At 59.3% G+C, this 56,920-nt stretch carries 55 protein-coding genes and 2 pseudogenes (2 of these 57 cut by a window edge); 21 read left to right on the top strand and 36 right to left on the bottom strand.

Annotated features, from left to right (window positions below):
• Positions 1-1,393, bottom strand: a pseudogene (locus tag QE432_RS17930) (lytic transglycosylase domain-containing protein) (it extends 681 nt beyond the left edge of the window).
• A 387-nt stretch (positions 1,394-1,780) separates the two neighbouring features.
• Here QE432_RS17930 and dapA point away from each other — a divergent pair.
• Together dapA and smpB are read left to right on the top strand one after the other, a co-directional pair.
• Positions 1,781-2,665, top strand: coding sequence for a 4-hydroxy-tetrahydrodipicolinate synthase (gene dapA, locus QE432_RS17935; protein ID WP_003512226.1), 885 nt, complete (start codon positions 1,781-1,783; stop codon positions 2,663-2,665).
• A gap of 163 nt (positions 2,666-2,828) precedes the next feature.
• Positions 2,829-3,311 (top strand): SsrA-binding protein SmpB, encoded by a 483-nt coding sequence (gene smpB, locus QE432_RS17940; RefSeq protein ID WP_003512228.1) that lies wholly within the window; start codon positions 2,829-2,831, stop codon positions 3,309-3,311.
• A 158-nt stretch (positions 3,312-3,469) separates the two neighbouring features.
• Here smpB and QE432_RS17945 read toward each other — a convergent pair whose 3' ends face one another.
• On the bottom strand, positions 3,470-4,969 hold the full coding sequence (locus tag QE432_RS17945; RefSeq protein WP_113473812.1) for a globin-coupled sensor protein: 1,500 nt from the start codon (positions 4,967-4,969) through the stop codon (positions 3,470-3,472).
• A 224-nt stretch (positions 4,970-5,193) separates the two neighbouring features.
• The gene (locus QE432_RS17950) at positions 5,194-5,763 is read right to left on the bottom strand and encodes a LabA-like NYN domain-containing protein (RefSeq protein ID WP_013635795.1); all 570 of its coding nucleotides are present in this window, start codon (positions 5,761-5,763) and stop codon (positions 5,194-5,196) included.
• Between the two features lie 392 nt (positions 5,764-6,155).
• Here QE432_RS17950 and rpoZ point away from each other — a divergent pair, with 392 nt between their 5' ends.
• The 11 genes from rpoZ to recO all read left to right on the top strand — a co-directional run bounded on the left by rpoZ (position 6,156) and on the right by recO (position 15,656).
• Positions 6,156-6,548 carry a DNA-directed RNA polymerase subunit omega gene (rpoZ, locus tag QE432_RS17955; protein WP_003512234.1) on the top strand — a complete coding sequence of 131 codons (393 nt, stop codon included), beginning with the start codon at positions 6,156-6,158 and terminating at the stop codon, positions 6,546-6,548.
• A 132-nt stretch (positions 6,549-6,680) separates the two neighbouring features.
• Entirely contained in the window at positions 6,681-8,915 is a 2,235-nt protein-coding gene (locus tag QE432_RS17960) for a RelA/SpoT family protein (RefSeq protein WP_003512236.1), read from the top strand.
• Between the two features lie 196 nt (positions 8,916-9,111).
• Positions 9,112-9,258 carry a hypothetical protein gene (locus QE432_RS17965; RefSeq protein WP_003496944.1) on the top strand — a complete coding sequence of 49 codons (147 nt, stop codon included), beginning with the start codon at positions 9,112-9,114 and terminating at the stop codon, positions 9,256-9,258.
• A gap of 446 nt (positions 9,259-9,704) precedes the next feature.
• Positions 9,705-10,283: a DUF2062 domain-containing protein gene (locus QE432_RS17970; RefSeq protein WP_065661184.1), complete on the top strand. Its 579-nt coding sequence runs from the start codon at positions 9,705-9,707 to the stop codon at positions 10,281-10,283.
• On the top strand, positions 10,280-10,684 hold the full coding sequence (gene acpS, locus QE432_RS17975) for a holo-ACP synthase (protein ID WP_003512241.1): 405 nt from the start codon (positions 10,280-10,282) through the stop codon (positions 10,682-10,684). Before QE432_RS17970 ends, acpS begins: the two co-directional genes overlap by 4 nt.
• A 211-nt stretch (positions 10,685-10,895) precedes the next feature.
• Positions 10,896-11,642 carry a signal peptidase I gene (gene lepB, locus QE432_RS17980; protein ID WP_003512243.1) on the top strand — a complete coding sequence of 249 codons (747 nt, stop codon included), beginning with the start codon at positions 10,896-10,898 and terminating at the stop codon, positions 11,640-11,642.
• Complete coding sequence (rnc, locus tag QE432_RS17985; RefSeq protein ID WP_003512245.1) at positions 11,639-12,352, top strand: ribonuclease III; 714 nt, start codon at positions 11,639-11,641, stop codon at positions 12,350-12,352. Before lepB ends, rnc begins: the two co-directional genes overlap by 4 nt.
• A gap of 83 nt (positions 12,353-12,435) precedes the next feature.
• On the top strand, positions 12,436-13,386 hold the full coding sequence (era, locus tag QE432_RS17990) for a GTPase Era (RefSeq protein ID WP_013635798.1): 951 nt from the start codon (positions 12,436-12,438) through the stop codon (positions 13,384-13,386).
• Between the two features lie 182 nt (positions 13,387-13,568).
• On the top strand, positions 13,569-14,321 hold the full coding sequence (locus QE432_RS17995) for a Crp/Fnr family transcriptional regulator (protein ID WP_003512249.1): 753 nt from the start codon (positions 13,569-13,571) through the stop codon (positions 14,319-14,321).
• 136 nt (positions 14,322-14,457) lie between these two features.
• On the top strand, positions 14,458-14,835 hold the full coding sequence (locus tag QE432_RS18000) for a response regulator (protein ID WP_306625166.1): 378 nt from the start codon (positions 14,458-14,460) through the stop codon (positions 14,833-14,835).
• A gap of 56 nt (positions 14,836-14,891) precedes the next feature.
• Positions 14,892-15,656, top strand: a complete 765-nt coding sequence (gene recO, locus QE432_RS18005) for a DNA repair protein RecO (RefSeq protein WP_025592903.1) — start codon at positions 14,892-14,894, stop codon at positions 15,654-15,656.
• A gap of 2 nt (positions 15,657-15,658) precedes the next feature.
• On the opposite strand, the gene QE432_RS18010 is transcribed toward recO, so the two are convergent.
• Positions 15,659-16,873, bottom strand: coding sequence for an MFS transporter (locus tag QE432_RS18010; RefSeq protein WP_112155699.1), 1,215 nt, complete (start codon positions 16,871-16,873; stop codon positions 15,659-15,661).
• Between the two features lie 176 nt (positions 16,874-17,049).
• On the opposite strand from QE432_RS18010, the gene QE432_RS18015 reads away from it, so the two are divergent.
• On the top strand, positions 17,050-17,784 hold the full coding sequence (locus QE432_RS18015) for a class I SAM-dependent methyltransferase (RefSeq protein WP_111803596.1): 735 nt from the start codon (positions 17,050-17,052) through the stop codon (positions 17,782-17,784).
• Between the two features lie 31 nt (positions 17,785-17,815).
• On the opposite strand, the gene QE432_RS18020 is transcribed toward QE432_RS18015, so the two are convergent.
• The 4 genes and pseudogenes from QE432_RS18020 to QE432_RS18035 form a co-directional block, all read right to left on the bottom strand.
• Positions 17,816-18,658 carry an MOSC domain-containing protein gene (locus QE432_RS18020; RefSeq protein ID WP_306625170.1) on the bottom strand — a complete coding sequence of 281 codons (843 nt, stop codon included), beginning with the start codon at positions 18,656-18,658 and terminating at the stop codon, positions 17,816-17,818.
• 10 nt (positions 18,659-18,668) lie between these two features.
• A complete protein-coding gene (locus QE432_RS18025; RefSeq protein WP_097102068.1) occupies positions 18,669-19,313 on the bottom strand; it encodes an HD domain-containing protein in 645 nt (214 codons plus the stop codon).
• Complete coding sequence (locus tag QE432_RS18030) at positions 19,310-22,081, bottom strand: DUF2339 domain-containing protein (RefSeq protein ID WP_306625173.1); 2,772 nt, start codon at positions 22,079-22,081, stop codon at positions 19,310-19,312. Before QE432_RS18030 ends, QE432_RS18025 begins: the two co-directional genes overlap by 4 nt.
• A 241-nt stretch (positions 22,082-22,322) precedes the next feature.
• Positions 22,323-23,877, bottom strand: a pseudogene (locus QE432_RS18035) (VOC family protein).
• A 292-nt stretch (positions 23,878-24,169) separates the two neighbouring features.
• Here QE432_RS18035 and QE432_RS18040 point away from each other — a divergent pair.
• From QE432_RS18040 to QE432_RS18050, 3 genes are all read left to right on the top strand, one after another.
• Positions 24,170-25,213: an ABC transporter substrate-binding protein gene (locus tag QE432_RS18040; protein ID WP_306625176.1), complete on the top strand. Its 1,044-nt coding sequence runs from the start codon at positions 24,170-24,172 to the stop codon at positions 25,211-25,213.
• Positions 25,214-25,301: 88 nt separating this feature from the next.
• Positions 25,302-26,090 (top strand): ABC transporter ATP-binding protein, encoded by a 789-nt coding sequence (locus tag QE432_RS18045; protein ID WP_003512279.1) that lies wholly within the window; start codon positions 25,302-25,304, stop codon positions 26,088-26,090.
• Positions 26,087-26,905: an ABC transporter permease gene (locus QE432_RS18050; RefSeq protein WP_003512280.1), complete on the top strand. Its 819-nt coding sequence runs from the start codon at positions 26,087-26,089 to the stop codon at positions 26,903-26,905. Before QE432_RS18045 ends, QE432_RS18050 begins: the two co-directional genes overlap by 4 nt.
• A 117-nt stretch (positions 26,906-27,022) precedes the next feature.
• Here the strand turns inward: QE432_RS18050 and QE432_RS18055 are convergent, their stop codons facing one another.
• From QE432_RS18055 to QE432_RS18095, 9 genes are all read right to left on the bottom strand, one after another.
• Complete coding sequence (locus QE432_RS18055) at positions 27,023-27,706, bottom strand: metal-binding protein ZinT (protein ID WP_112154976.1); 684 nt, start codon at positions 27,704-27,706, stop codon at positions 27,023-27,025.
• Between the two features lie 200 nt (positions 27,707-27,906).
• Entirely contained in the window at positions 27,907-28,728 is an 822-nt protein-coding gene (locus QE432_RS18060) for a mechanosensitive ion channel family protein (RefSeq protein WP_019565366.1), read from the bottom strand.
• 79 nt (positions 28,729-28,807) lie between these two features.
• On the bottom strand, positions 28,808-29,326 hold the full coding sequence (locus QE432_RS18065) for a tyrosine phosphatase family protein (protein ID WP_019565367.1): 519 nt from the start codon (positions 29,324-29,326) through the stop codon (positions 28,808-28,810).
• Positions 29,323-29,958, bottom strand: coding sequence for a YfbR-like 5'-deoxynucleotidase (locus QE432_RS18070; protein ID WP_003512289.1), 636 nt, complete (start codon positions 29,956-29,958; stop codon positions 29,323-29,325). The genes QE432_RS18065 and QE432_RS18070 overlap by 4 nt, the downstream gene beginning before the upstream one ends.
• A 2-nt stretch (positions 29,959-29,960) precedes the next feature.
• Positions 29,961-30,809, bottom strand: a complete 849-nt coding sequence (gene ygfZ, locus QE432_RS18075; protein ID WP_013635811.1) for a CAF17-like 4Fe-4S cluster assembly/insertion protein YgfZ — start codon at positions 30,807-30,809, stop codon at positions 29,961-29,963.
• A gap of 190 nt (positions 30,810-30,999) precedes the next feature.
• On the bottom strand, positions 31,000-31,767 hold the full coding sequence (locus QE432_RS18080; RefSeq protein WP_026330794.1) for a hypothetical protein: 768 nt from the start codon (positions 31,765-31,767) through the stop codon (positions 31,000-31,002).
• A 14-nt stretch (positions 31,768-31,781) separates the two neighbouring features.
• Positions 31,782-32,039, bottom strand: a complete 258-nt coding sequence (locus QE432_RS18085; RefSeq protein WP_003496894.1) for a hypothetical protein — start codon at positions 32,037-32,039, stop codon at positions 31,782-31,784.
• Between the two features lie 105 nt (positions 32,040-32,144).
• Entirely contained in the window at positions 32,145-32,585 is a 441-nt protein-coding gene (locus QE432_RS18090; protein WP_111789338.1) for a TIGR02301 family protein, read from the bottom strand.
• Between the two features lie 178 nt (positions 32,586-32,763).
• Positions 32,764-33,180, bottom strand: a complete 417-nt coding sequence (locus tag QE432_RS18095; protein ID WP_013635814.1) for an NUDIX hydrolase — start codon at positions 33,178-33,180, stop codon at positions 32,764-32,766.
• 106 nt (positions 33,181-33,286) lie between these two features.
• On the opposite strand from QE432_RS18095, the gene QE432_RS18100 reads away from it, so the two are divergent.
• Positions 33,287-33,610, top strand: a complete 324-nt coding sequence (locus tag QE432_RS18100) for a YnfA family protein (protein ID WP_306625183.1) — start codon at positions 33,287-33,289, stop codon at positions 33,608-33,610.
• 10 nt (positions 33,611-33,620) lie between these two features.
• The gene (locus QE432_RS18105) at positions 33,621-34,382 is read left to right on the top strand and encodes an SOS response-associated peptidase (RefSeq protein WP_306625185.1); all 762 of its coding nucleotides are present in this window, start codon (positions 33,621-33,623) and stop codon (positions 34,380-34,382) included.
• Between the two features lie 75 nt (positions 34,383-34,457).
• Here QE432_RS18105 and QE432_RS18110 read toward each other — a convergent pair whose 3' ends face one another.
• From QE432_RS18110 to QE432_RS18135, 6 genes are all read right to left on the bottom strand, one after another.
• On the bottom strand, positions 34,458-35,750 hold the full coding sequence (locus QE432_RS18110; protein WP_306625187.1) for a GGDEF domain-containing response regulator: 1,293 nt from the start codon (positions 35,748-35,750) through the stop codon (positions 34,458-34,460).
• A gap of 402 nt (positions 35,751-36,152) precedes the next feature.
• On the bottom strand, positions 36,153-36,284 hold the full coding sequence (locus tag QE432_RS18115) for a hypothetical protein (RefSeq protein ID WP_003496883.1): 132 nt from the start codon (positions 36,282-36,284) through the stop codon (positions 36,153-36,155).
• A gap of 172 nt (positions 36,285-36,456) precedes the next feature.
• On the bottom strand, positions 36,457-37,326 hold the full coding sequence (gene pssA, locus QE432_RS18120; protein WP_003512304.1) for a CDP-diacylglycerol--serine O-phosphatidyltransferase: 870 nt from the start codon (positions 37,324-37,326) through the stop codon (positions 36,457-36,459).
• 23 nt (positions 37,327-37,349) lie between these two features.
• Entirely contained in the window at positions 37,350-38,048 is a 699-nt protein-coding gene (locus QE432_RS18125; RefSeq protein ID WP_003512305.1) for a phosphatidylserine decarboxylase, read from the bottom strand.
• Between the two features lie 164 nt (positions 38,049-38,212).
• A complete protein-coding gene (locus QE432_RS18130) occupies positions 38,213-40,099 on the bottom strand; it encodes an ABCB family ABC transporter ATP-binding protein/permease (RefSeq protein ID WP_111783189.1) in 1,887 nt (628 codons plus the stop codon).
• A 109-nt stretch (positions 40,100-40,208) separates the two neighbouring features.
• Positions 40,209-42,212 (bottom strand): LysM peptidoglycan-binding domain-containing protein, encoded by a 2,004-nt coding sequence (locus tag QE432_RS18135; RefSeq protein WP_111789335.1) that lies wholly within the window; start codon positions 42,210-42,212, stop codon positions 40,209-40,211.
• A gap of 156 nt (positions 42,213-42,368) precedes the next feature.
• Here QE432_RS18135 and QE432_RS18140 point away from each other — a divergent pair, with 156 nt between their 5' ends.
• Together QE432_RS18140 and QE432_RS18145 are read left to right on the top strand one after the other, a co-directional pair.
• Positions 42,369-42,989: a TIGR00730 family Rossman fold protein gene (locus QE432_RS18140; protein ID WP_003512311.1), complete on the top strand. Its 621-nt coding sequence runs from the start codon at positions 42,369-42,371 to the stop codon at positions 42,987-42,989.
• A gap of 194 nt (positions 42,990-43,183) precedes the next feature.
• Positions 43,184-44,944, top strand: a complete 1,761-nt coding sequence (locus tag QE432_RS18145) for a peptidoglycan D,D-transpeptidase FtsI family protein (protein WP_306625190.1) — start codon at positions 43,184-43,186, stop codon at positions 44,942-44,944.
• 57 nt (positions 44,945-45,001) lie between these two features.
• On the opposite strand, the gene rarD is transcribed toward QE432_RS18145, so the two are convergent.
• The 13 genes from rarD to alr form a co-directional block, all read right to left on the bottom strand.
• Positions 45,002-45,910 carry an EamA family transporter RarD gene (rarD, locus tag QE432_RS18150; RefSeq protein WP_003512314.1) on the bottom strand — a complete coding sequence of 303 codons (909 nt, stop codon included), beginning with the start codon at positions 45,908-45,910 and terminating at the stop codon, positions 45,002-45,004.
• Between the two features lie 215 nt (positions 45,911-46,125).
• Entirely contained in the window at positions 46,126-47,082 is a 957-nt protein-coding gene (pip, locus tag QE432_RS18155; RefSeq protein WP_306625192.1) for a prolyl aminopeptidase, read from the bottom strand.
• 3 nt (positions 47,083-47,085) lie between these two features.
• Entirely contained in the window at positions 47,086-47,565 is a 480-nt protein-coding gene (locus QE432_RS18160) for a GFA family protein (protein ID WP_111795924.1), read from the bottom strand.
• Positions 47,562-48,026 carry a GFA family protein gene (locus QE432_RS18165; RefSeq protein WP_003512324.1) on the bottom strand — a complete coding sequence of 155 codons (465 nt, stop codon included), beginning with the start codon at positions 48,024-48,026 and terminating at the stop codon, positions 47,562-47,564. Before QE432_RS18165 ends, QE432_RS18160 begins: the two co-directional genes overlap by 4 nt.
• Complete coding sequence (locus tag QE432_RS18170; protein WP_306625195.1) at positions 48,023-48,499, bottom strand: GFA family protein; 477 nt, start codon at positions 48,497-48,499, stop codon at positions 48,023-48,025. Before QE432_RS18170 ends, QE432_RS18165 begins: the two co-directional genes overlap by 4 nt.
• Positions 48,496-48,864 (bottom strand): endonuclease domain-containing protein, encoded by a 369-nt coding sequence (locus tag QE432_RS18175; RefSeq protein WP_306625197.1) that lies wholly within the window; start codon positions 48,862-48,864, stop codon positions 48,496-48,498. Before QE432_RS18175 ends, QE432_RS18170 begins: the two co-directional genes overlap by 4 nt.
• A gap of 256 nt (positions 48,865-49,120) precedes the next feature.
• On the bottom strand, positions 49,121-50,506 hold the full coding sequence (gene cysS, locus QE432_RS18180) for a cysteine--tRNA ligase (protein ID WP_306625199.1): 1,386 nt from the start codon (positions 50,504-50,506) through the stop codon (positions 49,121-49,123).
• A gap of 225 nt (positions 50,507-50,731) precedes the next feature.
• A complete protein-coding gene (locus QE432_RS18185; protein WP_003512341.1) occupies positions 50,732-51,472 on the bottom strand; it encodes an SDR family NAD(P)-dependent oxidoreductase in 741 nt (246 codons plus the stop codon).
• 150 nt (positions 51,473-51,622) lie between these two features.
• Positions 51,623-53,116, bottom strand: coding sequence for an amidophosphoribosyltransferase (gene purF, locus QE432_RS18190; protein WP_003512343.1), 1,494 nt, complete (start codon positions 53,114-53,116; stop codon positions 51,623-51,625).
• A gap of 138 nt (positions 53,117-53,254) precedes the next feature.
• The gene (locus QE432_RS18195; protein WP_003512345.1) at positions 53,255-53,842 is read right to left on the bottom strand and encodes a CvpA family protein; all 588 of its coding nucleotides are present in this window, start codon (positions 53,840-53,842) and stop codon (positions 53,255-53,257) included.
• A 95-nt stretch (positions 53,843-53,937) separates the two neighbouring features.
• Positions 53,938-55,338, bottom strand: a complete 1,401-nt coding sequence (radA, locus tag QE432_RS18200; protein ID WP_003512347.1) for a DNA repair protein RadA — start codon at positions 55,336-55,338, stop codon at positions 53,938-53,940.
• 197 nt (positions 55,339-55,535) lie between these two features.
• Positions 55,536-55,802 (bottom strand): type II toxin-antitoxin system ParD family antitoxin, encoded by a 267-nt coding sequence (locus tag QE432_RS18205; RefSeq protein ID WP_065704800.1) that lies wholly within the window; start codon positions 55,800-55,802, stop codon positions 55,536-55,538.
• Between the two features lie 65 nt (positions 55,803-55,867).
• Positions 55,868-56,920, bottom strand: partial view of an alanine racemase gene (alr, locus tag QE432_RS18210; RefSeq protein ID WP_112154967.1) — the 3' portion only. 123 nt of this gene lie beyond the right edge of the window; only the last 1,053 of its 1,176 coding nucleotides appear in the window; the start codon falls outside the window, past its right edge — the gene reads right to left on this strand; the stop codon is at positions 55,868-55,870.

A 56,920-nucleotide genomic window follows, 5' to 3' on the forward strand; every position in this document is an offset into this window, starting at 1 on the left:
CGTAGCCTGCGGCTTCCAGCCTGTCGATGGCCCGCACGGCTTCGCGGCCGGCAAATCGTTCACGGTCGGCAGCGCTCGGAGCAGGGTATGTGACGTTCAGCGTCTTTGCATCGATTCGTGCGGCGGCAAGCTGGCCGTAAAAGGTGCCGGAATGGGCAGCCGCCTTGGTGAAGAAATCGCGGGCATTGCCCGGCCCGCCTACTTCCGCCGCCCGCCCCAGCCAATAATAGGCCCGCGAGGCGGAAAGTGGCCGGTTCGAGGTCTGCAAAAGGGTGTTGAAGTGGCGTGAGGCCGTGGCGGGATCGCGCAGCGCCCGCAACGCATACCAGCCAGCATGGAATTCCGCATCGGCAACATCGACGGCTGATGTGGCCGAATGATTGGCAACGATGCGATAGGCTTCGGCAAAATCGCCGAGATCGGCGACGCCGCGCGCGATGATTCGCCGCTCGTTCCACCATTCGCCGGGATTGACGAGTTTTGCCGTGTCCTTCGGCGCCTGCTTCAAAAGTGCTGCGGCTTCCGGATATTTCTGCTGGTTGCGGAGATTTTCGATGCGCGCGAAGAGAAAAGCAGGGTCGCTGCGCAAGTTGGCGTCGACCTTGCCCAGCAGCGCCACGGCATTGCCAGAGCGCTGCAGCACGGCGGCCCAGGCATTGTAGAGCGATTGCGCCTTGCCGAGATCACCGAAACGTTTCGCCTGGCCGATTCGGCTGCGATACATCAGATAATCCATCCGCGCCTTGTGGTCGGCGGGCGTCAGATAAGTGGGGAACTCGGCAAGAACACGGTCTTCCATGTCCTTGTCCATGCCTTCGCTCACCCAGAGCTGGCGAATGAGGCGTTGTGCTTCCAAAGTCTTGCCGAAAGAGGTGAGGGCCTTGGCGAGCACAACGGTGCCCTCGGCTGTTTGCGGCCGGCCGCTGCCAAAAGCGGCGAGCACCTGGGGTGCCGGTGGATTTTCGCGGTAAAGCGCCTTTTCGGAATTGGCGCGCAGCGTCGCCGCACCCGGCCACCCCGCCAGTTCGCTCTGGGCTGAAGTGATTTCGGCGGAAGGCACGTCCTTCTGCCCGGAAATGGCAATCGCCCAGGTAAGAATATGCCGGTCGAGACTGCCTGTCTGCATGGCGTTGCGAAGGGCGATGGCGCGTGTCGTGTCGCGGCTGGAAAGCGCATCCAGTCCGGCTTTAAGCTGGCTCGCATCGTCAGGCCGGTTAAGGCGTGGTATGGCGCCGGTAATTTCGGGTGAGGCCGGCATGAAGGCGGGAACAGCAGGCGCATTCGGCTTCACATAGGGAAGCGGCACGGCAGCTTCCGGCACGGGGCCGGCCAGCGCGTTCCAAACGGTCGCGGCAAGACCTGCCGCCATCAATCCCCAAACTGTCTTTTTCATACCGCTCTTCATCACTGGACGGAAACAATCGACCTTCTTGTATTGTCGTTTCATTGCAGCGGGATTGCGAAATGCGCCAGTGCGTTGCACCTATGAGTTTCGCCTCAGATCCCCCTCTGGAATCTACGGAGACTGTGCTTAACGAAACCTTACTTTCCGCTCGGCACTCCAATCAACTTTTATTCACCGGTCTGCGAGCGGCGCAAAATTCCACCGCCTCGTTTTTTGCCTGCCGCGTGAGCTTCCGCGACTGTCACACTTCCGACAATTTCGGACAAAATAGGCTGCCTTTGCGCTTGTCGGCGCCAAGGGCTGGCACTAATGTGTGCCGGTTTTAACCATCGAATGCGGCCGAAGCATGAACCGGCTCGGCGCCAGGAGCTTTGTATGTTCAAGGGATCAATTCCCGCCCTCATTACCCCGTTTACGGACAATGGTGCCGTGGACGAACAGGCATTTGCCGCCCATGTGGAATGGCAGATTGCTGAAGGCAGCAACGGACTTGTGCCTGTGGGCACGACGGGGGAATCTCCAACCCTGTCCCATGACGAGCACAAACGTGTGGTCGAGCTGTGCATCGAGGTAGCGGCGAAACGGGTTCCGGTCATCGCGGGCGCTGGCTCCAACAATACCGATGAAGCGATCGAACTTGCCCTGCACGCGCAGGATGCCGGCGCGGATGCGCTGCTGGTGGTCACCCCCTATTACAACAAGCCGACGCAGAAGGGGCTTTTCGCCCATTTTTCCGCAGTTGCGGAAGCGGTGAAACTGCCGATCGTGATCTATAACATCCCGCCGCGCTCGGTGGTGGATATGTCGCCGGAAACCATGGGTGCGCTTGTGAAGGCGCACAAGAACATCGTCGGCGTCAAGGATGCGACGGGCAAGCTCGACCGCGTCTCCGAACAGCGGATTTCCTGCGGCAAAGATTTCATCCAGCTGTCCGGCGAAGATGGCACGGCACTCGGCTTCAACGCCCATGGCGGCGTCGGCTGCATTTCGGTCAGCGCCAATGTTGCGCCACGCCTCTGTTCCGAATTCCAGGCGGCCATGCTTGCAGGCGACTACGCCAAGGCGCTGGAGTATCAGGACCGCCTGATGCCGCTGCACCGGGCCATCTTCATGGAACCTGGTGTCTGCGGCACAAAATATGCGCTTTCGAAGACCCGTGGCGGTAACCGCAAGGTCCGTTCGCCCTTGATGAGCACGCTGGAACCGGCAACGGAAGCGGCAATCGACGCGGCACTGAAGCATGCCGGCCTGATGAACTGAGGGGGCACCTGAAACCCGAAAGGCGCGCAAGGGGACTGCTTCGCGACAGAAGCCGTTCCGCGCGCCTTTTCTTTTCGTAACGACGATACTAAATAGAAACTTGAAAACCGCTCGTGGTGGACAAGCCGCAGGCGCAATAAGAAAAACAAGGGATTGAAATATCATGGCCCCCAAAGGCAGCCAGCGCGTGGTGAACAAGATCGTTGCGGAAAACCGCAAGGCTCGTTTCAACTACGAAATCATCGACACCTATGAGGCGGGTTTGGTGCTGACCGGCACCGAGGTCAAGGCGCTGCGCGAAGGCAAGGCTAATATCGCCGAATCCTACGCATCGGACGAGGGCGATGAAATCTGGCTCATCAATTCCCACCTGCCGGAATATCTGCAGGCCAACCGCTTCAACCACGAGCCGCGCCGCCGTCGCAAGTTGCTGCTGAACAAGCGCGAGATCAACCGTCTGCGCGCCGGCATCAACCGTGAAGGCATGACGCTGGTGCCGCTGAAGGTCTATTTCAACGAAAAGGGCCGTGCGAAGCTGGAACTGGCACTGGCCAAGGGCAAGAAGCTGCACGACAAGCGCGAGACGGAGAAGGAACGCGACTGGAACCGGCAGAAGTCGCGGCTGCTGAAGGGCAACAACGCCTAGAGCTCATCCCTCATTCCTGCACTGGTCGCAGAATCAAGCCGCCGCGCGTCTGCGCGGCGAGGGAGTTCTTTTCAGCCCAAGGATTTGGGCTGGCTAGATTGCTGTGACAAGCACAGAAATGAGAGTGGGGATGCTTTCGCCTCTTGAATAGACAGCTCTCACGCCGCCCTATAAGTCCGCTCCACATAGGACGTGGACGCCGAAACGCTGAACCGGCTGACCAGTGCCGCCAGATTGGCGCTCACATCGCTCAGATTGTGCGTGGCCGCGTTGGTTTCTTCCACCATGGCCGCATTCTTCTGGGTCAGATTGTCCATGCTGTTGATGGCGGCGCTGATTTCCTGAATGCCGACGGACTGCTCCTGGGCCGCCTTGGTCAGTGAGGTGATATGTTCCTGAATATGATCCACCTTGTTGCCGATCGTATTCAGCGATTGCCCGGTTTTATTGACCAGCGATACGCCCTGCATCACATCCTCCGAGGATTTGGTGATGAGGGTCTTGATCTCCTTGGCGGCGTTGGCTGAACGCTGTGCCAGCTCGCGTACTTCCTGGGCGACGACGGCAAAACCCTTGCCAGCTTCACCGGCACGCGCGGCCTCCACACCGGCATTCAGCGCCAGAAGGTTGGTCTGGAACGAAATCTCGTCGATGACGGAAATGATCTGGGTGATCTTCTGCGACGATTCCTCGATGGCGCCCATCGCTTTTACCGCTTCCGTCACCACATCCCGTGACCGCGCCGCTTCGGCGGCCGAGCTTTCGACGATGGCCTTGGCTTCTTCGGAGCGCTGCGCCGAAAGTTTGGAAATGGTGGTGATTTCCTCCACGGCGGCGGCGGTTTCCTCAAGGGCTGCTGCCTGCTGCTCCGTTCTGCGGGCCATGTCGTCGGTCGCCGATGTCAGTTCGCGCGTATTGCCTGATATCTTGTTGGCTTCCTCGACGATCTGCGAGAATGCACCCGCGAGATTGCCGACCGCAGCGTTGAAATTGGCAATCAGACCCTCGAATTGCGGTGCAGTCTTTTCATTGATGCTGGAGGTGAGGTCGCCATTCGCCAGCTTGTTCAGGGCGTTGTTGAGCAGTTCGAGAACGTGCTCCTGCTCCTTCTTCATCTGCGCCTGTTGTTCCTCGACCTTCAGCCGCTCGGCGGCAAGCACGTCGAGGTATACGGAGATCGAATAGTCCATGTCGAGAAGGGCGGCCTTGATCGTTACCGTCAGGGCGTCGTTCAGCTTCTTGGCCTTCTTTTCCTGGAAAAGGCCCTTCAGTTCCGAATTGACGACGGCTTTGACGATGCCATCAAGCATCAGCGCGTAACCGCCAATATACCATCTCGGCTCCAGCCCCAGCCTTGCATGGGTACGGCCGATGGCCGTCACGGCATCGGTATAGTCCGAGTTGAAGGCGCCGGAGGCAATTCTTGCCCAGTGTTTCATCTGCATGCCTTTGGCATGCTGGACATGCGCGTCGCTTGCAAAGAACTTCGCCGTTTCCGGCACGGAGCGCGCCTTCGCATAAAAACGGTCGAGAGAGGCGTCGAGCGAGCCTGTAATGACGCCCTTCATGTCCGAAAGGTTTTGCCGTTGCTCCTGGCCAAGCCCCAGAAAATTAAGTCTTTCGTCGAGTTGTTGATTGGTTTTTACTTGGCCATGCATGTCTGAACATCCTGATTTGACACCGAAATCATGTCGTTGGTGCCGTTGGGTGATTTAGACACGTCTAAAATTAACCAAGATATAATTTTGACTGGCCGAATTTGATGTTTGTTAATTTTAAGAGGAATTTTCCGGCAGGAATACACGGTTGTGGCGCCAAACAAAAACGCGCCCGCCTTGCAGACGGACGCGTTGTCATTAGGTCGGCGGCTTAAAAACCGGGATCAGATCGTTTCGGGGCTTTCGACGTGCCGGGCAGGGCGCTCGTTCGGGTCACGCCCGATTTCGGCCTTCAAGGTCATGAGATCAATGAAGTGATCTGCCTGCCTGCGCAGATCGTCGGCGATCATTGCGGGCTGCGTTGCCATGGTGGACACCACGGAAACCTTGCGGCCCTTGCGCTGAAGCGCGTCCACCAGCTTGGTGAAATCGCCGTCACCGGAAAACAGAACCAGATGATCGACGGTCTCTGACTGTTCCATGGCATCGACAGCAAGTTCGATATCCATGTTGCCTTTGATCTTGCGGCGACCGAGCGCGTCGGTGAATTCCTTCGCCGGCTTCGTCACGACCTTGTAGCCGTTATAATCCAGCCAGTCGATCAGAGGGCGGATCGAGGAATATTCCTGATCCTCGATCAATGCGGTGTAATAGTAGGCGCGCAGCAGGTATCCGCGCTTCTGAAACGCCTTAAGAAGCTTGCGATAGTCGATATCGAACCCCAGGCTTTTAGATGCTGCATAAAGATTGGCTCCATCTATAAAGAGCGCAATTTTCTCCCGTGGATCGAACATTCCATCCCATTCCTTTTTTGGAAAGGCCATTATCTGGCTTTTATTTCCGGTCGCAAATGCGAAAAATCATGTCGTATCAACGAATTTTGCGTAGCGCCGTTGCGTTTTGAAGTAAGGTAACTTCACCCGTATTCCAAGACAATTCTTCTAGACATTTTGTTCATCAGACGCCAAACAAGGGCAATAAGGTGCCAAAAGACGCCAAAGACAGGAAAAACTTGAATTCCGCGGCCAATGGCTGTATCGGAAGCTGGAAGGCTTCGTCGCGAGGAATCCAAAGCGTTTTTCGCAAGGCACGAAGCGCAGATTCAATAGGTTAGAGCATCCCTTGTGCATCCTCAAGAAAGCACGGCGCTCTGATCCACGACATTACGACTCGCAAAGGACAGGCAATGGCCCGCGTCACAGTTGAAGATTGCATTGATAAAGTAGACAACCGTTTCGAGCTGGTCCTTCTCGCCAGCCACCGTGCGCGCCAGATTTCCCAGGGCTCGTCCATCACGGTTGACCGCGATAACGACAAGAACCCGGTCGTCGCTCTGCGCGAAATCGCCGACGAGATGCTCTCGCCCGACGACCTCAAGGAAGATCTCATCCATTCGCTGCAGAAGCATGTGGAAGTGGACGAGCCCGAGCCCGATCCGGTTACGCTGGCAGCCTCCGCTACTGCCGATGGCGAAGAGGACGACCAGCCGGAAACCGTTACTTTCGACCAGATGTCGGAAGAAGAACTGCTGGCCGGTATCGAAGGCCTTGTGCCGCCGGAAAAAAATGACGACTATTGATCTGACTTTATGACGCCATTGGCAGGCGGTGGTTACCGTCTGTCAATATTTGCCGTCATAATCTGATCCCTATTGATGCAGCATTGTGCGCCGACCCCAAGGTTGGCGCGCTTTCTTTTTGTGGAATATCGCATGATGCGGCAATACGAACTCGTTGAGCGGGTTCAAAAATATAAACCGGATGCGAATGAGGCCCTGCTGAACAAGGCCTATGTTTATGCAATGCAGAAACATGGCCAGCAAAAGCGGGCCAATGGCGACCCCTATATCTCGCATCCGCTGGAAGTTGCCGCCATCCTGACGGAAATGCATCTCGACGAATCGACCATCGCGGTGGCGCTGCTTCACGATACGATCGAGGATACCACCGCTACCCGCGCTGAAATCGACGAGCTGTTCGGCGAGGATATCGGCAGACTGGTGGAGGGGCTGACCAAGCTCAAGAAACTCGATCTCGTCACGCGCAAGGCCAAGCAGGCCGAAAACCTGCGCAAGCTGCTGCTTGCCATTTCCGACGACGTGCGCGTTCTTCTGGTGAAGCTGGCCGACCGCCTGCACAACATGCGCACCATGGAATATATGCCGGCGGACAAACGCAGCCGCATTTCCGAAGAAACCATGGAAATCTATGCGCCGCTGGCCGGCCGCATGGGCATGCAGGACATGCGCGACGAGCTGGAGGACCTGTCCTTCCGTTACCTCAATCCGGAAGCCTATGAGACGGTGACCAACCGCCTTCAGGAACTGGAAACGCGCAACGAAGGGCTCATCAAGAAGATCGAGGACGAATTGCGCGAGCTACTCGTGGCGAATGGCCTTCTCGGCGCCAGCGTCAAGGGGCGTCAGAAGAAGCCCTATTCGGTGTTCCGCAAGATGCAGTCGAAATCGCTCTCTTTCGAGCAGTTGTCCGACGTCTACGGCTTCCGCATTCTGGTGGACGATATTCCTTCCTGCTACCGGGCGCTCGGCATTGTCCACACCCGCTGGCGCGTGGTACCCGGCCGCTTCAAGGACTATATCTCCACGCCGAAGCAGAACGACTATCGTTCCATCCACACCACGATCGTTGGCCCTTCGCGCCAGCGTATCGAGTTGCAGCTGCGCACCAAGCGCATGCACGAAATCGCCGAATTCGGCATTGCCGCCCATGCGCTTTATAAGGACGGCGAAAACGGGGAGGGCGATCTGCTCTCGCCGGAGAGCAACGCCTATTCCTGGCTGCGCCACACCATCGAATCGCTGGCAGAAGGCGACAGCCCGGAAGAATTCCTCGAACACACCAAGCTGGAACTGTTCCAGGACCAGGTGTTCTGCTTCACGCCCAAGGGCAAGCTGATTGCGCTGCCGCGTGGCGCGACGCCCATCGATTTCGCCTATGCGGTGCACACCAATATCGGCGACACCACAGTTGGCGCCAAGATCAACGGCCGGATCATGCCGCTTGTGACCCGGCTCAACAATGGCGACGAGGTGGAGATCATCCGCTCCGGCGTGCAGGTTCCGCCCGCCGCATGGGAAGAGGTGGTGGTGACGGGTAAAGCCCGCTCGGCCATCCGCCGCGCCACGCGCATGGCCATTCGCAAGCAATATTCGGGTCTCGGTTACCGTATTCTGGAGCGCACTTTCGAACGTGCCGGCAAGGCCTTCTCGCGTGACGCGCTGAAACCTGTGCTGCATCGTCTGGCGCAGAAGGATGTGGAAGACGCTATCGCCGCCGTCGGGCGCGGCGAGGTCTCCTCGCTCGATGTGCTGCGTGCAGTCTATCCGGATTATCAGGACGAGCGCGTGACGGTGAAGATGACCGGCGACGACGGCTGGTTCAACATGCGCAGCGCTTCCGGTATGGTCTTCAAGATCCCCGGAAAGTCGCGCTCCGTTCTGGAAGACGATGGCGCAGCCGAAATGCTCGATGGACCGGACCCGCTGCCCATCCGTGGCCTTTCCGGCAATGTCGATGTGCATTTCGGTGCCGCCGGCGCCGTTCCGGGTGATCGCATCGTCGGCATCATGGAAAAAGGCAAGGGCATCACCATCTATCCCATTCAGGCGCCGGCGCTGCAGCGTTTCGACGATGAGCCGGAGCGCTGGATTGATGTCCGCTGGGATCTTGATGAGGCGAACAAGTCGCGCTTCATGGCGCGGGTGATGATCAACGCGCTGAACGAACCCGGCACGCTCGCCTCCGTGGCGCAATCGATCGCGACGCTGGATGTCAACATACGCGCCCTGAATATGGTCCGCATCGGCACGGATTTTTCCGAACTGGCGCTGGATGTCGAAGTCTGGGATTTGCGGCAACTCAACCAGCTGCTGTCGCAGCTGAAAGACCTCGATTGCGTATCCACTGTCAAACGTGCCTTCGATTGAGGCATTTTTGATCATTCGCACATTCCAAAAGGCCGATGTTATGCATTGGATGCATGGCAGCGGCCTTTTACTGTCTCTGGTCGCGCATGTGGTTTGCGACTATCTTCCTTTCAGAAATTGAAAACGGAAAACGCGGCGTGCCGGTGGTCCTACCCCGATGAGAAACGCCATTTCCAAACTGAAAGGACATGAAATCATGTTTACTCCGCTTCGCAAGATCGCCCGTGCAGTTCGTGGCAAGACGACCCAGGAACGCGAATTCGAATATCTCAGCGGCTCCGTGTCGAATGTCGACCTCGAGTTCCGCCAGCGCGAAATCGACCGCGGCCTGTTCCGCCGGTAATGCACTCAGCGCATGGCAGCCGTTCGCCATGCGTATGGGACTTGGAAGGTGGGTGGCCGTTATCGGTCAGCTCCTTCTCGTGTCTCGTAAGGCTGTGTGAACGCGCGTTACGAACGGGCGTGCACCGCTGTCCGGTCTAAATGATAGGACATGCTGCTTTTGAAACGAATTTGACGGCGAGAGGTGGTTGTTTCCTTGACGTCATCCTTGGCTGGTCCCAGGGATCTGATAACCTCGCATTCAATCAATCGTTTGCAAATCCTCGGGACAAGCCTGAGGATGACGTCAGAGTGTTCGGCAAGGTTCGTATACTCGGTGATGCCACGGGGTGTGGGCGGAATTCCAGCTAAAGGTCGGAATGACGGGGAAAATATGCCTGCAAAAGAAATCCCCGTGTCGTATACGATGCTCTTGGCTCAGCCGGGGCGATGAAATAGACTGCCCTCATGCCGTTTCGCCGCCGTGAACCCGTTGGTTTTTCAGAGAAGATTCGTGACCTCTTTTGGCCGCGCACGGGTTTTACCCGTTCGCTGCGCTATATGAAGCTGCGTCTCCTGCGGTTGTCTGCGTCTCCGCATTCGATTGCCGCCGGTGTCGCGCTCGGTATCGGCGTGGCGTGGACACCGTTTCTCGGCGTGCATATCATTATCGCCATGGCGCTCGGTTTCCTCATGCGCGTCAATCTCGTCGCGGCAGCACTCGGCACCACCTTCGCCAATCCCCTGACATTTCCGTTCATCTGGGCGTCCACCTGGGAACTCGGGCATTTCCTGCTCGGACGACAGAAGGAGGCGGGGGGTGCGCATGTGGATTTCGTTGCGCTGTTCAGCCACCTCGAATTCCGGCAGATATGGAGGCCGGTGCTGGAACCCATGACCGTAGGTGCGCTTCTGCCCGCGGCCGTGAGCGCGGTCATCGCCTATATCACCGTCTATAGCCTCATCAGCGGTTTCCAGCGCCGCAAGATGGAAAATCTCGCGCATCGCGCCGCCAATAAAAACGCGTCTCTGGAGATGTTGAAATGATCCTTGGATTGGGCAGCGACCTGATCGATATCCGCCGCGTCGAACATTCGCTCACCCGTTTCGGTGAACGTTTCACGCACCGCTGTTTCACCGATATCGAGCGCGCCAAGTCCGATGGCCGCAAGAACCGCGCGGCATCCTACGCCAAGCGTTTCGCCGCCAAAGAAGCCTGTTCAAAGGCGCTCGGAACCGGCCTTGCGAACGGCGTTTTCTGGAAGGACATGGGGGTCGTCAATCTGCCGGGCGGCAAGCCGACCATGGCGCTCACCAACGGTGCCGCAGAAAGGCTGGCGGCCATGCTGCCCGCCGGTCACCGCGCCAATATCCATCTGACCATCACGGACGATTACCCTTACGCTCAGGCATTTGTGATTATCGAGGCGCTTCCCGTGAGCGACTGAGACCGGCGGCTGCCGCATTGGCGGCCTATTTGCAGGCGTATGACAGAAGCGCTTCCCTTCCGGCTGGAAAGGTTCTAGAGAAGTCGCAGAAATATGAAAGCGTCGCTGGCTGCGTGAAAAATTGCTTCACCCCGCCGCAGTCGCGAGCAACAACGGCCCGGACGCCTCCGTCAAATCGCAGGAACCGGTAAACAATCAGGCAGGTCTTTAAGTGTCCGAAAAAGCTGAAAAGAAGCAGAACGCCCTCTGGGAAAACGTCAAGGTCATCATTCAGGCGCTGCTGCTGGCCATGGTCATCCGCACCGTGCTGTTTCAGCCCTTCACGATCCCTTCAGGTTCGATGATGCCGACGCTGCTGGTAGGCGACTATCTTTTCGTCAACAAGTTCTCCTACGGCTATTCGAAATATTCGCTGCCCTTTTCGCCGAACCTGTTTTCCGGCCGTATCCTCGAATTCAGCAAGCCCAAGCGTGGCGATGTCGTGGTCTTCCGCCTGCCGCCCAATCCTGAAGTCGATTACATCAAGCGTCTCGTCGGCTTGCCCGGTGACCGCATCCAGGTGACGAACGGCGTGCTGTTCATCAACGGCCAGCCGGTTCCGAAGCAGCCTGATGGCACCTTCACCTCCGATTACCGTGCCGATCCGGGCGCCAATGTACCGGTGTTCCGCGAAACGCTCGATAATGGCGTCACCTTCGACACGCTCGACCAGTCGCCCGATTCGCGCGGCGACAACACCCGCGAATTCCTGGTGCCGGAAGGCCATTATTTCATGATGGGCGATAATCGCGACAACTCGCTCGACAGCCGTTTCGATGTCGGTTTCGTGCCGGAAGAAAACCTGATCGGCCGCGCCAGCGTCATCTTCTTCTCGCTGGGCAATGACACGCCGTTCAGCCGCATTTGGGACTGGCCGTCCAACATGCGCTGGGACCGTCTCTTCAAGGTTGTGGGATGAGCAAGACCAAGCCGCTGTCGATTGCGGAGATTTCCCGTCTCGAAGCGTTGATCGGATATGAATTCAAGGAAAAGGCCCGGCTCGACCGGGCCTTGACCCATGCGAGTGCCCGTTCCGCTGCGGCGGGCAATTACGAGCGGCTGGAGTTTTTGGGCGACCGCGTTCTCGGCCTTTGTGTTGCCGAGCTGTTGTTCTCCACCTTCCGCAACGCCAGCGAAGGTGAGCTTTCTGTTCGCCTCAACCAGCTTGTCAGCGCCGAATCCTGCGCCGCTATCGGCGACGAAATGGGCCTGCATAATTTCATTCGCACCGGATCGGATGTGAAGAAGCTGACCGGCAAGGCGATGCTGAACGTGCGCGCCGATGTGGTCGAAAGCCTGATCGCCACTCTTTATCTGGATGGTGGTCTGGAGGCATCCCGCAAGTTCATTCTGAAATACTGGCAGGGCCGCGCAACGCGCGTGGATGCCGGACGGCGCGATGCCAAGACTGAATTGCAGGAATGGGCGCATGCCAGATTTGCGGTTACGCCCGCTTATCGGGTTGACGATCGCTCCGGACCGGATCACGATCCCAGCTTCACCGTGACGGTGGAAATTCCCGGCGTGAAGCCGGAAACCGGCGTCGAACGTTCCAAGCGCGCAGCCGAACAGGTGGCAGCAACCAGATTGCTGGAACGCGAAGGCGTCTGGCAGAAAAGCTCCACCTAGAACTGAGCGCCCGAAAGATAGTGGCGCTAAAATCGAGCGCATGGCGAGCCTTGTGGCCGCATGTTGAATACCTCAGACCTTGAATGGATATCATGACCGATCACGAAAACCCCGCCGTTGCCGGCGAAGACATCGCCCTTCCGACCCGCTCCGGCTTCGTGGCCCTCATCGGCCCGACCAATGCCGGCAAGTCGACGCTGGTCAACAGGCTGGTGGGTGCAAAAGTTTCGATCGTCAGCCACAAGGTACAGACGACGCGCGCCGTTATGCGCGGCATCGCCATTCACAAAAATGCGCAGATTGTTTTCATGGACACGCCCGGCATCTTCAAGCCGCGCCGCAGGCTCGACCGCGCCATGGTCACTTCCGCCTGGGGCGGAGCGAAGGATGCGGATCTCATCCTGCTGCTGATCGACAGCGAACGCGGCCTGAAGGGTGACGCGGAAGCGATTCTCGAGGGGCTGAAGGATGTTCCGCAGAAGAAAATCCTCTGCCTTAACAAGATCGACCAGGTGAAGCGCGAAGATCTGCTGAAGCTTGCTGCCGCCGCTAATGAGCACGTGACCTTCGACCGGACCTTCATGATTTCGGCCACCAACGGTTCGGGCTGCGAAGACCTGATGGATTATCTGGTCGATACCCTGCCGGAAGGTCCGTGGTATTATCCGGAAGACCAGATTTCCGATCTTCCGATGCGCCAGCTTGCCGCCGAAATCACCCGCGAAAAGCTGTTCCTGCGTCTGCATCAGGAGCTTCCGTACGCCTCGCATGTCGAGACGGAGAAGTGGGAAGAACGCAAGGACGGCTCCGTGCGCATCGAGCAGGTGATCTATGTCGAGCGCGACAGCCAGAAGAAGATCGCTCTCGGCAAGAACGGCGACGCGATCAAGGCGATCTCCACCGCCTCGCGCAAGGAACTGTCTGAAATCCTCGAACAGCCGGTCCACCTCTTCCTGTTCGTCAAGGTTCGCGAAAACTGGGGCGACGACCCCGAACGTTTCCGCGAAATGGGCCTGGAATTTCCGCGGGGATAAGGCACATCCGGTTCCTCCCACATTCCTGTGACAGGCACAGGAATGTGGATGTGCCGGCCGGAAACGGAACGGCACACAACGAACATTCTTAATATCTTCAACCTTTTATCGGGAACCGAATGCATTCGGGTGGGTTGTTCCAAAACGATTGGGCGCAACCTTTTTTTCGATGATGGATATTCATGTCGCCAAAAAAACCGAACGGAATTTCCACCACCCCGTGTCAGCACTGTCCCTTGCGCGACCTGCCGCATTTCAGGGACTTTTCCTCTTCCGAACTGGATTTCGTCTCCCGTTTCAAGACAGGAGAACTGGCGGTCGAAAGCGGTTCCGTCATTTTGATGGAAGGGTCGCACAGCGCCCATCTCTACACTGTCCTTCAAGGCTGGGCTTTCCGTTATAAAACACTGGAAGACGGCAGGCGGCAGATCCTCAATTATGTCATGCCAGGCGATCTCGTCGGCCTGCAGGGCACGGTCATGGGGGAAATGCAGCATTCGGTGGAGGCGCTGTCGCCGGTGACACTGTGTGTCTTCGAGCGCTCGCGACTCAACAACCTCTTCACCGATCATCCGACCCTTGCCTATGACCTGACGTGGATTGCAGCAAGCGAGGAGCGCATGCTCGACAACCACTTGCTCAGCATCGGCCGACGCACAGCAATCGAGCGTGCTGCCTACCTCATCGCGTTCCTTTACAGCAAGGCAAAGGCGGTTAATCTCGTGCAAGGCGAAACGCCGATCCCGGTGACCCAGCAGCACGTTGCCGATACGCTCGGCCTCTCCATCGTCCACACCAACAAGACCTTGAGAAAGCTTGTCGATCGCGGTCTGATTCGCTGGACGGACAAGGGCTGTCTTGTGCTGGACGATGCCGGACTGAGCCATGTTGCCGGTTGGCAAAACGATGAAAAGCGGCCAAGACCCTTCATCTGATCTTTTTTCGACATGTCTTTTTTAAATGACGTTGGGTCCGTAATTTGCGAACTCTGTCGACATGGCGCTTGAAAATCACATTGGCGACAGCGGCGCAAATCCGTCTGGTTCCCTTCACGTTGAAAGAAGAAGAAACATGGTGCCACAACGCTGCATCATCGTTGAAGATGAATATCTGGTGGCGCTTGACGTCGAGGCGGTTCTCCAGTCCATCGGCGTTGAAACCATCACGATTGCGACGACACTTGCGCAGGCACAGGACGCATTAGGGCGGGATGGCGCCGATTGCGTGCTTCTCGATGTCAGCCTTTCCGACGGCAAGAGTTACGATTTTGCCCGCCACCTGCGCGATCACGGAATTCCCTTCGGTTTCGTCAGCGGTTATGGCGACACGAGTGGTTTTCCCGAAGATCTCGTGCATGCGCCCTTGCTGGGCAAGCCTTTCGGTGAAAACGAAATCGCCGATTTCGTGACGACGCTCGTTGCTGCGGCGCGTGACACCGGAAAAGAATAACGTTTCGCCGTCAGATCGGTTATGATCGGGCTTGAATCGGAATTCGGACAGATTTCATGCAGTGGCAGGACGAGGCAATCATTCTCGGCGTAAAGCGTCATGGCGAGACCAGCGTCATCGCCGAGGTGATGACCCGTTTGCGCGGCCGCCATCTCGGGATGGTGCGCGGCGGGCGCTCCCGCAGCATGCAGCCGGTGCTGCAGGCGGGAAACCGAGTGGATGTGATCTGGCGGGCGCGGCTTGACGACCATCTCGGCGAATTCCGCATTGAGCCTTTGCAGTTGCGGGCGGCGCAACTGATGGAAACGGCAACCGCGGTGTATGGCGTGCAGGCCATGGGCGCGTTGCTGCGCCTTTTGCCGGAGCGTGACCCGCATCCGCATCTCTATCAGGCGCTCGACGTCATTCTCGACAATCTCCATGATCCGGTCGATGCTGGCGAATTGTTCGTTCGTTTCGAACTGGCGGTGTTGAACGATCTCGGTTTTGGTCTCGATCTAACGGAATGCGCGGCAACGGGCCTGCGCACCGATCTCATCTATGTATCGCCCAAAACGGGCAGGGCGGTCTGTAGTACGGCGGGGGCGCCCTATGCGGCGCGTATGCTTTCGCTTCCCGCTTTCCTGAGCGAAGGTCAGTCGAAGGCCGCCGATCGCGACAGCCTCGCGGCCGCCTTCCGTCTCACCGCCCATTTCCTCAACCGCCATGTTTATGATCCACGCGGCCTCAATGAAAACGCCGCCCGCGACGGTTTCGTGCAGGCGGCGTTGAAGGCACTGGAGCGCAAGGCGGTGCTGCCTGCGCTCGATAAGGCGGTATAGCCTCAGGCCATTGCTGGCCGAGGTGCGGGTCGTTCCTGAATAGGCCAATGCACGATGGCCGCAAAAATACCCATGCCGACGCCGAGCCACCAGACGAGATCGTAGGAGCCGAGCTTGTCGTAAAGGAAGCCGCCGAGCCAGACACCGAGGAACGAGCCGATCTGATGCGACAGGAATACGACGCCACCCAGCATGCCGAGATGGCGCGTGCCGAACATGATCGCCACCAGCGCATTGGTTGGCGGCACGGTGGAAAGCCACAGGATGCCCATCACGGCCGCGAAGATGATGACTGAAAGCGGTGACTGCGGCAGAAGCAGGAAGGCGGTGACGGCGATTGAGCGGGCGATATAGATATAGGCCAGCAGATAGGGTTTCGAATAACGCTGGGCGATGACGCCGGCGGCCAGCGATCCGATGATGTTAAAGAAGCCGATCAGCGCCATGGCGATGACCGCATAGCGGGGTTCGATGCCGATATCGCCGAGATAGGCCGGAAAATGCGCGGTGATGAAGGCCACCTGAAAACCGCAGACGAAAAAGCCGGTGGTCAAAAGCAGATAGCTCTTGTGGCCCAGCGCTTCTCTTAGCGCCTCGCCTGCCGTCTGCTTGAATTGCGTCTGTGACTGGCTGCCGGACGAGGAATTGCCACGCATCGGATAGGCCAGCAGTGGCACCAGCATCATCATCACGGCAAGCCAGACGAGACTGTCCGACCAGCCATAGGTGGAAATCAGGCCCTGGCTGATTGGCGCAAACAGGAACATGCCCGCCGATCCCGCCGCGGTGCCGATGCCGAAGGCAAGCGAGCGTTGCTGCGGCGTAACATGCCGCGCGAAGGCCGAAAGAATGACGCTGAACGAACCAGCTGCAATGCCAAGCCCGACAAGCACGCCACCACCGAAATGCAGCCAGAAGGGCGAAGTGCCGAAGGACATGCAGATGAGGCCAGCCGCATAGAGAAAGCCGGAAAGCACGAGCACACGGCCGGTGCCGAATTTATCGGCGATGGCGCCGAAGAATGGCTGGCCTAGACCCCAGAACAGGTTCTGCAACGCCATGGCAAGTCCGAAGGTGGAGCGGTCCCAGCCGGTATCGGCCAGCATGGGTAGCTGGAAAAAGCCCATCGCCGAGCGTGGCCCGAAGGTCATGACCGCGATCAGCGACCCGGCGACGATGATCGCCCAGGGCATGGTTTGGCGTGTGGCTTGCGACATGAAACTCTCCCGATGCAGCGCCTCGCCTCGTGGGACGCTGTGCCGCAAAATTCCCCTTTGATGAGAGGAATATTATCTTTTGCAAGGCTGCCCCACTAGCAACTTTTCTTGACGGCACTATTCGTGCGATTGATGAGACACTCAGGTGAAATGCCATCGGGCAAGGTGAGGCAACGATGAAGCAGAATATTTACGACGACCCGCAGTTTTTCGAGCGCTACAGCGCCATGCCACGCTCTCTGGAGGGACTGCGTCAGGCGGGCGAATGGCATGAGCTGCGCGCCATGTTGCCAGCGCTGAAAGACAAGACAGTTCTTGATCTCGGTTGCGGTTTTGGCTGGCATTGCCGCCATGCCGTAGAGCAGGGCGCGGCGCATGTCGTCGGGGTCGATCTGTCGGAAAATATGCTGCGCCGCGCCGCTGAGATAAACGGCGGCCCCGGCATCGAATATCGCCGCGCCGCGATCGAGGACATCGATTTTGCGCCGGAAAGCTTCGATCTGGTACTGAGCTCACTCGCTCTGCACTACGTCCGCGACCTCGATGCGGCATTCGCGAGAGTTTTCTCCGTGTTGAAATCCGGCGGCGACTTTGTCTTTTCCATCGAGCATCCCGTGTTCACGGCGCTGGACAAACAGGACTGGTTCTACGGCGAAGATGGCGAAATACTGCACTGGCCGCTCGATAACTATCAGAACGAGGGCGTGCGCCATTCCAACTGGATGGCGGATGATGTCGTCAAATATCACCGCACGGTGTCAAGCATTCTCAACGCCCTGCTGACTTCAGGCTTTGCGATCACGCGGCTCGCGGAACCGAGGCCCGATCCCGCCCTGCTGGCGGAGCGGCCGGAGATGAAACACGAAGACCGCCGTCCGATTTTCCTGATCGTCGGTGCGAAGAAGCCTTGATACGAGATCGTGAGATGCATCGCCCAGCAGCTTAACGCCTCTTGATCGCCCAGCCGTCCGGCCGTTCCTCGACTACCTTTGCCGCATCCCCAACAGCTAGCCTGCCTTCGCCGCGCGGTGTGACATTCCAGCCGAAGAGCGGGCCGGGCACGCGCCGGTCGCCGGACATGCGGATGCGGCCCATGGCCTTCATGGGGGAAGGTACATCGCGCGAGCCGGTGATCTGGTCCTGTGTCGTCATGATGCAGCGGGCGCAGGGCTTGACGAGGTCGAAACGGATGCCGCCGATCTCGATCGCCGCCCAGCGATCCTCCGCCCACGGCTCGTCCGTTTCCAGCACGATATTGGGCCGGAACCGCTCCATGCCAACGGCGTCCTCGCCATTTGCACGCATATTGTCGTTAAGGGCTGCAAGTGAAGCGGTGGTGGTGACGAGGATCTGGTAACCGTCCGCAAAGGTGACGGGCGTTTCGTTGCCGGTCCATTCACGGCTCGCGATGCGTTTTGCGATGTCATCGAAGAACACCAGCTTCACCTCGCGCCCAAGCCACTCAGACAATGTGTCGTTGGTTTCGCTATCGGCGATATTGGCGCTGACGATCGATTTCCACACGGCCACATCCATTCGCTGCCCGGAAGGCCTGGCGAAAATCTCGCCACCTGCTTCCCGCGAAAGCACCATGCCGCCATCCGCGTGCTGTGCCAGAACCGTGGCAATATCAGGCAATTCGCGCTGGGTGATGAAGTGGCCCGAAGGGTCGGTCAGCATGGCGCGCCGGTCGCCGGGCAGGCCTTCCGCCGAAACATCGCTTTTCGAGAGGACAATGCCGCGCGCGCTTTTCAGCGGGTAGATGTTGAGTTCGGTCACACGCATTCAGGTCTCCTCAGATTTCGTCGAGAAACAGGTCCAGCACCTGTTTCAGCCGCTCATGGCGGGCCTTTGCCAGTTCTCGCCCGGTTTCGGTGCGGAAACCATCCGCAAGCTTGAACAGCTTGGTTTCGAAATGGTCGATGGCGAAGGCGCGATCATCAAGCGGACGGTCCTTTGCCAGTGGATCGGCCGGGTCGTAGAGCGCCGAACCCATGCGCCCGGCAATATAAAAGCAACGCGCGGCACCCACCATGCCGATGGCGTCCAGCCGGTCGGCATCCTGTAGGATCTTTGCCTCCAGCGTCTGCGGCTCGATATTGGCGGAAAAACTATGTGTGGTGATGGCATGCGCGGCGGCGTCAATATCGGCCTGACGCCAGCCAAGCCCGGCCAGAATGCCGGAGGCTTTTTCCGCCGCAAGGCGTGAGGCCTGCGCGCGAAGCGGCGAGTTCTTCTCCACCGCCACGCAATCATGCAAAAGCACGCTGGCCGCAAGCACCGTGCCATCGCCGCCTTCGCCCGCATGGATGCGCATGGCGTTGCGGAAGACGCGGTGGATATGGGCAAGATCGTGCGAGCCGTCACCCGCATCGGCGGCATGCGGGATAAGGTCCTGCGCAAGCGCCGCATAGGGCGCAAAAGCCTCAGCCGGGATCATGTCTTCGGCTGCCGGGTGAGGATTTTCTGATAGAACAGACCGATGCCGATCAGCACGGCGCCAAGCCCGATGAAGGACAGCGCCCGCAGCACGCCCTCAAGATTGCTCATGTCGATCAGGAATGCCTTGGCGACGGAGATCAGCACGAAGGCAGCGGATGCCAGACGCAGGCTGCGGGCATTGAAGCGCGAACCGACGATGAGCAGCAATACGCCGATCAACAGCCAGACCACCGAGTAGCTGTAGGTCTCGCCCTGCAGGAAGCCTTTCCAGTTGGCAATGTTTTCACCCTGCCAGAAACGGCGGACCGAAAGCGTGGCCCAGGCAAAGCCAAGTGCGGCACCCGCCACGGCCAGCAGGCTGACATAGGCTGCAGGCCGCTTGCCGCGTGCGTAATAGGCAAGGCCGCCATAGGCAAGCGCCGGCAGCAGGTAACCGATCAGCAGCAGGTTGAGGAACGGGATGCGGCCGGTATTTTCGCCGGTGAAATAGGGGTTCAGCGTGAAGAAATGCATCACCAGCACGTTGATGACGGCGATAACGCCTGCAATCATCGAGCCGTAACGGAAGACGGGGCTGGGGCTCTTCAAATCGAGCGTCATCAGTACGCCTGAAAAACCGATGGTCAGCAGCGTATAGATCGACTGTTCGCCAAGCGTCGGCACGCTTTCGTCCAGTGTGCCGCCATTCATCGCATGGCGAATGAGGATTGCGACCGCCAGCAGGCCCATCAGGCTGGCGATGGCCTGCAGGAAGTTCTTTGCCCGGAAGCCCGGCCAGTCGCGCAGCATCCAGGCGGAGACGATAGCGAGCAGCGCCGGAATGCCGTAACCCGGCAGAAGCGCGTTGAAGACCGGCGTGAGCCCAAGATTTTGCGGCCCGACGATGGTCGGCTCCCAGGCGATGCGGCCGAGAACGGCGACGCTTGCAATCGCCATGACCCAGGGCAGCACATCCCAGTTGCGCTGGCGGGTTGCCAGCACATAACCGAAACCGATGACGGAAAGCAGTATGGTTGTCGTAAGCCCCTCAGTCAGCGTGTGCAGGCTTAGCGCGAATGCGGCAAAGGAGCCGAGCACGAGGATGTTGAGCGGCTTGCGATAGGCCTCGTTGTTTTGTCGGTGCAGCCATTCTGCAGCGGCGATCAGCAGGAAACCGAGGCCGAGGCCATAGGCTGCATGCAGCCAGTCACGACCGAGATTTCCATATTCGACGAAGCTCGCGGTTCCGAGCCAGACCGGGAAGAGAGCTGCAATCCCCGCCCAGAGCTGGGCGAAATCCGGATCGTCCGCGCCCTTGCGTTTGAGGAAGGAAAAACCGCAGAGCAAAAGAATGGCGCCAAGACCAAGCGCCATGGCGATTTCAGCCATGTAGCCGGTTCGAACCGGCGGCAGCGCAATCGAGGTATCGTTGATGATGCCGATAAAATCGAGCCCGGAGCGAGACATCACCGAGACCGCAGCCTGCGCGCCAAGTGCTGCGATGATGGCGGGCCAGACCGCGTTGCGGCGGGAAGCACCAAGGGCCGCCAGCCCTGCGATGAGCGCTGAGACAATCACGGCCGGATGAAGGTCGATGCCTGCGCCGATGACGAGAAAGCTGAATGCCGGCAGGATCACGGCCATTGAGACGGTGAGATTGATGGCAAGCGACGGGCGCAGCAAAAGCCGCATGGCGCGAACGGCGCGCCGCCCGGAAGTTACGGTTTCTCCCGTTTCGGCAGGTGCTGTGTCGAAATAGCGTCCGGGCCAGAGGAAGATCGTACCCGCCAGCATGACGAGCAGCGCAAGGACCGGAGGTGCGGCACTGATCGTGTCGGCGATGGCGATATAGCCGAGCGCCCAGAGGCCGAGACCGGCATTGGCAAGCGAGGGAGCCACGGTCCAGCGCTGCCTGCGCGCGGCAGCAGCTGTCGCGAGCCAGGAGATCGTCAGGAAGATGAACAGCGCCCAGACATCAGGCGTTTCAGTGGCGATCAGCGCAGGCGTCAGCATCGAACCCAAAAGGCCAAGACCGGCGAGCGCCTGCCCGTGCAGAAGTGAAAGGCCAATAGTGGCGAAGGCGACAAGCCCGAGCAGGATGAAAGCGGTGGTGGGGCTTATGTAGTCGTAAATGCCGTAGGCCGCATAAACCACGCCGAACAGCGTCAATGCGCCGGCGGCCGTCAGCACGCCCGGTATCATGGCGTTGGAATAGGTCGTAGCGATGCCCGGCACGGCCTTGCGGCGGATCGCCTCGCCGGCAAGCCCAAGACCGAGGCCGAAAATGGCGGCGAGCGAAAGCCGCACGGCCGGGCTCAGGAGCCCAGACTCGATCGAATATTTGATCAGGAAAATGCCGCCGAGCGCCAGCGCCAGCCCACCTGCCCACACTGCCCAGCGTGCGCCCAGCAGACTTTCGAAGCTTTCCTTCGTGGCTGACGCGGATGCGGCCTCAGTGGAAAGCGCACTTGTCTCTTCCGCGCTGGCAAGGTTCTCCGCCGGCGCCATGGCCGCGGCCATTTCGGTTTCGGACGGATATTCCGTTTCGACGAACTCTTCTTCCGGCAAAGCCCGGTTTTCTTCTTCCGCCCTGAAATCTGGGTTTTCCGCGGCTGCATCCGCCTCCGCCTGTGCGGCAAGAGGAGAGGCCGCCCCGGTGGCCATCAGCCCCTTCAGGCCGTTAACCTCACGCTCCAGCGACTTGATGCGGCTTGAATTGCGGATGCTTGCGACCAGCGTATAGATGAAGGCTGCGATGACGGCGAGGATGAGAAACGGGATTTCCAAACAGACTCTCCAATTACTAAGCTGTTTTTAAAGCCGTTTTGGCGAATTTATGCAAGGCTTGGTTGAGGGATGCGGGAGGTTGCCGTTTGTTTCTTCTCCCCGCCGGGGAGACGGTGGCCCGAAGGGTCGGATGAGGGGAAAACGTTGCCCAATCTCACGGCCTTTGCCCCTTATACCGCTGCCGTGGCTTTCTGGCCGGCGGGGGAGACTAAATCACGAGGCAACGCAGTATTGTCAGATGTCACGCCGCAAGCCAGTGCCGTGCCGCTTCGATATCGGCAAACCCAAGATCGTGACCGTCATCGATCATTTGCAGTTCTGCCCGCGCGCCGCCGGCCACAAGCCTGCCTTGCACATCTGCCGCTCTGTCGCGATATTTGTCGCGTTCTCCGGCTACGAGCAGGAAGTTGCGTCCGGTAAGATCACTTTCCGGCCATCTATCGAGAATCGGCAACGGGCGATAAAGCAGCGCATCCCCGGCAAGCTCCGGGTAGAGTGCCGCAAAGGCCGCATAGAAATTTGCGCCGTTGGAATGGCCGATGAAGCGCAGCTTCGAACGATCCAGACCATAGGACCGAATGGCGCCGTCAATGAAGGCGGCAAAGGCTTCCGCTTCCGAGACGATATCCTTCTGGTCGAAGCTGAAATCGGGCAGACGCCGGAACCAGCGGGCGATGTCTTCCTCCGTGCTGCGGCCACGCACGCCGAGAAGCGTGGCGCCCGGAGCAGCCCGGTGCGCCAGCGGCATCAGGCTGGTTTCACTGCCGCCGGAACCGTGCAGCAGGATGATGGGTGCTGCCATCCGGCTTTTCGGGCGTATAGAAGCGGTGCACGAAGGGCAGGTCGCGATAGACGATACGTTCTTCGCCCGGCATCGAAAATTGCGGCAGCGCAACGCGCACATCCGCTTCGTCCTTCATGAAGAGTGGCGGGATGAACAAATTTTCGCCGAGTGCCTCCAGCGGCTCGTCCACGGTCATGCCGGGAGCGTCGGTCGCCATTTCAATCAGCACGCCGCCCGGTTCGCGGACATAAAGCGAGTGGAAATACTTCCGGTCGTGGGCATTCGTGGTGCTGGAATTCAGCGATTTCAGCTCGGCCAGAACCGCGTTCAACTCGTCCAGATCCTTCGCGCGGAAAGCGATGTGGTCAACAGTGCCGGTGCCCGGGGCGCTGGACCAGAAGCCGGTCGCGTCGCGCACGTCGATGATGTCGCTGCTTTGCGATATGAGCCGGCGGATCGCGCCTGTCTGGCTTTCCTGCCGGTAGCCGAAATATCTTGTAAGGAACGCCACGGTTTCTTCCGGCACCTCGCTCAGCATCGTCGCGCCATAAATCCGGCGAATGGCGTCTTCTGCAGGGATGTCGTTTGTCACATGCGGCGTGGCATCGGCGAAGGCGTTCGTGCCGACCAGCTTGACGATCAGGCCGTCAGGGTCTTTCAACCGGATGACAGGGGTCCCGAATTCGTCGGATGGGCCCTCCGCGCGGATGCCGAATTTCAGCGCGCGCGTCAGCCAGAAACCAATGCTGGCAGGGTCGATCGCCAGTGAAACTTCCAGCGTCTGGCCATAACCCACGCGGCCCTGCCCACCGTCTTCCCAGACGAGGAAGGTCAAAAGCGAGCCGGGCGAGGCGTTTCCATCGCCGTAAAGCAGGTGAAGCTGCATGGCATCTTCAAAACCGGCAGTGCGTTTGACGAGCCTTAAGCCCAGAAAGCCGGCGTAAAAATCGACATTCGCCTGCACCTTCCGGGTGATCATCGTGATGTGGTGTATGCCCAGTGCAGAATTCATCTTGCCGTCCCCGCCGTTTTGCCTGCTGTTTGTGGCCCTATTTGTCCCACGCTGCGCCTGATCCGCAACCCCGGCAAGTGAGAACGCTGTGTTCGCTGCGTGAACGATATTGCTGTCGCTTCGTTGCATGCGGGATGGGCAAAAATCGGGCTTTTTGCCCGCCGGCTGACCAGGAATGCCTTTAAAATAAGCATACAGAATAACGGCTATTTTGTATGCAATTTTATCTTGCCTTGATGGCTGGAATTGGGTCTTATGCAACCAATCCAACCATAACCATCAGGGGGAACAGATGATATTAACGCGTAGGTTGTTGTCGAGAGCTCTGGCCATTGCTGCAGTCGGTGCCGCTGCCGGGCTGTCGCTGCCGGTAACGAGCGCCCATGCCGAAACGCCGGTGAAATTCACGCTCGACTGGAAATTCGAGGGACCTGCCGCAGGTTTCCTCCTGGCGCTGGACAAGGGATACTTCAAGGCCGAAGGCCTCGACGTGACGATCGACAGCGGCAACGGCTCGGTGGAGGCTATTCCGCGCGTGGCAACCGGCGCTTACCAGATGGGTTTCGGCGACATCAATTCGGTGATCAAGTTCCTCGATGAGGATCCGAGCCAGAAGGTCAAGGCCGTTTACATGGTCTATGAACGCCCGACATTTGCCGTCGTCGGCCGCAAGTCGCTTGGTGTGACTGGCGACCCGAAGTCGCTGGAAGGCAAGAAGCTCGGCGCGCCACCGCCGGATGGCGCTTTTGCGCAATGGCCAGCCTTCAAGCAGGTCGCGGGGCTGGACGACAGCAAAATCAAGATCGAATCGATCGGCTTTCCGGTGCGTGAGCCGATGCTCGCCAAGGGCGATGTCGACGGCGTCTTCGGTTTTGCATTTTCGGTGATCCTCAACCTGAAAAAACAGGGCATTGCCGATGACGATATCTCGACCATCCTGATGGCCGAGCATGGCTTGAATCTTTATGGCAATGCCGTGGTGGTAAACACTGATTTTGCTGAGAAAAACCCAGATGCCGTCAAGGGTTTCCTCAAGGCGCTGGCCAAGGGCTTCGCCGATTCCGTCAAGACCCCTGAAGAGGGTGTGGCGGCCGTGCTCAAGCGTAACGAGACGCTCGACAGCGCGATTGAGCTGGAACGCCTCAACATGGCCAACAGCATGAACATCAAGACGCCCTATGTGGTGGAAAATGGCATGGGCGGCGTCGATCCGGCCCGGCTTGCTGCCTCCCTCGAGACCCTGAAAGTTTCCATGGGTCTGAAAGGCAACGTCAAGGCAGAGCAGGTCTTCGACGCGGCTTACCTGCCGCCCAAGGAAGAGCGCATGCTTCCCTGATTGATGTCACGGCGACCGCCCGGATCGCTTGCCGGTCCGGGCGGTTTGCAATTTTTAAATAGCATGGGGGGCTGAAAAGGGGACTGCGATGTCACATCTCGTGGAAATAGACAATGTCGACATGCGTTACGGCGGGGCGGCCGGAACGCTGGCTGTATCCGGCCTCAACCTGACGGTCGACAAGGGGGAATTCGCTGCTGTCGTCGGCCCGTCGGGCTGCGGCAAGTCGACCCTGATGAAGCTGGTAACGGGGCTGCACATTCCGCAAAAGGGCAATGTCATCGTGGCCGGGCGGCAGGTCACGGAACCGGTTTCCATTGTCGGCATGGCGTTTCAGAACCCGACGATGCTGCCCTGGCGCACGACGCTCGAAAATATCCTGCTGCCGCTGGAGATCGTTGAGAAACACCGCCGGCGTCTGCGCGCGCATAAGGCCGAATATGTCGCCAAAGCCGAACGCCTGCTGGAAATCGTCGGCCTCAAAGGCTTCGGCTCGAAATTCCCCTGGCAGCTTTCCGGCGGCATGCAGCAGCGCGCCAATCTCTGCCGCGCATTGATCCACGAGCCGGACCTTCTCATGCTGGATGAGCCCTTCGGCGCGCTCGACGCCTTCACCCGCGAGGAACTGTGGTGTGTCATCCGCGATCTGCATACGGCGCAGCGGGTTACCATCATTCTGGTGACGCATGACCTGCGCGAAGCGACCTTTCTCGCCGACAAGATTTTCGTGATGAGTGCAAGGCCGGGCCGCGTGCTGGCGGAACACCGCGTGCCTTTTGCGCGACCGCGCCAGCTGGATATCATGTATGACAAGGGTTTCAACGACATGGTGCAGGAACTGCATGGCGAGATAGCGCAGGCGAGGGTGGCGGCATGAGTGCGTTTGTGGAAAGCAGCATGGCAACCGCGCCGTCGAAACCGCTGATCGCCCGGGTCAACTGGGTGAAGGCCGCCCCCTGGCTCTATACGCTGGCGCTGTTTGCAATGTGGGAGCTGCTGGTCTACGCGTTGAAAATGCCGCCAACCATTCTGCCGTCGCCCGTGCGTGTGGGGCAGGCCATCGTGCAATATTGGTCGCCGATCTGGAAGAACTCACTGCAGACGCTCTATACCACCACGCTCGGTTTTGCGATCGCCGTCGCGGCGGGTCTCGCCATCGGCCTCTTTATCGGCTGGTCGAAAACCATCTATGCCGGGCTTTATCCGCTGATGATCGGTTTTAACGCCATCCCCAAAGTGGCGCTGGTGCCGATCCTCGTCATCTGGTTCGGCATCGGCACTGTTCCTGCGGTTCTGACTGCGTTCCTGATTTCCTTCTTCCCTATCGTCGTCAACGTCGCGACCGGTTTGGCCACCATCGAGCCGGAAACGGAGGACGTGCTGCGCGCACTTGGCGCCAGGAAGATGGATATCATGCTGAAGGTCGGCATTCCGCGCTCCATGCCTTACTTCTTCGGCTCGCTGAAAATCGCCATCACGCTCGCCTTCGTCGGCTCGGTCGTATCGGAAACCGTCGCCTCCAATTATGGCCTCGGTAATATGATGAGTTCGGCGCAAAGCCAGTTCAACGTCCCACTGGTCTTTGCCGGTCTGTTGATGCTCGCCGTGGAAGGTATCGTCATGTATGCGATCATGGCCTGGCTCGAAAAGCGCATGACCGGCTGGGCGCATCGCTCGACCATGGGGCAGTGAGCGGGGAAAGGGCCGCATCAACTCGCATTGGTTGCCTTCTCCCCACTGGGGGGAAGGCGAAATCGTGACAATTCAAGGTTTAACCACAGGCTGCGGAAAACCAGGAAGAGTGCGGTCTTAATGCGCCGCCATTTCCTCGACGATCTCAGGGCCATCCATCTGGAACGGATAATAGGTTGGCCAATTGGTCACCTCGTCCAGAAGCGCCCTGCGGTCATTGCCCCAGTAGAGGTGGTAATGGCCGGCTTTTTTAGGCGCGATGGTGTGATCGCTGAACTGAATGAATTGCGGTGCATCCGCATCGCCGCCGGTCTTTTTGAAGATGTACCGCACGCCGCGATTACCCTTCTTGTAGGTCAGGATTTCCTGGCCGTCGCTGACATAAGTGCCTTGCGTTGGTTTGCCCTCCTTATAAAACGCCACGTTGTCGCCCTTGATGGTGATGCGATTGACATCCGTTTTGTAGCCAATTTCGTAATAGGCACGATATTCGGCTGCTGTCTTGTCGCCGTGGGCTGCCTTCTCCGCCATGATCCCATCGAGAGAACCGTTCAGCAGATAGGGATAGACTGACTGCCAGTCACCTTCCCAGTCTGAAAGCATGCGTGGCTTCACCTGCGCATCCTCGAAGTAACCCTTGTAGATCTGTTTCTCGGCTTCGGTCTGGCCATGGCTGTGGTCGTGGCTGTGACTATGCGCGGTGGACGTCTTGTCTTTTCCGGCCGCCAGTGCCGGGGCTGTCATCAGCAGCATGGAACCGATTGCAAGCGCGCCGGTGACGCGGGTGATGGTTTTTTGCATTCTTCTGGCCCTTATGTGGTTATAAATCGAAGGGTAAGTTATGTAATAACATTACGCATAGGTCGTATAAACACGTCCTTCGCCAGACGCAAGAGCGCCTGCCGCCACCCTTGCGGGAAAAATGGTGAAAGCCGGCTCAGGGCCGGCTTTCATATGGGAAAAAGTCGTATGGAGAAGGGAGCGGCTGGGACGCTCTCAATTCACGCGGTTTGTGCGGTTAATTCCGCCTTGCGCTCATCGAAAGCGAGCTTCATTGCCTTCGTCACGTCACGCGTGGTTGCGAAGTAATTGTCGCTGCGCGCCCAGTAGCGCAATTTCACCGTGGCGCTGTCGGCGCTGACCGAATCGACGAAGGTAACCGGGGCGGGGTCCAGCAGTACCCGGCTTTCCGAGCGCACCACACGCATCAGCATGTCCTGTGCCGCAGCCAGATCCTCGTCGCTCTTAACCGTCAGGCTCAATTCGTGGCGGCGTGAGGGAAAGCGGCTGTAATTGGTGATTGGCACGTTCCACAGGGTGGAATTTGGCGCAAGGCGGTAAAGCCCATCGCTGGTTTTAAGCTCGGTCGCAAATAGGCCGATTTCGATCACCGTGCCGCTCACGGCGCCAGTCTCGATATATTCGCCAACCCGGAAGGGACGCAGCACCAGAAGCATGATGCCGGCGGCGATGTTCTGCAATGTGCCCTGAAGCGCCAGGCCGATGGCGAGGCCGGCAGCGCCGAGTGCCGCAAGAATGGAGGCCGTCTGTACACCAAACTGGCCAAGCACCATGACCAGCACCAGAATAAGCACCACGTAACGGATGGCACCTGCGAAGAAACCGGCAAGCGTCGCATCGAAGCCGCGGATGCGGGACAGGCCCTGAAAAGCCCAGCGCTGCAGGAAAGTCGCGGCCAGCCAGCCGATGATCAGAAGCAGCAGCGCACCGATGATCGAAAAGGAATATTGCACCGCCAGCGTGCTCGCCTGCCGTACCGCTGCCTGCGATGCGACGATGATATCCGTTGCCTGTTGTTCCATGAATTATCCCGTGATTCTTATTGCTGTTCTACTTTGGTAACGACTGGATGCCGCAGGGGTTCCGCCAAAAACGGAGCCGTCAGTTGGAGAGAGGCAGCACGAAGGGTACGTTGCCGTCCGTATCCGCGCCCCTGCCGATCGTCTTGATTGCCGCCACCAGCCTGCCATCCCGCCCAAGCAACCGGTCCCCGATTGCGATGATGCGGGCATTGGGGGTGGCGTAAGGTGAGGCGGTGCGCAGGCTGAGCGCAAGCGCCATCTCGTCCTGATCCGGATAAAGGCTGAGTGCTGCAATGACGGCTGCGGCAGGAGAGCGCGACACGCCCATCCAGCAATGGATGAGAAGCGGTGCGGACTGGTCCCATTCGCGGGCGAAATCGATCAGCCGCAGCACATGCGCATCGTCTGGCGCGATGAGATCGCCGGTGCCCTTGAAGCTGATGTCGTTCATCGCAAGGGTCAGGTGCCTTTCGGCTGAGATCACCGCCGGGCGGTGAAAGGTCTGCTCCTTTGCGATCAGCGTCACCATTTCACGGGCTTTGTGCTTCACGGCCATTTCCGCGATCCGCGACAGCGGCGATACGACGATAGAAGTCATTTAACTCCTCCAGCCGCGTTGCCGGTTTTGACCACGCGCATCGCCTCGATCGCCTCGAAGCGTTCAACGAACCGCTTCTGCGCCTCGGTCGAGGGAAGCGGGATAATGTCGAACATATCGCGGGTGATGCCGCGCGGCAGGCCGAAGAATTTCTGTGCCTCGGCAATGGAAAAACCGGCAAGCTCCGTCGCCTCGAAAAAGGCGGCAACCGTATCGGCTTTCTTGATGCGGTCTTTCAGCTCGCGCGAGGCATGCGGCGGCAGGCCAAAGCGCAGATGCACGGCCGCTTCCAGCCTTTTCTCCACGGTTTTATAACCGCCGCCGACCACGGATTTGAACGGCGAGATCATGTCGCCGATGACATATTCCGGGGCGTCGTGCAAAAGCGCCATCTGCATATCGTCGGGCGTCGCATTCGCACATATGCGGCAGAAAATGTTTTCGACGATGAGGCTATGTTGGGCGACGGAGAAGGCGTGATCGCCGCGCGTCTGGCCGTTCCAGCGGGCGACGCGGGCAAGACCATGGGCGATATCGGCGATTTCTACGTCGAGCGGTGAGGGGTCGAGCAGGTCGAGCCGCCGTCCAGAAAGCATGCGCTGCCAGGCGCGCGGACTTTTAGCGGGCGCCACGCCTATTCCTCCGCCTGTACCGCAGGATCGACGACGGGGAAGGAGATGCCGCTCCAGGCCGGCAAGGCCACAGTCACGGGAACATTCTCGGCAATGAGCGGCGTGGCGGAGGCGAGCGCATCGGCAACGCGGTCTGTCCGCACGATGGCAAGTCCCGTGTTGCCGCAAACGGTTCCAAGCGCCCCGACCGGTTTTCCATTGACGGTGATTTCGGTTCCGGTTGCGGGAAGCGCGCTTTCAGCCGAAACGGTGACGACCCGCCGTCTTGCCGTGCCGCGATGTTTCATGCGCGAGACGACTTCCTGACCGACGAAGCAACCCTTTTTGAACGAGACGCCGTCATTCACATCCATCAGCACATCATGCGGAAAAGCATCCTGCAACGCGTAATCCCGGCCGGATTCGGCAATTCCGTGCTCAATGCGCAGGGCATCATATGCCGTTATGTCGCCAGAGGCTGAAGCACCCGGCACGCGGAACAGATTGATGCCGGCCTTGGCGAAACGGCCGTCCTTCGCGCCCGCCTCCGGCACGCTTTCGCTCCAGAAAACGCTGACGCCTTCTATCGGTTCGGCCTTGAGATCAACGGGCGCGCGCAGCTTGTACATGGTCAGGCGGCGCAGCAGCGCATCCTGTTCGGCAGCGCCCGATTCGATCAGATAATCCGGCCCATCGCGCGCGATCAGGAAATCGAACAGGATCTTGCCCTGCGGCGTCAGAAGTGCCGAGGCGCGCGCCTCGCCTTGCGGCAGGTTTTCAACATCGGCCGTGATCAGATTGTTCAGAAACTCTTCGGCACCCGTGCCGGAAACTCTAATCAGGCGGCGGTCGGCAAGAAAGGCGGAAGGCATGGCATCACCGTTCGGTTCATCGAAAGCACTTCCGGCCAGGGTCGCTGAGGGCTGCCCGAGGCAATCTGCAGAAATGCTCTCTTTTAGTTTTCGCGCAGTTCCATTTGCAGAACCGCGATGCGCTTCTGCTGAATTGCTCATGCCGCACAGTTAGGATTTTTGCAAAAGAACGGCAAGCACCGCCGCGCGATCAATCGCCGGCGGTGAAGAACTTCCACTTGCCATCGGGCGAAATGCCGATGCGGTAAAAGCTGTAATTACCGTATTCCTGCATATCAGCCAGATCGCCCGCCGTGATGATGCGCAGCAGCTCGACCTTTTCCGGCGCGGTCAGCGTATTGAGCGGCTTTCCGGAGAAATAGGGGAAAACATAGGCTTCATCCGGGGTGCCGGCGTCGACATGGGCATAACCCGTGGAAAGCAGATCGATGATGATCGCCAGCACTTCCAGACCGTCCGGATCGCCGGAATAGCTTTTCAGCGCTGCGATCGGGTCGTCGCTGTCATTGCCGTCGATACGGAACTGCTTGTCGCTGGCGGCGATGAAAGGCCGCAGTTTTTCGATATCGCCCGACGAGGCGGCGTCGATGATCTGCTGGCGAAGCTTGCGTACAGCTTCCGGCGCCTTTGAAATATCATGCTCGATAACGACCGACATTTCCGGCGTATTGCCCGGCTTGGCGGGTTGCTGGGTCGATTGACCGGCGGAACGGTCGACCAGAGGGTCGGGCAGGGGAATGCCGTCCGAATCACCTTCGATCTCGTCGGGCTCAGGAGCCTGGGGCCGTTGCGGCTGTTCGCCACTTTGGGCTTGCGGCTCGCCTTCGGTATTTTGTGCGGGTTTCAGCTCGGAAAGCGCAAAGGCGCGGCTGGGCAAGCCAATGGACCCGGCGGTCAAGGCAGCCAAGATGGACAGCATGGCGGAAGAGCGCAAAAGCCCCTTGCTCAGGCAAGACATGACAGACCCCGACTTTACTGTATCACGCGCTGCGGGGAAAATTCGCCTTCAAGCATGCGCTGGCGCAGCGATTCCAGCATTGCTTCAGCACCGGCTTCGCCGTGCATACGGATGGTTTCGCGCATGGCCAGAGCGATTGCGGCATCGGCGATGATCTCCGGCTCGATGCCGTCGGCCATGCCGTCAGCCCATGCCTCGTTCTGGTGTTCCAGAGCGACCTGCATCTTTTCATGCACGATCATGTCGTCGATTTCGTTACGGCTCGTCTGCATTTTTCATCCTCGACAGGGCGGGCAAGTCCTTACCACCCTGTTAACAACACTAGCAGCCTTTTATCAAAACGGCACGGGCTGCGGCGAAAAGAGGTTAACAATCCGCTAATTTCCGAACCTGGACGCAATTTCCTGGGCGAGTGTTGCCCCTTCGTTACGGTAGCCCTCTTCTGCCATGACGGCGGCGCGTGTGCAACTGCTGTGGATGGCCGCAAATGAACGATATCCACGGTTGAATGCAGCGGTCATGCGCTGGCGCCTTTCAGGTTCGTTGGCCGTATCGGCCGCCAGAAGATCGCTCATCGATTTGCGCCAGTCCTCCGGACCGGAGGAAGGGCACAGGGTTCTCAGATATTGCACCGCCCCCAATATCTCCGACAGCCGTGCCAGCCTGTCGTCATAGGGAGCGGGTTTGGGCGGTTGTGCTTCCGGCGGGCGAACCTCACTGGAAGCAGCCTTCGAAGGCTGCGCATGAGCGACGCCGTCTTGCCCGGCGGGTGCAAGAATGGTCAGGAAAAAAGACAGGAAAATGGTTGGCCGTATCAAAATTTTATTCTGCCCCACACATACTCGTGAACACCCGGCGGGCGGATTGGTCCTAAAGCCATCGCGGTCTTTCAGACCGCCCCGTCAGCTTTAGGTCTATATCATGTCGTTATCGCAAAACTGCTGCACAGTGTTGCGCGACATCCTCTAGATAATAGCGATTCTGGCTGGCTGGCAATCACGCAAGCAGCCGCTCGGCGCATTCGACGACGCTTTCCGGTGCCGGCAACCGGCGGATTTCCGACAATGTGAACCAGCCCGCATCCGCCGCGTCGTCGGCCGCCGTCACCGCCGGGTCCGCATCCGTTTCCACGGTAAAGACGGAGAGGAAATAGTGGCTCGTCAGCGCACCCTCGGGGTCGTGCGACGGCAGGTCATAGGTCGCAAACAGCTGCGGTTTACGCGCGACGATACCGGTTTCCTCCTGAAGTTCGCGCAGCGCCGTCTCGGCTGGCGTTTCACCCTCTTCGCCGCGCCCGCCCGGAAATGCGAACATGTCTTTCGACGGAGGATTTATACGGCGCACGAGCAGCAGCCGATCTCCATTGCGGACGATGGCGGAGGAGGCGGGGCGGGGCTTGATACGAAGGGTCATGAATGGTTTCGCTTGTTTCAGCCGTCTTGGGCCTGTCTATATTGGCCCGGGAATACCGATGGTATATTCGGGAATCGGATCGATTGTGCACGCAGAAGACGGTGGAATGAAGGTCTATCTTATTTATGCCCTGGCGGCTGTTGCGGAAATCGCCGGTTGCTTTTCCTTCTGGGCCTGGCTGAAGCTTGGCAAGACAGGCTGGATATTGCTGCCAGGCATGCTGGCGCTTGCCGCTTTCGCCTGGGCTTTGACGCTTGTGCCGACCGAGACCGCGGGCAGAGCCTATGCCGCCTATGGCGGGATTTACATTGCCGCATCGCTTCTCTGGCTCTGGGGCGTCGAGGGGCAAGTACCAGATAGATGGGATATCGCTGGCGGTGCCGTCTGCCTCGCGGGCACGGCTATCATTTTATTCGGTCCCCGGGGCTGAGGAGCAGACAATGTGCGGACGTTTCGTGCTCAAAGCGACACCGGAAGATATTGCCGATTATCTTGACCTGATCGGCCTTGAGGATTTTCCTGCCCGTTTCAACATCGCGCCCACACAGCCGATCCTGATCGTGCTGGAGGGTGAACGGCAGGAGCGCGGCAGTAACCTGCCCAACCGTCGGGCCATGCTGGTGCGTTGGGGTTTTCTGCCCGGCTGGGTCAAGGAGCCGAAGGATTTTCCCCTGCTCATCAATGCGCGTTCGGAAACTGCCATCGGCAAGGCATCTTTTCGCGCCGCCATGCGCCATCGCCGCGTGTTGGTGCCTGCCACCGGCTTTTACGAATGGCGGCGCCCGCCGAAGGAGGAGGGCGGCAAGCCGCAGCCCTATTTCATCCGCCCGAAGAACGGCGGCATCGTCGCCTTTGCCGGCCTCATGGAGACGTGGTCTTCCGCTGACGGGTCCGAGGTCGATACCGGCGCAATCCTAACCACCGCTGCTAACGCCGCGATTGGCCGCATTCACGACCGTATGCCGGTGGTAATCGCGCCGGAGGATTTCAGCCGCTGGCTGGATTGCAAGACGCAGGAGCCGCGCGAGGTGGCTGACCTGATGCGCCCGGTTCACGATGATTTTTTCGAGATGATCCCGGTATCGGACAAGGTCAACAAGGTCGCCAATGTCGGCGCTGACCTTATCGAGCCGGTGCCGGAAAGCGCGCCGCTCGCGAAAATGAGGCTACCTAAGGATGATGGCCAGATGTCATTGTTCTGATGTGCTTGCTGGCATTCGAGGCTGGTCATCGCGGATCGACCCGGTCACTCCACAGTTGACCATCCTGCGCCCGTCTTACCCGTTCCGCCCGATTTTCTGCAGGCCTTCCTGGATCATGATGTCGGAATAGACGCGGTTGCGGCCGTTCGCCTTGGCGAGGTAGAGCAGCTGGTCTGCGGCATTGAGCTGATTGTCGAAGGGTTCGCCCTTTTCGATTTCCACGACGCCGAGCGAAATCGTCAGCGCCAGGCTGCTGCCGCTCAGCTGGCGGCCGTTCTTTTCGACGGCGTCGCGCAGCTCCTCGCAGAATTGATAGGCGGCATGCGCATTGAGCCCACGCAGGAACACGGCGAATTCCTCGCCGCCAAGGCGCGCGGGAATGTGGCGCTGCTCATGGCACATGTCGTGCAGCAGTTCGGCAAGCTTCTTCAGCGCCCTGTCGCCGGCATCATGCCCCAGCGTGTCGTTGATCTTCTTGAAATGGTCGATGTCGAGAATGGCGACTGCGCCGTTCTCGTCATTGTCGTTGATGACGTCCATCAGTGCCCGCGTACGCTCGAAGAAGGAGCGGCGGTTCGGCAGACCGGTCAGATGATCCCGCTCTGCCAGTTCACGCAGCCGTTTCAGCTGTTTCAGCGTTTCGATATTGTTGTCGATGCGGCACTGCAATTCTTCCGGCACGAAGGGACGGTAGACGAAATCCGATGCCCCGGCCTTGAGGAAGCTTGCCGAAAGCAGCCGGTCCGTGGAGGACGAGATGCCGATGACCCGCAGGTCTTCCGAGGAACGGCTGTCGCGGATGCGGCGCGTCAGCTCGTAGCCGTCCATGTCAGGCATATGATAATCGGTGATGACGAGCTGAATCGATGGGTCCTGCGACAGGATTTCCAGCGCCTGCTTGCCCGAATGGGCTTCGCTGACCCTGAAATTCTGCCGTTCGAGGATTTCCACGAGGCCGGAACGCGCCGTCCGCACGTCATCTACCACCAGCACGGAAAACAGTCTGTTGGTCAAAATCCGGTCGACCGTTTTCACCACGGCATCAACGGTGCGATGGCCATCCTTGACGATGTAGTCGATTATTTTCTTTTCGGCGTAGCGCTTGCGCGCCTCCTCATCCACCGTGGCGGTGAAGACGATCGCCGGCACCTTGTGGTCGGCAAGAAGTGCGAGAATTTCACCCTTCGGCGCATCGGGCAGATTGAGACCGGTGAGTGCCAGCGTGAAATCATGGGCGCGCAGCAGAATATCGGCCTGCGCCATGCTGTCACAATGGATCACTTCGGCTGACGTTTCCTCCGAAAGCCGCGACTTCAGCAGCATGGAAAGAGCAACGGAATCTTCAATCAGAAGGATTTTATCCTGCATGCCGTATGAAGCCCCCCATGGCCCGTCTTCGTTGGTTTTCCCGCAACATCCGAATTGGTCCGATACCGCCTGTCAACGGCATCGAAAATCGGCCTTGTTCGCTGTAGCAGGAAGAATCGCTAAAGTAGAAATTTTTTTGATGCTCAGTAGTCGATGCGAGACTATCCGTACAGTCGTCCCGTGGAAGTCGAATACTTTACTTCGTTTTGGTTGCAGCTTCGTTACAGATCGGGAAGTTTTATAAAACAGGCCGGTTATGCGGTTCTCGATGGGGGCCGCACAAATGGAGACGGCGCTAATATTAGCGCCGCACATTTAACCGGATGTTTTTTCGGATTGACCGTTACCATCGCAAAGTCTGCGAGGCCGTGGATGCTGTGCTTTCAAGAAAAGCGAATTTTTTCAAGCGGTTTTGGCGGCAGGCTTGCGCTTCAGCATCAGGGCTGCGGCCGCAACGGCCTTCAGTCCGAGCGGTCGGTAGTGGCTGTTGAGGTCGGGCTTCGCCTGCGGCTGTGCCTTCGTCTCGTTCGTCATTTCTCTTTCTCCACAATTCACGTCAATCGCCGTTTCGATGCGTGTGAGCTACTTCTCTCGTGGGTAATCTTGACGGATTCGAGGCGAAAGAAAGCGAAGCCCGCTTTTCGGGCTGCGACATTTTGTGTCACATCAAACGACGGTTCGTCGGAGAAAAATAATACCTGCGGTTTCAAATACCGCGATCAAGGCCGTTGCCGCCATTGGCGTCGTCATGCGCGTCCTCCTCAATCGTCAGCGTGCCATAACGGCGGTGCCAGAGGCGGGCGCTGATGGGGATGAACACGAGATAGGCAGCAACCGTCAGAACCAGTACCTCCCAGGTGAAGCTCATCAGCATCGCGACGTAAAGCACGACGACGAGGATCATCGGCAGCACCAGATCGCGGCGAATGCGGCTGGTACCTGACTTCCCCGACCAGACCGGCAGGCGGCTGATGAGAAGATAACCGATCAACACGGTGTAGGCGGCGGCGATATAGGCGAAGGGCTTGCCTGGCTCGACACCAAGGAAGCCGAGATAAACAGGCAGGAGCACCAGCATGGCGCCCATCGGCGCCGGAACGCCCACGAAAAATTCGTTCTGCCACGGCGCCTTCACCGGGCGCTCGATCATGACATTGAAGCGCGCCAGACGAAGGCCTGCGGCAATCACGTAGATGAGGGCGGCGATCCAGCCTATCGAACGCGCCTGATCGAGCATATAGATATAGACGACGAGGGCAGGGGCGACACCGAAATTGACGATGTCTGCCAGACTATCCATCTGTTCGCCGAATTTGGATGTCGCCTTCATCATCCGGGCGATGCGCCCGTCGATGCCGTCGAGGAAGGCGGCAAGCAGCACCATGCCCACGGCCAGCTCGAACCGGCCTTCAATGGCAAGGCGCACGCCGCTCAGGCCCGCGCAGATGGCCAGAACGGTGATGAGGTTGGGTATTACGAGGCGAAAGGGAATTTCCCTCAGGCGCGGCCCACGGCCGCTGTCGTTGCGACCCTCATGTTTTCCGTTCTGTTGCGGCTCCGAGATCGGCGTTTCCATGGCGCATGCCCTTCCTGTTTTCGTCAGCCGCGACGGCTAAGGACCGGACCCTTGGCGGAGCCGAACTCGGCCAGAACCGTTTCGCCGGCAATTGCCGTCTGGCCCACCGAAACGCGCGGCTGAAAACCTTCGGGAAGGAAGATATCGAGGCGCGAACCGAAACGGATAAGACCGAAACGCTCGCCGGCATCAACTGGTTCATTCGGCTTGACCCAGCAGACGATACGGCGGGCGACCATGCCGGCAATCTGCACCACGCCAACCTTGCCATGCGCTGTCTCGATGACGAGGCCGTTGCGTTCATTGTCTTCGGAGGCCTTGTCCACTTCCGCATTGAGGAAGAGGCCGGGGCGGTAGGCGACATTGACGATACGGCCGCGCACGGGCGCGCGGTTCACATGGCAGTTGAACACGTTCATGAACACCGAAATGCGCACCATCGGCTCCTTGCCGAGTTCCAGCTCCAGCGGCGGAACGACGGTCTGGATGGCGGACACCTTGCCATCGGCAGGGCTGATGATCAGGTCGTCATCCTGCGGCGTCACGCGCTCGGGGTCGCGGAAGAAGTAGGCGCACCAGGCCGTCAGCACCAGACCGACCCAGAACAGCGGTTCGGATATCCAGCCGAGCACCAGCGATGCGACGAAGAAGGCGGCCACGAAGACGTAGCCTTCCTTGTGGATCGGTACGATGGTGTTGCGAATGGTGTCGAACAGATTCATAAGTTTCCTTGCTCCGGTTTCCGCCTGCCGTGTCTGTATATGGTCGTGATACGACATCATCCATACGGGCATGCGACAAAGTTCGCTTAGCTGGTTACAGCCAAACTCCCCGCCCGGCAATGGTCCGGTTGGTGTGCCGCCCCGTTGTCAGGGGTTTATGCCCGTCAATGCGCGGGTTCGCCGCGGTCCACAACGCCAAGATCGTCGGTTTCGCGAACATGGCGCAGCATTTCCTCTGCCCGGATGGCTTCGCGCTGGCGGCTCCACATCGAGGCATAAAGCCCGTTCTGTGCCATCAGCGAGGCGTGGGTTCCGCGCTCGGCGATCAAACCTTCCTTCAGCACGATGATTTCATCAGCGCCGATGACGGTGGAGAGGCGGTGGGCGATGACCAGCGTCGTGCGGTTTTTCGAAACGATATCAAGCGCGCTCTGGATTTCCTGTTCCGTATGGGTGTCCAGCGCAGAGGTCGCTTCATCGAGAATGAGGATCGGCGGCGCTTTCAGAATGGTTCGGGCAATCGCCACGCGCTGCTTTTCGCCGCCGGAAAGTTTCAAGCCGCGTTCGCCAACCATGGTGGCGTAACCCTCCGGCAGTTTGCCGATGAAAGCGCTGATCTGGGCCGCATCCGCCGCTGCCGTGACCTCCTCGGTCGTTGCCGAAGGGCGGCCGTAACGGATGTTGTAGGCGAGCGTATCGTTGAACAGCACGGTATCCTGCGGCACCATGCCGATCATCGAGCGCAGGCTCTTTTGCGTCACGTCGCGAATGTCCTGCCCGTCGATGGTGACGGCGCCTTCCTGAATATCGTAGAAACGATAAAGCAACCGCGAGATCGTCGATTTTCCGGCACCCGAAGGACCGACGATCGCCACCGTCTTGCCCGCAGGCACATCGAAGGAAATGCCCTTCAGGATCGGTCTTTCCGGATCGTAGGCGAAATGCACGTCGCGAAAGGAAATGGCACCCGGTCCGGCCACAAGCGGCTTCGCATCCGCCCTGTCGGTAACCTCAGCCTCGACTTCGAGAAGTTCGAACATCTGTTCGATGTCGGTCAATCCCTGGCGAATTTCACGATAGACGAAACCGATGAAGTTCAGCGGTACCGAAAGCTGCAGCAGAAGCGCGTTGATGAACACGAAATCGCCGATGGTCTGCTCGCCGCGCTGCACGGCCATCGCCGACATCACCATCATGACAGTGGAGCCGATGCCGAAGATCACGCCCTGGCCGAAGTTCAGCCAGCCGAGCGACGTCCATATCGAGATCGCCGATTTTTCGTAACGCTCCATGGCGACGTCAAAGCGCTTCGCCTCCATCTCCTCATTGCCGAAATATTTGACGGTTTCGAAGTTCAAAAGTGAATCGATCGCCTTGGTGTTGGCGTCGGTATCGCTGTCGTTCATGGCGCGGCGAATGGAGATGCGCCAGTTGCTGGCCCGCACGGTGAACCAGATATAGGCCCAGACGGTGACAACCGTGACCAGCACATAGGAAAAGCCGTAGGAGGTCCAGAAAATGATCGCCGTCAGCAGGAATTCGATGAAGGTCGGTGCGGTGTTGAGAATGGTGAAACGGACAATGGTTTCGATGCCCTTGGTCCCACGCTCGATAACCCGTGAAAGCCCGCCGGTCTTGCGCTCCAGATGGAAGCGCAGGGAAAGCCGGTGCATGTGCACGAAGGTTCTATAGGCGAGCTGGCGCACGGCATGCTGGCCGACGCTGGCAAACAGCGAATCGCGCAGCTGGTTGAGCCCGACCTGTATTAGCCGCGTCAGATTATAGGCGATGACAAGCGCGACAGCACCGAGCAGGAAGGCCGGAACCAGCCCGACCATGTCCAGCTTGCCGTTCAGCGCATCCGTTGCCCATTTGAAGAAATAGGGAACGAGGATCAGCACCAGCTTGGCGACAACGAGAAACGCCGTCGCCCAGATTACCCGCATTTTCAGGTCAAGGCGGCCTTCCGGCCACATGTAGGGCCAGAGGTTGATGAGGGTCTGCGTGGGATTGCTGGAATCCGCCGAAATGGTTTTTTTCTTGGTGGCCATCATTTGCTCCGGGCACTGCCGGAAGCCGACAGCAGGGCGGCGGCTCTGGAAAGCCGCCGTGCTTGTCACAGGTAGGGTTGTTGCGGGGTCACCGCAATGTCTTGAACGATCAGGAACCGCTCTTCAGACGCTTGCGATGAAGTTCTTCCGCATTCGGCAGTGCCTTCTCCGGCACACCGAAAATCTGGCCGGGCTCGATCAGGTCAGGATTTTTGATCTGATCCTCGTTGGCGAGGTAGATCGTGGTGTAACGCACGCCCTGTCCGTAAACGCGGCGGGAAATCTGCCACAGCGTATCGCCGCGGCGGATGATGACGCTGTTCTGGCTTTCGGCAAGCGGCGGCTGCTCGAAGGTCTGCGGACCGGCGGGCGCCTGCGGTGCAGGTGCGGGCGGCGCGATGATGTGGAGGTCGGCAAGGCGGCTTGCCAGCGTGGCGATGCCCTTGCCGATCCCGGCAACGTCGTTCGGCCATGCCTCTACCGATGTCAGCAGCTGACGTGCCTTGGCGGCGATATCGCCGGCAAAGGCGGTAAAGGACGGCTCGGTGCCTGCGGCAGTGCGGAACTCGGAGAGCGACTTGAGGCCGATCACCACGGCGGAGCGGCCGGCAATGGCCTGGTCGAGCGCCGGTGTGGCCTGATCCTTGTAGAGATTGGACAGAATGCCGAAGGCCTTGGCGACATCCGTGCGCAGCTTTTCGAAGGCAGCGCGGTCGCTTGCCGTGCTCTGGTTTTCAGAGGGCGCGGTCGTCGTGGCGGCGGATGGCGTTGCGGACGGTGCCTGCATGGCGACGGTTGCCTGGTCGGTCTGCGGGCGCTCGAATGGAACGCGCACGCGGACCTTCACCGTGCCGTCGGCATTCAGCTCTTCGACAGTGATGATATGGCTGCCGACGGAAAGATCGACATTGCCCTCGATGACGAAATGGCCGGAGGCCTCCGTGGTGCTTTTGCCGATTTCCTTGTCATCGACCAGCGCGCGCACGCTCGAAGCGGCAGGCGCGGAACCCGCAACGAAAATCTTCGAGCCTTCGAATTCGACGGCGGTTACCTGAACTGTCGAAGTCAACGGAGCGGCGGCAGCGGACGGGGCCGGGGTACCAGCGGCAGGCGCGGGCGTCGTGGTGGCGGCAGCTGTTGCCGACTGACCCGGTTGCGCGGCTTGCGGGGGCTGGAGTGCTGAAGGTGCCGCCTCCGGCATTGCTAGCACGCGGCTTGCTTCACCGGGCTTGGACACCATCGCCAAGAGTTCGCCCGCCTTGCCGTTGGGCACGGAAACGGTTGCGACTTCTTCGGATTGCGTTGCCTTGCCGCTGGCGTCGGTCGAGCGCAGCACCAGCTCATGGTCGCCCGGTGGCAGGGGATTGTCAAAAACGGCGGCGAAATCGCCCGATCCGTCGATGGTCGTCTGCGCGATCACCTTGCCGTTGCTGAGAATTTCAAGCTTGGAGCCGGGCTGTGCCTTGCCTGCGACAACAGCCGAACCATCGGGCTCGACGCGGAGCACGTCGAAGGTCGGTGCGCCCGATGTGGACTGCGCTGCATCGGCGGCAGGAGCGGCGGGTTGGGGCTGCTGTGCAGCGCCATCGTCGGTGCCGGTGAAGACACCCGCCAGACGGCGAACCTGTGCCGCCGCCGCCGCTGCACTATCCGGCAGACCGCGCAGGAAAGCGGTGGTGCGTTCGGCCGCAGTGCGCGCCGTGGTGATGAGGCGCGACGTCGTTTCATCCAGCGTCTCTGGAATTTCGATATTGGTCAGTTCCTTGAGCGATGCCTCGACCTTCTTGCGTGCTGCCGCAAAGTCGGCGTCGGACGGAACCTTGCTATCGGCGAAAAGCGTGGTCAGATCCTTGATCGACTGGGTTGCGGAAGCCGCGAGGCGCCCGACCTTGTCGGCGATATTGGCGGTCTCCTGAGCGGCGTCGGACAGGATGTCTCCCGCCTTGTCGCTGCCCATTTCAACGCTGTTCTTCACTGCGTTGCCCGCTTCGTTGATGGCATCGCCGATCGGTTTGCCGTCATTGGAAATTCTAGGCAGGACGAAAAAGATCATGAGCAGGGACGCGATGCCCAGCACGATCAGTGCCAGCAAACCGGCTTTATTGTTTTTCATCCTGGAATCTCCGGGTATTGTAAGCTTTTTACACGAGTTCAGATTGCTAGCGTCTTACCTTGCCCCAGACAAGCGGCGTGGCCGTAAAAGGCCATATTTGCAAGGGATTTCCCAAATTTTCTTGACGTGTCGCATCCGGCATAGTTCCTTCCCATCATGACGGACAAAAATACAGCGATTCGATCCATCTGCGTTTATTGCGGCTCCCAGCCCGGACGTGACCCGGCTCACATGGAAGCAGGCCGCGCGCTTGGGAAATCCATTGCCGAAAACGGCATTCGCCTGGTCTATGGCGGTGGCACCAAGGGCATCATGGGCGCGGTCGCCAGCGGCGTTCTTTCCAACGGCGGCGAAGTAACGGGTATCATACCGGAATTTCTGGTCGATATGGAGGCTACACGCCATTCTCTCGGACAATTGAACGAGCTTATCGTCACCAAGGACATGCATGAGCGCAAACATATGATGTTTGAGCGCTCGGATGCTTTCGTAACGCTGCCGGGGGGCGTCGGCACGCTGGAAGAGATCGTCGAAATCATGACCTGGGCGCAGCTCGGTCGTCACGCCAAGCCGATTGTCTTCGCCAATATCAACGGCTTCTGGAACCCGATGCTGGAACTTGTGCAGCATATGCGCGATCAGGGTTTCATCCATCGCGCCCATCTTCTGAACCCGCTGGTCATCGATGAGGTCAAGGACATCGTGCCCGCCATCATCGACCGGGCGCTTGCGCAGCAGAACCCGGAAGGCGACCCTTCGGTAATTTCCCGTCTCTAGGCATCGAATAAATGTTAACGGGCCGCCACGCGGTTCGTTACAATTTTAAGTGTATATTAATAGAGTTTTGACTGCGGCATCGCACCGCCCGCTGTTTTCATGGCTCCGCGCCCGATCCTGTGCCAGCGTCTACAAGGCGTAGGCTGAGCGCGGAATTTTATTTTCGCCGCCATGATAGCGGGGCTCATTGGGGAATGATTGCTTTTTTGGTGCGGCTGAAAAGCCGGACGCATTTTATTATTCAGAGAAGTCCGTTTCAGGGCAGGGATGCGATCCTCGGTTCCGCTGCCCGCCGCCGGGTGGACGCGAAAAAGCGGCTCGGAATATTGATCGCCATCTTTGCCGTTATCTATGGCGTCGTTGCAGCACGGCTTGTCCAATACGGCCTTGCCGAACCCATTGCGACCGCATGGATCAATACCGGCGCTACAGCGGTCGCCTCCCGTCCCGATATTCTCGACCGCAACGGCACGCTGCTCGCGACCGATCTCAACATGGTGTCGCTTTATGCGGATCCGCGCCGGGTCGTGGACGCGGATGAGGTTGTCGAGAAGCTCGCAACCGTCATCCCCAATCTCGACTGGCGCGAGACGCACCGCAGATTGCGCTCGGACACCGGCTTTCAATGGCTGCGGCGCCAGCTGACGCCGCGCCAGCAGGCCGATATTCTCAACCTCGGCATCCCCGGCATCGGTTTCCGGCCGGAGAAACGGCGCTTTTATCCGGGTGGCCCCGCAGCCTCGCATATCATCGGCCACGTCAATGTCGACAATCAGGGCCTTGCGGGGATGGAACGTTATCTCGACCAGCAGGGCCTGGCCGACTTGCGCGCGACCGGCCTTGCCAGCGGTGCACCGCTGGAGCCGGTGAGGTTGTCGATCGATCTGCGGGTGCAGAACATCGTGCGTGAGGTCGTACTGAAGGCGAAAACCGCCTATCAGGCGGAGGCTGCCGGTTCAGTGATACTGGATGTGGAGACGGGCGAGGTGCTGGCCATGGCATCGGTGCCGGATTACGACCCGAACGAGCCTTCCCGCACCCTTGCCGATGGCAGCATCGACAGGGAGTATGAAAAGGGCTGGTTCAACCGCATGAGCAATGCGACCTTCGAGATGGGATCCACCTTCAAGAGCTTCACACTTGCAATGGGACTGGATGCAGGTGCCATAACGCTCAACTCGGTGGTTGACGCGTCGCGGCCCATCCGCATGGGTGGCTTCACCATCAAGGATTTCAAGGGTCGGAACCGCCCGCTGTCGATCCCGGAAGTGTTTCAATATTCATCGAATATCGGCACGGCGGCTGTTGCCGACAAGGTCGGGGTCGAAGGCCACCAGCAGTTCCTGACGAAACTGGGACTTCTTTCCAGAATGGATACGGAAATGCCTGGCGTTGCCACGCCAACCCAGCCGAGAACATGGAAGAAGATCAATTCCGTCACTATTTCCTTCGGCCATGGCGTTGCCACTACGCCTTTGCAGACGGCGGTGGCAGCAGCTGCTCTCATCAATGGCGGCAGCCTTATTTCGCCGACCTTCCTGCCGCGTTCCCGAGAGGATGCGGCAGTGCTTTCTCGCACCGTCATCAACGGAAAGACGAGCGCCGATATGCGTTACCTTTTCAACTGGAACGGCATCAAAGGGTCGGGTAGGGGTGCGCAGGTGGAAGGATTTCACGTTGGCGGCAAGACCGGAACCGCCGACAAGGTCATCAATGGCCGTTATGCCAAGGATATCAATTTCAACGCCTTCGTTGCCGGTTTTCCGATGCACAAGCCGAAATATGTCGTGCTGACGATGATCGACGCGCCCAGGACCGGCGTGAACGGAGGACGCACGGCTGCCTCGACGGCCGCACCCATGACCCGCGAAATCATCACCCAGACGGCTGGACTTCTCGGCGTCAAGCCGCGCTTCGGTTATGACGCGACACCGCAATTGCTGGTCGATTATTAAAGACCCGCATTCCCGCTACAGATACGGGAATGTGGAGAGGTGGCATGACGCGGAAGGTTATCGCTTCAGCCGCATCAGGCTAGATGCGGTATAGATCGCCAGCGCCACCCAGATCATTGCAAAGGCCGCCATCCGCACCATGTCGAACGGTTCCTTGAAGATGAAGATGGCGATGAGGAAGATCATCGTCGGAGCGATATATTGCATGATGCCGATGGTCGACAGCCGCAGAAGCTTTGCACCATTGCCGTAAAGAATAAGCGGAACGGCGGTGACGATGCCGCTGGCCGCAAGCAGCCAGGTATCGGTCGCATTGCCGGCCATGAAATGCGCCTGTCCGCTAATGGCAAGCCAGGCCAGCACCAGCACGGCCGGAACGGAAAGAAGCATGACTTCAAGCAGGAAGCCCTGTGTGGCGCCGATTGGCAACGTCTTGCGGAAAAAGGCGTAAAAACCCCAGGACACGGTGAGCGCAATGGAAACCCATGGCAGGCTGCCCGCATGCCAGGTGAGGATCGCAACGGCCAGCCCCACGAGGCCGATGGCGGCGATCTGCGCCGGATAAAGCTTTTCCTTGAGCAGTACCGCGCCGAGGAAGATGCTGAACAGCGGATTGATAAAATAGCCGAGCGCGGCATCGAGTGCGCGGCCAGCGCCGATCGCCCAGATATAGATGCCCCAGTTGATGCTGATGAGCGCGGCCGTGAGGCTTGCCATGGCGAGCATTTTAGGGGTTTTCAGCGCAGTGCGGATTTCCGCCGTGCGACCGAGAGCGATGAGGACGGCGGCGCCGATCGGCACCGACCAGATGACGCGGTGCACGATGACCTCTATCGGCGAAATATGCGCAACCGCCTTCATGTAGATGGGAAGGAATCCCCACAGCAGATATGCGGAGAGCGCGAAAGCAAAACCGCGTGCGCTATCGCCGCCCTCTTGGGCCGGAAGCGTTTTATCGAGTGCCATGGGAGTACCGCCAATTATTAGGGATGGCCCTTCATAACGGATCGGCGTAGCGCGGGCCAATTCATTTCCGTGAAGCGTTCATGAGAAAAACTGCATGAATAAAAGGCGATTTGCTCTTGAAACAGGCGACTTTGCGACCAAACGGATGATCCACGCACAAAAATCTGCGTGAATCATTGTCTGATCAGGCCGCTTCAAGCATCTGAAAGGCCTGCCTATTCCCCCCCGAAACGATCAGTTGCGCGGATCAGCTGGTCAAGAATACCGGGTTCGCTCAGCGCATGCCCGGCTGCCTCGACAATATGGAAATCCGCCTTCGGCCAGGCCTTGGCAAGCTGCCAGGCATATTTCAGCGGGCAGGGCATATCGTAACGCCCGTGCACGATGACGCCCGGAATATCGCGAAGCTTGCCGGCATCGCGCAGCAATTGCCCTTCCTCCAGCCAGCCGCCATTGACGAAGAAGTGGTTCTCGATGCGTGCGAAGGCGATGGCGTATTTATCCTCGCCGAAATCCTCGACGCGCGCCGGATCGGTAACAAGGGCGATGGTTGCGCCTTCCCACTGGCTCCATGCTCGCGCGCATTCGAGTTTCTTGGCTTCGTCCGTACCGGTGAGATAGCGATTATAGGCCTGCATCATCTCGCCGCGCTCGGCTTCAGGAATTGGCGCTATGAAGTTTTCCCAGCGATCGGGATAAATTTCAGAAACGCCGAACTGGTAATACCAGTCCAGTTCCGGCCTGGTGACCGTGTAGATGCCGCGTAGCACTAGTTCGCTCACGCGTTCGGGATGAGTCTCGGCATAGGCAAGTGCCAGCGTCGAGCCCCAGGAGCCGCCGAAAACCAGCCATTTTTCAAAGCCGCACAGCGCACGGAGCCTTTCAATGTCGGCAACCAGATGCCAGGTGGTGTTGGCTTCCAGTTCCGCATGCGGCGTGGAGCGACCGCAGCCGCGCTGATCGAACAGGATGACGTCGTAAAGTGCCGGGTCGAAAACGCGGCGATGCGTGGGGTTTACCCCGCCGCCCGGACCGCCATGCAGGAAAACCGCCGGTTTCGCACCGCGTGTACCAACCCGCTCCCAATAGATCGTGTGCCCATCGCCGACATCGAGCATGCCGCTCTCGAAGGGTTCGATCTCGGGGTAAAAGCTGCGCAATTCTTCGGTCATGTCTTACTTTCCTTCGGGTGGCCATTCGGCCGTGTCGCGATCCGGGTGTTGCCGGTTGTTGACCGGTAGCCGGTTTTCATCCGGCGCAGCTTCCGGCTCGACCGGCAAGCCGTCAAGGTCACCGAACCAATGCATTTTGCTGTCGAGATTTGATTGCGCCTCGGGCTTTATCAGCTCCGGCTCGTCCAGCGAACCAAGCGTGATGTTGACGAAATCGGCATCCGGCATGTCATAGAAAAGTGGCGTGCCGCACCGTCCGCAAAAACCGCGCCGCACGTGATCGGACGACTGGAACCAAGAAGCCTCGCCACGGGTCATTTCAAACTTCGCGCGAGTACTTGCTGCAAGCGGCATGAAATAGTTGCCCGATGCCTTCTGGCACATGCGGCAATGACACAGATGCGGATAGCGTAACCCGCCATCGATCCGGTAACGCACGGCGCCACACTGGCATCCGCCGCTGAGGCTTTCTGAACCGTTCATGCGCGGTCGTCTTCCGGCGGCCAGACCTTGGTGTCGTGGTCCGGGTGTTGGAAGGAGGTGATATCAGCCTCATCGACGCTCTGCTCGATTGCAGGTTTTGAAAACAGCTGCTCGATCCAGGGCATGCGCTTGTGGATATTGACCTGCACCTGCGGTTCGATCCGCTCCGGATGATCGAAAGCGCCGATCGCGATCTCTACGCCGCCAGGATAATGATAGGTCAGCGGCGTGCCGCATTTGTTGCAGAAGCCGCGATGGATTTTCGCAGATGAACGGAAGAGGGAAGGCTGGCCGCGCGTCCATGTCAGATGCGCCTGATCGGCGGTGACGAGTGCACCGAAGAAATTGCCGAAATGCTTCTGGCACATGCGGCAATGGCAAATGGAGGGGCGACCGATCTTGCCCGCATGAAACCGCACGGCGCCGCACTGGCAGCCGCCGGAAAAGCCTGTTTCGCTCATCGTTTACTCTCCGGGGGCCAGCTCTCGGTGTCATGGTCGGGGTGCTGGTAGGAAACGAGGTGGGTCAGATAGTCGACCGAGGTCAGATCGTCTTCCGTTGGGACGGCGGGTAGCGTGTGGATGCTGTCGACGAAATCGATTTTGCGTTCCACGCCCCACTGAATGGTGGGCGGCAAGGCGGCGGGATCGTCGAAAGCACCGGCCGCAACCGCCATGCCATCCGGCGCCTCATAGGTCAGCGGCGTACCGCATTCGGGGCAGAAGCCGCGCTTGACGACGCTGGAGGACTGGAAGCGCTTGGGTTCGCCACGCGTCCATTCGAATTCGACCTCACGCACCGAAACCAGCGGCGCATAATAGGCCCCAAAAGCCTTCTGGCACATGCGGCAATGACAGATGGAACTGTCCTTGAGATCGCCGGTCGCGCGGAAGCGGATCGCGCCGCACTGGCATCCGCCGGTGTAGGTGGTCATGGTTGGCTCTCCTTCACCGTTCGGATAATGTGGAGACAGACATTGTCCATGTCTTTCAGGATATCCTCGTTCCAGAAGCGGAGGACTGTCCAGCCGTATTCCTGAAGCCGCGCAGTTCGTTCTTGATCGTATTGTAGCGCTGCCTCGGTTGTATGTTGGGAGCCATCGATCTCGATAATTAGGCGATGATCCGAACATGCGAAATCGACGATAAAACCGGCAATCGGCATTTGTCTGCGGAAACTTAACCCCTCGAGGCGATGCGCGCGAATGGCATTCCAGAGCTTCAGTTCGGCATCCGTCATTACTTTCCGCATCTGCTTCGCATATTTGCGATGCATCGGGTCTACGTCCGCGTGTGGCATCATTGGTTCGCCAGTTAGCTGCTTTACCTCAGATTGGTTGAGGTAACTCAAAACCGCAAGCGGATTGTGGTGACCGTCGGCCCCCCTCTGCCCTGCCGGGCATCTCCCCCACAGGTGGGGAGATCAATCGCGGTTATCGCTCGCCCCTCTTGAACGCTTAATACGGAGCGGAAGTGTGCTTCCGGCTGATCTCCCCCCTTGAGGGGGAGATGCCCGGCAGGGCAGAGGGGGGTAAGTCCCAAGCCGCAGCAGCAAATTACCGCTTCAACTCCCAGGTCGTCGTCCGTTCCCCGGTTTTCTTATCCTTGCCATCCTTCAACTGAATGCCCTTCTCGGAAAGCTCGTCGCGCAAACGATCCGCCTCTGCAAAGTTCTTCGCCTTCAGCATTTCAAGGCGCAGTTGCACCAGAGCATCGACGGCTGAAACGATGGCCTCGTCCACTTCCGCTTTCTTCGGCAATACGCCGAGCAGGGCGGCGCTGGCCGCAAAGGCGGGCAGGCGGGCAGGATCGGTGTTGGCGGCATGTGCCAGCGCGTGAAGCGCCTGCACGGCGGCAACCGTGTTCAGGTCGTCGGCAAGCGCATCAAGCACGGTTTCATCCGGTGCCGCGTCGGAGGCTTCGGCCGCCGGCCACTTGGCGAGAAGACGTTCGGCCTCTTCGAGACGCTTCACCGAAAAATCGATTGGCTCGCGGTAATGCGTCATCAGCATGGCAAGGCGAAGAACCTCGCCCGGCCATTGGCGGCCGCCGAATTTTTCGGTGTGCAGCAATTCATAGATGGTCACGAAGTTGCCCTCGGACTTCGACATCTTGCGGCCTTCCACCTGCACGAAGCCGTTATGCATCCACACATTGGCCATCACCTGCGTCCCATGGGCGCAGCGGGATTGCGCGATTTCGTTCTCGTGATGTGGGAAGATGAGATCGAGCCCGCCGCCGTGAATGTCGAACACTTCGCCGAGGTAGCGACCGGCCATGGCCGAGCATTCGATGTGCCAGCCCGGACGGCCGCGGCCCCAAGGGCTTTCCCAGCCGGGCTCATTATCAGAGGAAAGTTTCCACAGCACGAAATCGCCGGGGGTCTTCTTGTGGGCTTCCACCGCCACGCGTGCGCCCGCCTGCTGTTCGTCCAGCGGGCGTTTGGACAGCTGGCCGTAATCGGCCATCGAGCGGGTGTCGAACAGCACTTCGCCGCCCGCCGCATAGGCATGGCCGCGTGCGATCAGCTTCTCGATGATGTCGATCATCTCGGCGATGTAGTCGGTGGCGCGCGGTTCAACGGTCGGCTGCAGGCAGCCAAGTGCTGCCACATCCTCATGGAATTGGTCGGCGGTCTTTTTCGTCACCGCGTGGATGGCGTCATTCAGCGGCAGATGCGGATAGTCGCGCAGCGCCCTTGCGTTGATCTTGTCGTCGAGATCGGTGATGTTGCGGGCGTAGGTCACATGGCTTTCGCCATAGACGTGGCGCAGCAGCCGGTAAAGAACATCGAAAACGATGACCGGGCGCGCATTGCCGATATGGGCGAAATCGTAAACCGTTGGTCCGCAGACATACATGCGCACATTGTCGGCGTCGATCGGCGCAAATTCCGTCTTTTCGCGTGTCAGGGTGTTGTGGAGTTTCAGGCGCAAGGACATGCGGGCGTTCCCTAAAGGCAGTCAATTGTCCTGGCCGGACCGTTTGTCTGTTGGACCTTGCGGGGAGACGAAAACGATCTGGCCGGTGGTGAACCAGCAAAAATTATTCAGCAGCAGGTGCAGATCGTTGTTTTCATGCCTTGCCTTATGGCGTGCCGGTGTTTCGCGGTCAAGCGTTTCTCTGAGGCGCCAGAAGCACCTTAAGAGACCGCCTTGACCAAAAGCCTATTCCGGCTGGCGGTAATCCAGGAATTTGCCTTCACGCACCACGAAGAGCTTGCCGGTTTCGGTAAGCTCAGGCGAGGCGAGTTGAACAATGGCGGCGGCAACTTCAGAAGGGTGTGGCACGTCTGCGGGGTCTTCACCGGGCATGGCCTGGGCGCGCATGGCGGTGCGTGTCGCGCCGGGATTGATGCTGTTGATGCGCAGCGCTGTTTTATCGGTTTCCGCAGCCCAGGTCCGGGCAAGTGCCTCAACGGCGGCCTTGGAGGTGGAATAGACGCCCCAGAAGGGACGACAGCTATGGGCAGCACCGGAAGACAGGATCAACGCGCGCCCCGCATCCGATCGCAGGAGCAACGGTTCGACCGAGCGGATCAGCCGCCATGTAGCGGTGACATTGATGGTCATGACCTTTTCGAAGACTTTCGCCTCGATATGGCCGACCGGCGAGATGACGCCGAGAACACCGGCATTCGCGACCAGAATATCGAGCTTGCCCCAGCGCTCGAAGATATTGGCGCCCAGCGCATCGATGGCGTTCATGTCGGCGAGATCGAAGGGAACCAGCGTCGCGGTACCGCCGACGGCCTTGATGGCGTCGTCCAGATCCTCGAGGCCGCCGACCGTGCGGGCGCAGGCAATGACATGCGCACCGGCCTTGGCAAGTTCCAGCGCCGTGAAATAGCCGATACCGCGCGACGCGCCGGTGACGAGCGCGATCCTGCCCTTGAGATTGATGGTCATTTTGCCCCCTCCGAAATTCATTCCGCTTGTTTTATGAAGCCCCTGACGCCAACCGCAAGCGATCAAAACGCCGCAGCGGGCACGGTTTCAATCGCCCGCCACAAAAAAGCGGCCACCGGAAGCCGGTGGCCGCTTGTTATTTCAAGATTATCAGCCGTTGCTGGCCAGCACGGAAATCTTGCTGCCCATCGCCTCGCCGTTCTGGTCGAGAAGGCGGGTAGGGTAGTCGCCGGTGAAATAATGGTCCGTGAATTGCGGACGCGCATTGTTGCGGTTCTCGCCACCGACGGCGCGGTAAAGACCGTCGATCGACAGGAAGGCAAGCGAATCGGCGCCAATGAATTTCGCCATGGCGTCCACATCGGCATATTGGTTGGCGAGCAGCTTGTCGGCATCAGGCGTGTCGATGCCGTAGAAATCCGGATGGAAAATCATCGGGCTGGCAACGCGGATATGCACTTCTTTCGCGCCCGCTTCGCGGATCATCTGCACGATCTTCAATGAAGTCGTGCCGCGCACGATCGAATCATCCACCAACACCACGCGCTTGCCTTCAATCATCGCCCGGTTGGCGGAGTGCTTGAGCTTGACGCCAAAAGCGCGAATCTGCTGCGTCGGCTCGATGAAGGTACGGCCGACATAGTGGTTGCGGATGATTCCATATTCGAACGGAATACCGCTTTCCTGCGCAAAACCGAGCGCTGCCGGCGTGCCGCCATCGGGAACCGGAACGACAACGTCAGCTTCCAGCGGCGCTTCCTTGGCAAGGTTCATGCCCATGTTCTTGCGCGTCGTATAGACGTTGCGGCCGCCGACGACGGAATCGGGGCGGGCGAAATAAACATATTCGAACAGGCAGAGACGTTCCGGCTGCGGCTTCGAAGGCTTGCGCGCATCGATGGTGATCGAACCATCAGGCTGAATTTCGCAGATGATGACTTCGCCGTTTTCGACGTCACGCACGAATTTCGCGCCGATGATATCGAGAGCGCAGGTCTCCGAGCAGAAGATCGGCTTGCCGTCCAGCTCACCCATGACGAGCGGGCGGATGCCGATCGGGTCGCGGGCTGCGATCAGCTTGGTGCGGGTCATCGCCAGCATCGAATAGCCGCCTTCCATCTGGCGGATGGCGTCGATGAAACGGTCGGCAGTGGAGCTGTGACGCGAACGGGCGATGAGGTGCAGCACGACTTCGGTATCCGATGTCGACTGACAGATGGCGCCGGTGGCTATGATCTGTCGGCGAAGCGTCAGGCCATTGGTGAAATTGCCGTTATGGGCAATCGAAATGCCGCCTTCTTCCAGCTCGGCAAACAGTGGCTGCACGTTGCGCATCGCCACTTCGCCTGTCGTGGAGTAGCGGGTATGGCCAATCGCGATGGAGCCGGGCAGGCGGGCAAGGGTTGCAGGATCGGTATAATGATCGCCGACGAGGCCCATATGGCGTTCCTGATGGAAGCGCTTGCCATCGAAGGAGACGATGCCTGCTGCCTCCTGGCCGCGATGCTGAAGCGCATGCAGGCCCAGTGCAGTCAGGGCGGAGGCATCGGCGTGGCCGAGAATGCCGAACACGCCGCACTCTTCGTGCAGCGTGTCGCCGTCGATCTCTTCATTGAAAGTGGAATGCGAAAGCGGCTCAATCATCCGGCTTGCCCTTGCTCTCTACCGAGAAAAACGAAAGACCTTTCCGGTGAGCTTGTCTCCCGGTCGGCCAGTCTGTGTCGTGCTTGATATTTAGCACAAATAGCGCGCCTTGCATGCATTGCAAGGCGCGACACTGTGTCAATTATTCGTTGCCGGCGGATTTGTCGCCGGTACATCTTCCGCAGGCGTCTGCGCGGCTGCCGGTTCCTGCGGTTTTCCGAGGATACGGGCGCGGATCTGCGGCTCGATATCGTCGGGCAGAACCGCTTCCAGCTTGCCCACCAGCCCGTCGAGGAAAGGCTTGGACTTGGCCTGGGTTACCCATTGCGGCTGCGTCTTCACATCCACCAGCCAGTTCCAGAAGGCAACCGCGACGACCAGCAAGAGAATGCCGCGCGCTGCGCCGAACAGGAAACCCAGCGTGCGATCCAGCGCACCGATGCGGCTGTCGATGATGAAATCGGCAATGCGCGAGGTGATGAAGGAAATGACGACGAGGGAGATGAGGAAGACGACGCCTGCCGAACCGGCGATGGCGATCTTGTCGTCATCGGTATAGTTGCGTGCATAGGGCAGCAGGATCGGGAAAAGATAATAGGCGGCGGCGACCGAACCGGCCCAGCTCGCGATGGACAGAATCTCGCGGGAAAAACCGCGCACCATCGCGAGAATGGCGGAGAAAAGAACAACGGCGATGACGATGCCGTCGAAAATTGTAATGGGCATATACCAACTCCGGAGGTGCGACGCCCTGTCAGGCGCTGCCTTGCCAATTGTGCGATCCTCTTACACCACTGTTTCCCTTGGCGAAAGGATCAATCTTAGTCGTCCTCAACCTGTTTGAACCGGTTGCCGGAACCGGCGATGCGCGCCACGAGGTCCGGCAGGCTTTCTATTTCCGTCCAGCGCCCCTTGCCCGCTTTCGGCAATTCAGCCGAAGCAGACGGCAGAAGTGCGGCGGAGAAACCGAGTTTTTCAGCTTCTTTCAAACGCTGGCCCGTATGCGAGACGGGCCGTACCGCGCCCGACAGGCTGATCTCGCCGAAATAGACGCAATCGGCAGGCAGGGCAAGACCGGCAAGCGAGGAAACCAGCGCAGAAGCTATCGCCATATCCGCAGCCGGTTCGGAAATGCGGTATCCGCCGGCGACGTTCAGATAAACGTCGTGCTGACCGAGCTTCACGCCGCAATGGGCTTCAAGCACGGCAAGGATCATGGCGAGCCGCGAACTGTCCCAGCCGACCACGGCGCGGCGCGGCGTGCCGAGCGAGGTGGCCGCGACCAGCGCCTGCACCTCGACCAGAATGGGACGGGTGCCCTCCATGCCGGCAAAGACTGCGGCACCGGGAGATTTCTCATTGCGCTCGCCAAGGAACAGTTCGGACGGGTTTGAGACCTCGCGCAATCCGCGATCGGACATTTCAAACACGCCGATCTCGTCCGTCGGCCCGAAGCGGTTCTTGACGGTGCGCAGAATGCGGTAATGGTGGCCGCGGTCGCCTTCGAAATAAAGCACGGCGTCGACCATGTGCTCCACCACGCGGGGACCAGCGATCTGGCCTTCCTTGGTCACATGGCCCACCAGCACCATGGTCGCGCCCGTCTGCTTGGCGTAACGGATCATTGCCTGCACGCCGGTGCGCACCTGCGTTACCGTGCCGGGAGCGGAATCGGCCGTGTCGCTCCATAGCGTCTGGATGGAATCGATGATGACGAGATCGGGGCGCTTGCCCTCGGAAATCGTCGCCAGAATATCCTCGACATTCGTTTCTGCCGCCAGCAGCACGTCGGTTTCCGCCGCACCCAGCCGCTGGGCGCGCAGACGCACCTGCGCTACCGCTTCTTCGCCAGAAACATAGATGACGCGATGTCCGCGCCGTGAAAGGGCAGCTGCCGCCTGCATCAGCAGGGTCGATTTGCCGATGCCGGGATCGCCGCCGATCAACACCGCCGAACCGCGCACGAAACCGCCACCGGTTGCCCGGTCCAGTTCGCTGATGCCGGTCGGAATGCGCGGCGCCTCCTCGATCTCGCCCGAAAGCGCCGTAAGCGCGACCGCCCGGCCTTTTTTCGGCGTCTTGCCGGGGCCGGAACCGATGCCGCCCATCGGGTCTTCTTCGACGATGGTATTCCATTCGCCGCAGCCTTCGCATTTTCCCGCCCAGCGGGTATGAACCGTGCCGCAGTTCTGGCACACGAATTGGGTCTTGGCTTTGGCCATCTATGTCAGTTTTCTTCTTGTTTGAAATCTTTGGCGGAATTGTCCTGGTGGCCGTGCAGCAAGCGCAGAACGGTTAGATCGGCCTCGTCAACACGAAAGAAGATGACGCGCCCACGATAGGCAATACTGCGAAGCCCGGCCCATGGTCTTCGGCAAGATCGCGCCTTGCCCGCGTGGTCCAGATTGGGGTCCGGATTTTAATGACCGGTCCCCGTTTTTTGCTGCACGGAAACGCGTTTGATATCGCTCAGGAAGACGTCTTGTGAGGCATAGCGGTGAACCCGGCCTGCTTCAGCGTCGTCAATGCCCTGTATCAGCAATTTAAGCGCGACTCTTTTTCTTTCATCGCTGCTCAGTAATTGCAGGCTCGCATGAATAACGGCGTCCGCATCGCTATAGACACCCGCAGCCACCTGCTCTTCGATGAACTTTTCGTCCTGTTCGCTCAAATGGATTTCGGGCATTTCGATCTCCTTTTGTTCTCTTTTAGCACAGGTCGCTTCCGCTTTCCAAGAGCTAAAGACGTGGTTCAGTCGTCAGCCATTAGATATTGCCGCTCGTAGCGCAAACCAAGCCCCGTCAGCATTTCGTAACCGATGGTGCCGGCGGCGCGCGCCACCTCATCGAGCGGCACTTTCGGGCCGAAAAGCTCGATATAATCGCCGGTGCGGACAGCGTTTGCCGGTATGTCCGTGATATCGAAAATAGTGAGATCCATGGTTACACGACCGGCGACCGGCGCCTTGTGGCCGTTGACTACGCCGTAAGCACCGCCATGGCCCATTTCGCGCAATGGAATGCCGGAACCGGAAAGCGACCGCTGGTATCCGTCCGCGTAACCAACGGAAGCGATGGCAAGGCGGCTCGCCCGTTTCAGCAAATAGGTGCCGCCATAGCTGACTGTCTGGCCTTCGCCGGCCTCGCGAATCTGGATGATCCGCGCTTCGGCCCTTGCGACGGGCCGCATCGGGTTTGCCACATCGTTGATTGCCTCGCCGCCGTAAAGGGCAATGCCGGGGCGGGTGAGATCGAAATGATAATCCGGTCCCAGAAAGATCCCGGCAGAGGCGGAAAGGCTTGATTCGATTCCTTCGAAAGCGGCGCTAACCTTGCGGAATGATTCGAGCTGGACCTTATTCATGGGCGAAGACGGCGTGTCGGCGCAGGCGAGGTGGGAGAGCACCAGAACCGGATCGAAACTCGCAGGCCGGGTCACGTCGTCTGCCAGAAACAGCGCGTCGTCCAGCGGCAGGCCAAGCCGGTTGAAGCCGGTATCCACATGCAGCGCGCAGGGGTGTTCGCCGCGTTCGGCAACTGTCGCCATCCAGAAGGAGAGCTGTTCCTCCGAGGCCAGAACCGGCACGAGATCATTGTCGAAGACCTGACGCTCCTGGCCCTGCCAGATGCCTGACAGCACGAAGATGCGCGCTTCCGGTGCATAGGATCGCAAGGTCGCACCTTCGGACACCGTTGCCACGAAGAAGTCGCGTGCGCCGGCATGGTAGAGCGTCGCGCCGCAATCCTCGATACCGAGCCCGTAGGCATCTGCTTTCACGACAGCCGCCGTCCGCGCCTTGCCGGA

This window comes from Agrobacterium sp. SORGH_AS_0745 (assembly GCF_030818995.1).
Classification (GTDB): domain Bacteria; phylum Pseudomonadota; class Alphaproteobacteria; order Rhizobiales; family Rhizobiaceae; genus Agrobacterium; species Agrobacterium tumefaciens.

Bases quoted from the DNA above. Each gene is read 5' to 3' on its own strand.
- dapA (WP_003512226.1), top strand. From the start codon at position 1,781: ATGTTCAAGGGATCAATTCCCGCCCTCATTACCCCGTTTACGGACAAT.
- smpB (WP_003512228.1), top strand. From the start codon at position 2,829: ATGGCCCCCAAAGGCAGCCAGCGCGTGGTGAACAAGATCGTTGCGGAA.
- QE432_RS17945 (WP_113473812.1), bottom strand. From the start codon at position 4,969: ATGCATGGCCAAGTAAAAACCAATCAACAACTCGACGAAAGACTTAAT.
- QE432_RS17950 (WP_013635795.1), bottom strand. From the start codon at position 5,763: ATGTTCGATCCACGGGAGAAAATTGCGCTCTTTATAGATGGAGCCAAT.
- rpoZ (WP_003512234.1), top strand. From the start codon at position 6,156: ATGGCCCGCGTCACAGTTGAAGATTGCATTGATAAAGTAGACAACCGT.
- QE432_RS17960 (WP_003512236.1), top strand. From the start codon at position 6,681: ATGATGCGGCAATACGAACTCGTTGAGCGGGTTCAAAAATATAAACCG.
- QE432_RS17965 (WP_003496944.1), top strand. From the start codon at position 9,112: ATGTTTACTCCGCTTCGCAAGATCGCCCGTGCAGTTCGTGGCAAGACG.
- QE432_RS17970 (WP_065661184.1), top strand. From the start codon at position 9,705: ATGCCGTTTCGCCGCCGTGAACCCGTTGGTTTTTCAGAGAAGATTCGT.
- acpS (WP_003512241.1), top strand. From the start codon at position 10,280: ATGATCCTTGGATTGGGCAGCGACCTGATCGATATCCGCCGCGTCGAA.
- rnc (WP_003512245.1), top strand. From the start codon at position 11,639: ATGAGCAAGACCAAGCCGCTGTCGATTGCGGAGATTTCCCGTCTCGAA.
- era (WP_013635798.1), top strand. From the start codon at position 12,436: ATGGATATCATGACCGATCACGAAAACCCCGCCGTTGCCGGCGAAGAC.
- QE432_RS17995 (WP_003512249.1), top strand. From the start codon at position 13,569: ATGTCGCCAAAAAAACCGAACGGAATTTCCACCACCCCGTGTCAGCAC.
- QE432_RS18000 (WP_306625166.1), top strand. From the start codon at position 14,458: ATGGTGCCACAACGCTGCATCATCGTTGAAGATGAATATCTGGTGGCG.
- recO (WP_025592903.1), top strand. From the start codon at position 14,892: ATGCAGTGGCAGGACGAGGCAATCATTCTCGGCGTAAAGCGTCATGGC.
- QE432_RS18010 (WP_112155699.1), bottom strand. From the start codon at position 16,873: ATGTCGCAAGCCACACGCCAAACCATGCCCTGGGCGATCATCGTCGCC.
- QE432_RS18015 (WP_111803596.1), top strand. From the start codon at position 17,050: ATGAAGCAGAATATTTACGACGACCCGCAGTTTTTCGAGCGCTACAGC.
- QE432_RS18020 (WP_306625170.1), bottom strand. From the start codon at position 18,658: ATGCGTGTGACCGAACTCAACATCTACCCGCTGAAAAGCGCGCGCGGC.
- QE432_RS18025 (WP_097102068.1), bottom strand. From the start codon at position 19,313: ATGATCCCGGCTGAGGCTTTTGCGCCCTATGCGGCGCTTGCGCAGGAC.
- QE432_RS18040 (WP_306625176.1), top strand. From the start codon at position 24,170: ATGATATTAACGCGTAGGTTGTTGTCGAGAGCTCTGGCCATTGCTGCA.
- QE432_RS18045 (WP_003512279.1), top strand. From the start codon at position 25,302: ATGTCACATCTCGTGGAAATAGACAATGTCGACATGCGTTACGGCGGG.
- QE432_RS18050 (WP_003512280.1), top strand. From the start codon at position 26,087: ATGAGTGCGTTTGTGGAAAGCAGCATGGCAACCGCGCCGTCGAAACCG.
- QE432_RS18055 (WP_112154976.1), bottom strand. From the start codon at position 27,706: ATGCAAAAAACCATCACCCGCGTCACCGGCGCGCTTGCAATCGGTTCC.
- QE432_RS18060 (WP_019565366.1), bottom strand. From the start codon at position 28,728: ATGGAACAACAGGCAACGGATATCATCGTCGCATCGCAGGCAGCGGTA.
- QE432_RS18065 (WP_019565367.1), bottom strand. From the start codon at position 29,326: ATGACTTCTATCGTCGTATCGCCGCTGTCGCGGATCGCGGAAATGGCC.
- ygfZ (WP_013635811.1), bottom strand. From the start codon at position 30,809: ATGCCTTCCGCCTTTCTTGCCGACCGCCGCCTGATTAGAGTTTCCGGC.
- QE432_RS18080 (WP_026330794.1), bottom strand. From the start codon at position 31,767: ATGTCTTGCCTGAGCAAGGGGCTTTTGCGCTCTTCCGCCATGCTGTCC.
- QE432_RS18085 (WP_003496894.1), bottom strand. From the start codon at position 32,039: ATGCAGACGAGCCGTAACGAAATCGACGACATGATCGTGCATGAAAAG.
- QE432_RS18095 (WP_013635814.1), bottom strand. From the start codon at position 33,180: ATGACCCTTCGTATCAAGCCCCGCCCCGCCTCCTCCGCCATCGTCCGC.
- QE432_RS18100 (WP_306625183.1), top strand. From the start codon at position 33,287: ATGAAGGTCTATCTTATTTATGCCCTGGCGGCTGTTGCGGAAATCGCC.
- QE432_RS18105 (WP_306625185.1), top strand. From the start codon at position 33,621: ATGTGCGGACGTTTCGTGCTCAAAGCGACACCGGAAGATATTGCCGAT.
- QE432_RS18110 (WP_306625187.1), bottom strand. From the start codon at position 35,750: ATGCAGGATAAAATCCTTCTGATTGAAGATTCCGTTGCTCTTTCCATG.
- QE432_RS18115 (WP_003496883.1), bottom strand. From the start codon at position 36,284: ATGACGAACGAGACGAAGGCACAGCCGCAGGCGAAGCCCGACCTCAAC.
- pssA (WP_003512304.1), bottom strand. From the start codon at position 37,326: ATGGAAACGCCGATCTCGGAGCCGCAACAGAACGGAAAACATGAGGGT.
- QE432_RS18125 (WP_003512305.1), bottom strand. From the start codon at position 38,048: ATGAATCTGTTCGACACCATTCGCAACACCATCGTACCGATCCACAAG.
- QE432_RS18130 (WP_111783189.1), bottom strand. From the start codon at position 40,099: ATGGCCACCAAGAAAAAAACCATTTCGGCGGATTCCAGCAATCCCACG.
- QE432_RS18135 (WP_111789335.1), bottom strand. From the start codon at position 42,212: ATGAAAAACAATAAAGCCGGTTTGCTGGCACTGATCGTGCTGGGCATC.
- QE432_RS18140 (WP_003512311.1), top strand. From the start codon at position 42,369: ATGACGGACAAAAATACAGCGATTCGATCCATCTGCGTTTATTGCGGC.
- QE432_RS18145 (WP_306625190.1), top strand. From the start codon at position 43,184: ATGATTGCTTTTTTGGTGCGGCTGAAAAGCCGGACGCATTTTATTATT.
- rarD (WP_003512314.1), bottom strand. From the start codon at position 45,910: ATGGCACTCGATAAAACGCTTCCGGCCCAAGAGGGCGGCGATAGCGCA.
- pip (WP_306625192.1), bottom strand. From the start codon at position 47,082: ATGACCGAAGAATTGCGCAGCTTTTACCCCGAGATCGAACCCTTCGAG.
- QE432_RS18160 (WP_111795924.1), bottom strand. From the start codon at position 47,565: ATGAACGGTTCAGAAAGCCTCAGCGGCGGATGCCAGTGTGGCGCCGTG.
- QE432_RS18165 (WP_003512324.1), bottom strand. From the start codon at position 48,026: ATGAGCGAAACAGGCTTTTCCGGCGGCTGCCAGTGCGGCGCCGTGCGG.
- QE432_RS18170 (WP_306625195.1), bottom strand. From the start codon at position 48,499: ATGACCACCTACACCGGCGGATGCCAGTGCGGCGCGATCCGCTTCCGC.
- QE432_RS18175 (WP_306625197.1), bottom strand. From the start codon at position 48,864: ATGCCACACGCGGACGTAGACCCGATGCATCGCAAATATGCGAAGCAG.
- cysS (WP_306625199.1), bottom strand. From the start codon at position 50,506: ATGTCCTTGCGCCTGAAACTCCACAACACCCTGACACGCGAAAAGACG.
- QE432_RS18185 (WP_003512341.1), bottom strand. From the start codon at position 51,472: ATGACCATCAATCTCAAGGGCAGGATCGCGCTCGTCACCGGCGCGTCG.
- purF (WP_003512343.1), bottom strand. From the start codon at position 53,116: ATGATTGAGCCGCTTTCGCATTCCACTTTCAATGAAGAGATCGACGGC.
- QE432_RS18195 (WP_003512345.1), bottom strand. From the start codon at position 53,842: ATGCCCATTACAATTTTCGACGGCATCGTCATCGCCGTTGTTCTTTTC.
- radA (WP_003512347.1), bottom strand. From the start codon at position 55,338: ATGGCCAAAGCCAAGACCCAATTCGTGTGCCAGAACTGCGGCACGGTT.
- QE432_RS18205 (WP_065704800.1), bottom strand. From the start codon at position 55,802: ATGCCCGAAATCCATTTGAGCGAACAGGACGAAAAGTTCATCGAAGAG.